At 42.1% G+C, this 57,671-nt stretch carries 45 protein-coding genes (1 of these 45 running past the window's edge); 29 read left to right on the forward strand and 16 right to left on the reverse strand.

Annotated elements, in window-relative coordinates:
- Positions 1-596: 596 nt before the first annotated feature.
- The 9 genes from mutT to nadC all read right to left on the reverse strand — a co-directional run bounded on the left by mutT (position 597) and on the right by nadC (position 8,874).
- On the reverse strand, positions 597-992 hold the full coding sequence (mutT, locus tag H5123_RS18635) for an 8-oxo-dGTP diphosphatase MutT (protein WP_182698923.1): 396 nt from the start codon (positions 990-992) through the stop codon (positions 597-599).
- Positions 993-1,016: 24 nt separating this feature from the next.
- Positions 1,017-1,229 (reverse strand): DNA gyrase inhibitor YacG, encoded by a 213-nt coding sequence (gene yacG, locus H5123_RS18640; RefSeq protein ID WP_124015357.1) that lies wholly within the window; start codon positions 1,227-1,229, stop codon positions 1,017-1,019.
- A 42-nt stretch (positions 1,230-1,271) separates the two neighbouring features.
- Complete coding sequence (zapD, locus tag H5123_RS18645; RefSeq protein WP_182698924.1) at positions 1,272-2,006, reverse strand: cell division protein ZapD; 735 nt, start codon at positions 2,004-2,006, stop codon at positions 1,272-1,274.
- Positions 1,999-2,628, reverse strand: coding sequence for a dephospho-CoA kinase (gene coaE / locus H5123_RS18650; protein WP_182698925.1), 630 nt, complete (start codon positions 2,626-2,628; stop codon positions 1,999-2,001). The genes zapD and coaE overlap by 8 nt, the downstream gene beginning before the upstream one ends.
- Positions 2,625-3,551, reverse strand: coding sequence for an A24 family peptidase (locus tag H5123_RS18655; protein WP_182698926.1), 927 nt, complete (start codon positions 3,549-3,551; stop codon positions 2,625-2,627). Before H5123_RS18655 ends, coaE begins: the two co-directional genes overlap by 4 nt.
- A gap of 15 nt (positions 3,552-3,566) precedes the next feature.
- Complete coding sequence (locus H5123_RS18660; RefSeq protein WP_182698927.1) at positions 3,567-4,826, reverse strand: type II secretion system F family protein; 1,260 nt, start codon at positions 4,824-4,826, stop codon at positions 3,567-3,569.
- Positions 4,827-4,933: 107 nt separating this feature from the next.
- On the reverse strand, positions 4,934-6,640 hold the full coding sequence (pilB, locus tag H5123_RS18665; RefSeq protein ID WP_182698928.1) for a type IV-A pilus assembly ATPase PilB: 1,707 nt from the start codon (positions 6,638-6,640) through the stop codon (positions 4,934-4,936).
- Between the two features lie 77 nt (positions 6,641-6,717).
- Positions 6,718-7,143 (reverse strand): pilin, encoded by a 426-nt coding sequence (locus H5123_RS18670; RefSeq protein WP_220487694.1) that lies wholly within the window; start codon positions 7,141-7,143, stop codon positions 6,718-6,720.
- Positions 7,144-7,995: 852 nt separating this feature from the next.
- Entirely contained in the window at positions 7,996-8,874 is an 879-nt protein-coding gene (gene nadC / locus H5123_RS18675; protein ID WP_124015351.1) for a carboxylating nicotinate-nucleotide diphosphorylase, read from the reverse strand.
- A 207-nt stretch (positions 8,875-9,081) separates the two neighbouring features.
- Between nadC and ampD the strand changes: the two genes are divergently transcribed.
- The 8 genes from ampD to H5123_RS18715 all read left to right on the forward strand — a co-directional run bounded on the left by ampD (position 9,082) and on the right by H5123_RS18715 (position 25,245).
- Positions 9,082-9,636 carry a 1,6-anhydro-N-acetylmuramyl-L-alanine amidase AmpD gene (gene ampD, locus H5123_RS18680; RefSeq protein WP_182698929.1) on the forward strand — a complete coding sequence of 185 codons (555 nt, stop codon included), beginning with the start codon at positions 9,082-9,084 and terminating at the stop codon, positions 9,634-9,636.
- Between the two features lie 120 nt (positions 9,637-9,756).
- Complete coding sequence (gene ampE / locus H5123_RS18685; protein WP_182698930.1) at positions 9,757-10,608, forward strand: beta-lactamase regulator AmpE; 852 nt, start codon at positions 9,757-9,759, stop codon at positions 10,606-10,608.
- A 342-nt stretch (positions 10,609-10,950) separates the two neighbouring features.
- A complete protein-coding gene (gene pdhR / locus H5123_RS18690; RefSeq protein WP_124015348.1) occupies positions 10,951-11,703 on the forward strand; it encodes a pyruvate dehydrogenase complex transcriptional repressor PdhR in 753 nt (250 codons plus the stop codon).
- A 69-nt stretch (positions 11,704-11,772) separates the two neighbouring features.
- Positions 11,773-14,439 (forward strand): pyruvate dehydrogenase (acetyl-transferring), homodimeric type, encoded by a 2,667-nt coding sequence (gene aceE, locus H5123_RS18695; RefSeq protein ID WP_182698931.1) that lies wholly within the window; start codon positions 11,773-11,775, stop codon positions 14,437-14,439.
- A gap of 11 nt (positions 14,440-14,450) precedes the next feature.
- On the forward strand, positions 14,451-16,448 hold the full coding sequence (aceF, locus tag H5123_RS18700; RefSeq protein WP_182698932.1) for a dihydrolipoyllysine-residue acetyltransferase: 1,998 nt from the start codon (positions 14,451-14,453) through the stop codon (positions 16,446-16,448).
- A 200-nt stretch (positions 16,449-16,648) separates the two neighbouring features.
- Positions 16,649-18,082, forward strand: a complete 1,434-nt coding sequence (gene lpdA, locus H5123_RS18705) for a dihydrolipoyl dehydrogenase (RefSeq protein WP_124015345.1) — start codon at positions 16,649-16,651, stop codon at positions 18,080-18,082.
- Positions 18,083-18,409: 327 nt separating this feature from the next.
- Positions 18,410-22,873 carry an EAL domain-containing protein gene (locus tag H5123_RS18710; RefSeq protein WP_182698933.1) on the forward strand — a complete coding sequence of 1,488 codons (4,464 nt, stop codon included), beginning with the start codon at positions 18,410-18,412 and terminating at the stop codon, positions 22,871-22,873.
- A 107-nt stretch (positions 22,874-22,980) separates the two neighbouring features.
- Entirely contained in the window at positions 22,981-25,245 is a 2,265-nt protein-coding gene (locus tag H5123_RS18715) for a patatin-like phospholipase family protein (protein WP_182698934.1), read from the forward strand.
- Between the two features lie 391 nt (positions 25,246-25,636).
- Here H5123_RS18715 and hxpB read toward each other — a convergent pair whose 3' ends face one another.
- Positions 25,637-26,329 carry a hexitol phosphatase HxpB gene (hxpB, locus tag H5123_RS18720; RefSeq protein WP_310736153.1) on the reverse strand — a complete coding sequence of 231 codons (693 nt, stop codon included), beginning with the start codon at positions 26,327-26,329 and terminating at the stop codon, positions 25,637-25,639.
- A gap of 402 nt (positions 26,330-26,731) precedes the next feature.
- On the opposite strand from hxpB, the gene acnB reads away from it, so the two are divergent.
- On the forward strand, positions 26,732-29,329 hold the full coding sequence (acnB, locus tag H5123_RS18725; protein ID WP_124015341.1) for a bifunctional aconitate hydratase 2/2-methylisocitrate dehydratase: 2,598 nt from the start codon (positions 26,732-26,734) through the stop codon (positions 29,327-29,329).
- 1,431 nt (positions 29,330-30,760) lie between these two features.
- Here the strand turns inward: acnB and H5123_RS18730 are convergent.
- The 6 genes from H5123_RS18730 to priA all read right to left on the reverse strand — a co-directional run bounded on the left by H5123_RS18730 (position 30,761) and on the right by priA (position 38,088).
- Positions 30,761-31,147, reverse strand: coding sequence for a gamma-butyrobetaine hydroxylase-like domain-containing protein (locus tag H5123_RS18730; protein ID WP_124015340.1), 387 nt, complete (start codon positions 31,145-31,147; stop codon positions 30,761-30,763).
- A gap of 172 nt (positions 31,148-31,319) precedes the next feature.
- Complete coding sequence (gene hslU, locus H5123_RS18735; protein ID WP_124015339.1) at positions 31,320-32,645, reverse strand: HslU--HslV peptidase ATPase subunit; 1,326 nt, start codon at positions 32,643-32,645, stop codon at positions 31,320-31,322.
- 25 nt (positions 32,646-32,670) lie between these two features.
- The gene (gene hslV, locus H5123_RS18740; RefSeq protein WP_124015338.1) at positions 32,671-33,195 is read right to left on the reverse strand and encodes an ATP-dependent protease subunit HslV; all 525 of its coding nucleotides are present in this window, start codon (positions 33,193-33,195) and stop codon (positions 32,671-32,673) included.
- 169 nt (positions 33,196-33,364) lie between these two features.
- Entirely contained in the window at positions 33,365-33,964 is a 600-nt protein-coding gene (locus tag H5123_RS18745; protein ID WP_182698936.1) for an SPOR domain-containing protein, read from the reverse strand.
- Positions 33,965-33,966: 2 nt separating this feature from the next.
- A complete protein-coding gene (gene argS, locus H5123_RS18750; protein ID WP_124015336.1) occupies positions 33,967-35,712 on the reverse strand; it encodes an arginine--tRNA ligase in 1,746 nt (581 codons plus the stop codon).
- Between the two features lie 180 nt (positions 35,713-35,892).
- Positions 35,893-38,088, reverse strand: a complete 2,196-nt coding sequence (priA, locus tag H5123_RS18755; protein ID WP_182698937.1) for a primosomal protein N' — start codon at positions 38,086-38,088, stop codon at positions 35,893-35,895.
- A gap of 81 nt (positions 38,089-38,169) precedes the next feature.
- Between priA and H5123_RS18760 the strand changes: the two genes are divergently transcribed.
- The 20 genes from H5123_RS18760 to H5123_RS18855 all read left to right on the forward strand — a co-directional run.
- A complete protein-coding gene (locus tag H5123_RS18760; RefSeq protein WP_182698938.1) occupies positions 38,170-38,961 on the forward strand; it encodes a FimV/HubP family polar landmark protein in 792 nt (263 codons plus the stop codon).
- Positions 38,962-39,250: 289 nt separating this feature from the next.
- Positions 39,251-40,501 carry a FimV/HubP family polar landmark protein gene (locus H5123_RS18765; RefSeq protein WP_182698939.1) on the forward strand — a complete coding sequence of 417 codons (1,251 nt, stop codon included), beginning with the start codon at positions 39,251-39,253 and terminating at the stop codon, positions 40,499-40,501.
- A gap of 138 nt (positions 40,502-40,639) precedes the next feature.
- Positions 40,640-40,852: a 50S ribosomal protein L31 gene (rpmE, locus tag H5123_RS18770; protein WP_011639173.1), complete on the forward strand. Its 213-nt coding sequence runs from the start codon at positions 40,640-40,642 to the stop codon at positions 40,850-40,852.
- Between the two features lie 466 nt (positions 40,853-41,318).
- Entirely contained in the window at positions 41,319-42,566 is a 1,248-nt protein-coding gene (locus tag H5123_RS18775) for a malic enzyme-like NAD(P)-binding protein (protein ID WP_124015332.1), read from the forward strand.
- Positions 42,567-42,766: 200 nt separating this feature from the next.
- Positions 42,767-44,677 carry an RNase E specificity factor CsrD gene (gene csrD / locus H5123_RS18780; protein ID WP_182698940.1) on the forward strand — a complete coding sequence of 637 codons (1,911 nt, stop codon included), beginning with the start codon at positions 42,767-42,769 and terminating at the stop codon, positions 44,675-44,677.
- A 318-nt stretch (positions 44,678-44,995) separates the two neighbouring features.
- Positions 44,996-45,877 (forward strand): biogenesis protein MshI, encoded by an 882-nt coding sequence (locus H5123_RS18785; RefSeq protein WP_235781714.1) that lies wholly within the window; start codon positions 44,996-44,998, stop codon positions 45,875-45,877.
- Positions 45,874-46,494, forward strand: a complete 621-nt coding sequence (locus tag H5123_RS18790) for a fimbrial assembly protein (RefSeq protein WP_182698941.1) — start codon at positions 45,874-45,876, stop codon at positions 46,492-46,494. Before H5123_RS18785 ends, H5123_RS18790 begins: the two co-directional genes overlap by 4 nt.
- Entirely contained in the window at positions 46,491-47,147 is a 657-nt protein-coding gene (locus H5123_RS18795; RefSeq protein WP_182698942.1) for an MSHA biogenesis protein MshJ, read from the forward strand. Before H5123_RS18790 ends, H5123_RS18795 begins: the two co-directional genes overlap by 4 nt.
- The gene (locus H5123_RS18800) at positions 47,128-47,454 is read left to right on the forward strand and encodes an MSHA biogenesis protein MshK (protein ID WP_404948329.1); all 327 of its coding nucleotides are present in this window, start codon (positions 47,128-47,130) and stop codon (positions 47,452-47,454) included. Before H5123_RS18795 ends, H5123_RS18800 begins: the two co-directional genes overlap by 20 nt.
- Positions 47,455-47,467: 13 nt before the next feature.
- Entirely contained in the window at positions 47,468-49,144 is a 1,677-nt protein-coding gene (gene mshL, locus H5123_RS18805; protein WP_182698943.1) for a pilus (MSHA type) biogenesis protein MshL, read from the forward strand.
- A 47-nt stretch (positions 49,145-49,191) separates the two neighbouring features.
- On the forward strand, positions 49,192-50,136 hold the full coding sequence (locus tag H5123_RS18810) for an ExeA family protein (RefSeq protein ID WP_182698944.1): 945 nt from the start codon (positions 49,192-49,194) through the stop codon (positions 50,134-50,136).
- Positions 50,133-51,506 carry a lipopolysaccharide assembly protein LapB gene (locus H5123_RS18815; protein WP_182698945.1) on the forward strand — a complete coding sequence of 458 codons (1,374 nt, stop codon included), beginning with the start codon at positions 50,133-50,135 and terminating at the stop codon, positions 51,504-51,506. Before H5123_RS18810 ends, H5123_RS18815 begins: the two co-directional genes overlap by 4 nt.
- Positions 51,503-53,263 (forward strand): GspE/PulE family protein, encoded by a 1,761-nt coding sequence (locus H5123_RS18820; RefSeq protein WP_182698946.1) that lies wholly within the window; start codon positions 51,503-51,505, stop codon positions 53,261-53,263. The genes H5123_RS18815 and H5123_RS18820 overlap by 4 nt, the downstream gene beginning before the upstream one ends.
- Positions 53,264-53,265: 2 nt before the next feature.
- Positions 53,266-54,480 (forward strand): type II secretion system F family protein, encoded by a 1,215-nt coding sequence (locus H5123_RS18825; protein WP_124015322.1) that lies wholly within the window; start codon positions 53,266-53,268, stop codon positions 54,478-54,480.
- Positions 54,481-54,512: 32 nt separating this feature from the next.
- On the forward strand, positions 54,513-55,103 hold the full coding sequence (locus H5123_RS18830; protein WP_124015321.1) for a hypothetical protein: 591 nt from the start codon (positions 54,513-54,515) through the stop codon (positions 55,101-55,103).
- 109 nt (positions 55,104-55,212) lie between these two features.
- The gene (locus H5123_RS18835; protein ID WP_182698947.1) at positions 55,213-55,818 is read left to right on the forward strand and encodes a prepilin-type N-terminal cleavage/methylation domain-containing protein; all 606 of its coding nucleotides are present in this window, start codon (positions 55,213-55,215) and stop codon (positions 55,816-55,818) included.
- A 39-nt stretch (positions 55,819-55,857) separates the two neighbouring features.
- A complete protein-coding gene (locus tag H5123_RS18840; RefSeq protein ID WP_182698948.1) occupies positions 55,858-56,364 on the forward strand; it encodes a type II secretion system protein in 507 nt (168 codons plus the stop codon).
- 238 nt (positions 56,365-56,602) lie between these two features.
- The gene (locus H5123_RS18845; protein WP_404948330.1) at positions 56,603-57,085 is read left to right on the forward strand and encodes a type II secretion system protein; all 483 of its coding nucleotides are present in this window, start codon (positions 56,603-56,605) and stop codon (positions 57,083-57,085) included.
- A complete protein-coding gene (locus H5123_RS18850) occupies positions 57,075-57,650 on the forward strand; it encodes a prepilin-type N-terminal cleavage/methylation domain-containing protein (protein WP_182698950.1) in 576 nt (191 codons plus the stop codon). Before H5123_RS18845 ends, H5123_RS18850 begins: the two co-directional genes overlap by 11 nt.
- On the forward strand, positions 57,650-57,671 hold the 5' portion of the coding sequence (locus H5123_RS18855) for a PilW family protein (RefSeq protein ID WP_182698951.1). Its footprint extends 806 nt past the window's final position; the window shows 22 of its 828 coding nt (coding positions 1-22); its start codon is at positions 57,650-57,652; its stop codon lies beyond the right edge, outside the window. Before H5123_RS18850 ends, H5123_RS18855 begins: the two co-directional genes overlap by 1 nt.

The following is a 57,671-nucleotide window of genomic DNA, read 5'->3' on the forward strand; positions in this document are numbered from 1 at the left end:
CGAACTCAGAAGTGAAACACAGTATCGCCGATGGTAGTGTGGGGTCTCCCCATGCGAGAGTAGGTCATTTCCAGGCGCCTAATAAAACAGCAAGGCCACCTTAATCGGGTGGCCTTTTTGTTTTGTGCCTTAAAGCTAAGCAATTAGTCAGTGTGGCCAGTATGCCAATGCCAGAGTAGGTAAGTTCCAGGCACCTAATTGACTTGAAAGAGTTGTGAAACAGCCCGCTATTATGTAGCGGGCTTTTTTACGTCTGCAATTTGTGGCTGAAAGCCGTTCTTGGACCTAAACCATTGACCAGTTTGGATGATATGCCCATGCGAGAGTCGGTCACTTCTAGGGGCCAAAGAACACAGCAAGGCTACTCTACTCGAGTGGCCTTTTTGTTTTGTGCCTTGAAACCTAAGCAATCAGAACATCGATGCTAGGTGTAGTTCGCTAGACGCTCACCTAGGCCTTACCAATGCGATGATCATTAGTAGATAAAATAAGTGTGAACTTTGGTGGCTGGTAAGACAGTTTTAAACCCATTACTTGATTAGTAATGGGCTTTATTTTTTAGAAATAGGCTTTCAAATAGAAGGTGCGGGTCGATTTCAGAGTTCAGCTAATATTTTTTCTACGATAGGCTTATTAGCTTCGGGGAAGTCATATTCTGCAATGCTATGCATTGGTACCCATTCAATTTGCTGCTGTTCCATACCTTTAGCTTGGTTTGAGAATTCAGTAATTAAATGGATATCGAGTCTGACATGTTTATCTGGATAATCATGAATGATGTCCATGAAGGGAGTTGAATGAGAGACATCAAGATTAACTTCCTCTTTTAATTCTCTAATTAACGCTTCAGTAACCGTTTCATTTGTTTCTACCTTACCGCCTGGGAATTCCCATTTTCCGCCTTGGTGAAGGTGTCTAAGCCTTTTAGCAAGTAAAATCTGCCTATCTTGATTAATGATGACACCAACAGCAACATGAATTCTCTTTTGCATGTTTCGACTCCTTATTATTTGAACTTATTGTTTAAAGAAGTCACCTTCATCAAAACCAATGTCATCAAGCATATCTGGGTCGATACTGTTCTTGATCGGGATTGCATGTTTTTCACTTGCCCAATCACCAAGATCGATAAGTTTACAACGTTCACTACAAAAAGGCTTAAATAGCGATTCGTCTTTCCATTCAACTTTGGTTTTGCAAATTGGGCAGTTTACTACTGTTAACGGCATAATAATTCTTGGTTGTTAGTCTTATATGGAATGTTAAAGGGTTTAACTGCAGGTTGCTAGTGAGAAATCAATAGTTTCACAGGTATGGCGGTGTAAATCAAAATCGACAAAATGAATCGCATAACGATTTCGATTACCACTGACGGTAGGATAGCAATTTTGGTCTGAGTTTATCTTTACGCGGATTAAGGATAACGGCTGTGATGAATTACCTTGATAAAACCCTACCGGAGCTTGAGATAATCTAAAATCTTCAGTGGCTCTAATCAGTTCTAAAAGCAACATGATAGGCGCTAGTAAGGGTTGGTATTCTGCAAGCCAGTTGTTTATGTCTCGTTGTCGATATTGCCAGTCTTTACCCAGCCAAAAGTGCAGTTGAGGGAAATCAAAGTTACAGTATGCTCCAGTCATATTAAAACGCTGACGCAAAGAAGTAAGAAATTTATCTCGTTTGAGGCTACAACCAATTCTTTCTTGGGTTTGCATAGGTGACTTTAACGCGATAAGCCTGTCAGTGAGTTTATCTACTTGATCGTTATCAACATTCGAATGAGTACGCCATTGTGAAATTAATTGAATTTGTTTTTCGATATCTTTTAAGATGTCGGTACGATAATCACAACGTTCTGTTAGCTCTGCAAGCGAAAATAAAGGATTAAAACACTGATATTGATGATCTTGTTCAGCATGCTGCTGCAACTGTAGGGCAAGGTTTTCTATACGTAAATAACTGCGTATTTTTTCATTTAATGGTTGTTCATAAATTAAATCAGTCATTGACGTTAGTTTCTAAATCGGTTGCCTGTTGTAGGTATTGTTGATGCAGACGAAATACTTGACTGCGCAACTGTTCATGTTCTCCTTGATTATCAATAATATTATCAGCCAGAGCGAGTCGCTGTTCCCGGGTCATTTGACTCGCGAGAATATGCTCAACTTGTTCTTTACTGACACCATCACGTTGCATCGTCCTTGAAACCTGTAACTCCGGTGCAATATCTACGACCAAAGTAGTATCAACTAAACTATCTAAATGATTCTCAAATAGCAAGGGTACTACCATTATTACATATGCCGAAGTCGATGCTTGCACTTGGTCGAGCATCTTTTGGCGGATCATTGGATGAAGTAAATTGTTAAGCCACAAACGTTGCTCAGGGTTATTAAACACTTGTGCTCGTAGAGCCGCTCTATCTAAGCTGTTATCCGCTAATAATATTCCCTTGCCGAAGTGCTGCTTTATTGCATTTAGCCCATCCGAACCGATTGAGACAACCTCTCTAGCGATAACATCAGCATCAACTAAGTCTATGCCATATTGTGCGAATAGATTGGCCACAGTTGTTTTACCGCTGGCAATACCGCCTGTTAAGCCGACAATATACTTTTTTGCCATCATAACGTACTAAGATACCAATTGAGAATGTCATGTCCCCATACTAACGCTATCCAGCCGGCAGCAGCAATATAAGGGCCAAAGGGGATTGGATTGCCTTTGTTGATTTGCTTAGTGATAATCATACTAATACCGACTACAGCACCCACAAGTGAGGACAATAAAATAATTAGTGGCAGCATTTGCCAGCCTAACCAAGCACCGAATACGGCTAATAGCTTAAAGTCGCCATAGCCCATGCCCTCTTTGCCTGTTACCAGCTTAAATAACCAAAATACTGACCACAAGCTTAAATAGCCTGCCGCAGCACCGATAATCGCATCTTCTGGGCTAGTATAAATGCCTTTAAGGTTAATGATTAATCCTAACCACAGTATCGGTAAGGTGAGCTGATCGGGTAATAGCATTTCATCTAAATCGATGCCAGTTAATGCCACTAACACAAACGTTAAAATGCTGGCATAAACAAATTGCCATGTTGGGCCAAAGTGCCATGCTAACGCTGCAACTAATAAACCGGTTAAGAGCTCAATAATAGGATAGCGGCTTGAAATACGAGTTTTGCAATCGGCACATTTTCCACCAAGCATTAACCAACCCAATACAGGAAGATTATGCCAAGGCTTTATATTGGCTTTGCATTTTGGGCAGGCAGAACCAGGTACCACAAGGTTATATTTTGCAGGAAAAGCATCAATAGGTTTGTTTAACCGGTCATTACCGACTTGTTCGACAATATCAGGATGATATTCATTAAGGTAAAAGTTACATTCGCTTTGCCATTCGCGTTTCATCATTACCGGTAAACGATGGATAACGACGTTGAGAAAACTGCCAATGGTAGCAGCAAAAATAAAGCTAATTGCGACAAAGACCCAAGAGTGTTGACTCATTGTTGCAATAAAAGTTGTAATAAATTCAGTCATTTTATTTCTTATTATTTAAATAACATTACCCATTTCAAATATTGGCAAATACATCGCTACAATAAGGCCACCCACAACCGTACCAATCACCACCATCATGATGGGTTCAATTAGGGTTGAAAGGCCATCAACAGCATCATCTACTTGCATTTCATAGATATTAGATACTTTATTGAGCATTTCGTCTAAGCCACCTGATTCTTCACCAATCATGACCATTTGGATGAGCATATCTGGGAATAAGCCTGTGGTGCGCATAGCAACATTCATTTGCATACCAGACATCACCTCTTGACGAACCTTAAGAAGTGCTTTGCGATATACATAGTTGCCAGATGCTCCTGCAGCGGACTCGAGTCCATCAATTAATGGTACACCAGCAGCAAAAGTGGTTGCTAAAGTACGAGCAAATCGAGCCATTGACGCTTTGTGAAGAATATCCCCAATAGCAGGTATTTTTAGCATCATTTGATCTATTCGATCCCGGAATTCTTGTGAATTTCTGTGTGTTCGCCTAAATAGCCAAATACCTACAATGATCGCAATAGCAAAATAATACCAAGAGCCTTGTAACCATCTAGAAAGATTAATTACTATTTGTGTAAATACAGGCAATTCAGCCCCAAACCCAGCAAATATTTCTTCGAACTGGGGGACAACAAAAAGTAATAGCAAAGTAGTAACTAAGATGGCAACTACTACAACAGCGGTTGGATAGAACATGGCTTTTTTAATTTTAGATTTTAATTGCTCGGCTTTTTCACGGTATGTAGCAATACGATCGAAAACGGCATCCAAGGAACCAGAATGTTCACCGGCAGAAACTAGGTCGACGTACAAATCATCAAAATATCGACGATGCGGTCTTAATGCATCTGAGAGTGGAATACCTGATTGGACATCAGATAAAATAGTACCTAATAATTCTCGTACTTTGGCTTTTTCATGACCCCTACCAAGCAGTTCGATGGTGGTAACTAAAGGTACACCCGCAGCTAGCATAGTGGCTATTTGGCGGGTAATCATCGCAATATCCATTGCGGTGATACTTTTTTCAGATTTGAATAATGGAGGAGATTTTTTTCGTACACCTTTTGGGGTGACACCTTGGCTTTTTAATACGCTGCGAATTTCAGCAATGGTGGAACCTTTCAACTCACCAGAGGTGCGTTGGCCATCCCTATTGGTACCTTTCCATTGATAAGTAAATACCTTAGGTTGGTGTTTGGTTATTTTTTTTACTTTTGGCTTTTTTTTTGCTGTTGCTGTGGCCATGTAGCCAATCCTTTTGTTTTCCGCTGTACCACGTTAAAGCATTACTGTTAATAGAGAACAATCGATTAAATAATTGATTTACTCTATCAGATTTGACTATAGCTGAATTAAAAGCTGGTGACACGGTTAATTTCGGCAATACTGGTCACGCCGTGAATGACTTTAAGCAGTCCAGATTGGCGTAAATCGCGCATACCTTGTTGCTTGGCTAAGGTGGCAATTTGCAGCGAGTTACCGCCCTCCATAATGACCCGAGCAATTTCATCGCTCATTTTCATCACTTCGTAAATACCAACTCGGCCTTTATAACCACCAGAGCATAACTCACAACCGACTGGTTTAAATACGCTAAAGCCTTTGGCTATATTGGCTTCAGAAAAACCTAAGCGTTGCATTTCAGCAACCGGGATGGTCTCTTCATTCTTGCACGCTGGGCACAGGCGTCTGGCAAGGCGTTGTGCAATAATTAAATTAACAGAGCTGGCAATGTTATAGCCTGGTACGCCCATATTGATTAGACGGGTTAAGGTTTCTGCTGCCGAGTTGGTATGTAATGTTGATAACACTAAGTGGCCGGTTTGCGCTGCTTTAATAGCTATTTCAGCGGTTTCTAAGTCGCGAATTTCACCGACCATCACCACATCAGGATCTTGACGTAAGAATGAACGTAGCGCAGATGCGAAAGTTAAACCGGCTTTCAAATTAATATGAACCTGATTAACGCCCTCAAGGTTTATTTCAACCGGATCTTCTGCGGTGGAAATATTGCGCTCTTCAGTATTGAGTATGTTAAGACCTGTATATAAGGATACGGTTTTACCTGAACCAGTCGGGCCTGTGACTAAGATCATTCCTTGAGGTTTGGCTAGCATTTCTTCGTATAATAGTCGCTGGTCATCCTCATAGCCGAGTTTTTCAATACCTAACTGTGCGGACGATGAGTCTAAGATACGCATCACTATCTTCTCGCCCCAAATAGTGGGCAAGCTGCTAACACGAAAATCGATCGACTTGGTGCGCGACAGTTTCATTTTAATGCGGCCATCCTGTGGTACTCGACGCTCGGCAATGTCTAACTTTGACATGACTTTTAAACGGGCGGAAATCCGGTTAGATAAATTGACTGGCGGTTCAGATACTTCATGCAAAATACCATCGATACGGAAGCGAATACGGTAGCGCTTTTCATAGGGTTCAAAATGTAAATCAGAGGCGCCTTTGCGGATAGCATCGGTGAGAATTTTGTTAATATAGATAACAATCGGTGCATCGTCACTGCTGTCACCAGTTGGCTCATCACGTCTGTCAGTATCTGTAACTTCCATATTTGCCAATGCTTCTTCATCTGCACCAGCTAAATCAAGGCCTGATATATCATCCTCAATTATCTTTTCAAGTATTTTTAGGAGTTTGTCGTCTTCAACTAGAATCGCTTCTGCGTGTAATCCAAGACTAAACTGAAAATCTTCCAGCGCAGCGATGTTAGTTGGATCTGAGGTAGCCATGAAAAGACGATTACCGCGTTTAAACAATGGTAGACATTTATGTTTTTCAATCAGTTTCTTGTTGAGTAAGTCTTCGGATATGCTAGTTATATCAAATTCATTTAAGTCTAGCAGTGGTGTTCCATATTCTTCATAGCATAGCTCTGCTATTTCACGTGCAGAAAGTAATTTAGTCTTAATCAGATTAGTAACTAAAGATTGCTTATTTTTACGTGAATCGGAAATAGATGCAGAAATTTGCTCTTCACTTAGGAGTCCTTTGCGGATAAATAATGTTGATAAACCTAAATGAAGCGCTGTTGATGGCATAGTTATTATTGCTCTATTAATAAATAGGGGCATTTCAAATAAAATGCCCCATAATACTTTATGTCAAAGTTATGAAATTAACTTCTACATTCACTTGGTACAAACTTAGGTTCACTTGGATTATTACAATCCCATTCAACACCGCCGGTAGTAGCATTCAAAGAAGGTGCAAGATCAAATGTCACCGTATCTGCTCCGGCAGCCACACTTAGGCTAATAACACCAGTAGTATCAGCGCATGTAACTGTAGTCATGCCTGTCGTACCGGTATTAACTCCAGCACATGAGCCAGCTTGAATTGCACCTGCAGCTGAGATATTTTCTGTTACTGTTAACTTAGCTGAGGCACCCATAACCATGCCCTCTGTAACTTTAGAGCGAACCGTATAATCCTTATAAGCAGGCAATGCGATTGCTGCAAGGATACCGATGATCGCTACTACGATCATTAATTCGATAAGGGTGAAACCCTTAGCGTTTTTGATTTGATTGATACTTTTCATTTTCTCTCCGTAAAATAGGCTAGGGTAGTATCAGTCCTCGATAACTACTACTTAGCTGGTTTTTAAGTTAAGTGCTTAAATATAGAAGCTAAGTGTAGTAGTTGGCAGTCCATTTGCCTAAACCGTAAAGCACAATTGTGTGGTGCTAGATATCAGATACTAGTTAACCACGATTTTTATAGAGCCAATATAACTTGCGTTACTGAGGGTTAACTCAATTTATACTGTGTAATGCCCAATGGCACAAAACACTATGTATAGATAATAACCTTATTAACTGCAAATAATGTTAGCAGATTGTTTACTTAAATGGCATTTCGGCTGAGCGATAAACACAGAGCAAATACGTAAATGTTAATAAGTTACAGGAGCATTTGCTGAGCTATATAGCAATGGTTATACAAATCTCTATACAACTCGTTATAAATGCAAATGTTAACAACTTACTAATAATGTAACGTGTTTTGCAATCTAATGATTATCGTGCATGGCCGAAAGGCCAACTCGCCTACAATGAACGTTAGTATAAACCGTTACAAAATGGAATAGTATTAGCGGATTAATAAAAAATAAATGTCTAAAAATGCTCTGATTTCACATTTCCCGTACATAATACGATAATTTATTTTTTGACAGATTAGGTTGAGGAATATTTTTTTGACAAAAATGCAACAATGTCGTTTTGTTGACGTTTCTTGATGGCGGATGTGACAGATTTATCGCTAAGCTAAAAGCCTAGGTTCCAGAACGCTGCGCTGTTAGATGCTATAAAATCTTAGCAGCAAAGCTGTCCCTAGAAGCGCAGCGACCTAGCAGGACGCCGTCCGCTCTAGAACCTAGAAAATATAAGGGTTAAGCCTTTAATCGCAAAGACAAATCTAACGCTTTTACATGTTTAGTCAGTGCGCCGACGGAAATATAATCGACTCCGGTTTGGGCGAAAGTGGCTAGGGTGTCTAAGGTGACATTGCCAGAGACTTCTAATTTAGCGCCATTGCCTTGGTCTTTATAGCGATTATTCATGCTGACAGCGTCGACCATCATGGTGACGTCAAAATTGTCGAGCATAATGATATCAGCTCCGCCATCAAGCGCTTGGGTGAGCTCCTCAAGTGACTCAACTTCCACTTCTACCGGTTTAGTGCCGTCTAACGCACGTGCTGCGGTAATCGCTTGTGAGATGCCACCGCAAGCCATAATGTGGTTTTCTTTAATTAAGAATGCATCGAACAAACCAATACGATGGTTTTTGCCACCGCCGCAGGTGACTGCGTATTTTTGGGCTGTGCGCAGGCCAGGTATGGTTTTGCGGGTATCGAGTAACTGAGTATGGGTACCCACAAGCTTATTCACGTACAACTTGGTTAAGCTAGCGACACCTGACAAGGTTTGAATGAAGTTCATTGCCGTACGTTCGCCAGTTAAAATTGCGCGTGCAGGGCCTGAGAGTTCACATAGCAATTGATTAGCGACAATCAAATCACCGTCATCAACATGCCAATGCAGCACCACTTCACTGCCCAGTTGATTGAAGACTTGTTCTGCCCATGCTTTTCCGCAAAAGACACCATCTTCGCGAGTGATTAACGCGCCGGAAACGTGTTTATCTGCGGGAATAAGTTGTGCAGTAATATCTGCATTAAGCATGTCATGAACGGTATTGTGGGCTGTGTGACCTAAGTCTTCATCAAGTGCGGTTTGCACCGCATGACGGATATCGTTTTCTAACATAAGCAAAGTCCTTGCTAAAGATCGTGATAAGGCTAAACAGTATCCGCATTGGGCGGAGTGTTTGTTACAGAAAGCATTTGTTAAAGATTACCATAACTTGGCTATATACTGACACTATCAAGCTGGCAATTTTCAGCCTTGGTATTGCTGTTTTATACGGTTAAATTTACATTGGAACTGCTGATATCTTTATGTTTAAGGGGTGATATGCCAAAAGGCTTATTAGAACAAGGTTGGTTAGCTAGCGCGAGAAAATGTATTTCGCCGCATTTTAATGTTCGGCCTGATAATGAGGTGAGCTTATTGGTGATCCACAATATTAGCTTACCAGCAGGCTGTTTTGGTTTAGGGCATATTGATGGGCTATTTCAAGGTTGCCTAGATATTAATGCTGATGAAAGCTTTACAGAATTGGCTGGCTTGCAAGTGTCGGCGCATTTTTTAATTCGCCGCGATGGTGAGGTGGTGCAGTATGTGAGTTGTGATGACAGAGCATGGCATGCTGGCGTGTCTGAGTATAATGGCCGCAAGGGGTGTAACGATTTTGCCTTGGGTATTGAGCTAGAAGGTACAGACAGTAGTGGCTATACCGACCAACAATACCAGCAATTAATACTGTTAACATTGGAGTTAATGGCGCAGTATCCTATGCTTAACGTAAATAATATTGTTGGCCATTGCGATATTGCTCCTGGACGCAAAACCGATCCCGGTTTCAGTTTTGATTGGCCTCGATATAAGCAGGCCATCACAGCCAATTGAGGCCTAAGCTTGTAGGCTAGTTTATGAGAGAGTCGTTGTTGGGGAGCCGTTATGACCTTCCCTATTAAAGCAGCGCTTCTAATGATGACAGCAACAACGCAATAAATTAAAAGGATATTCATGGCATTATTTTCATTATTAGTGGCAATTCTTGTAGAGCGTTTGAAGCTTTTGCCAAGCAGTTGGCAGTTCGATACTGTGATGATGCGTTATCAAAAACAGTTTTGGGACAGCCAATCGCTTAAATCGGAATTTGGCGTGGTGGTGGCGCTGGTATTGCCGGCTGTATCAGTCTTTTTGATAAGTGTTCTCCTTGATGGCATTTTATTTGATTTATTGAGCTTATTATTTTGGGTGCTAATATCGATTATTTGTTTTAGTCACCAAACATTACGTATTGTATTTAAACAGTATATTCAAGCGGCATGTCGCGGTGATGTTCAAGCTTGTTACCGTTACGCTAGCGAGTTGGACTCTACCGAGTGCTTAGATGTGGTAGATGAACAGGATTTAGGCCGTAAAGTGGGCCAAACCGTGGCGTGGATTAATTACCGTTATTACGGCGCCGTTGCCTTGTACTTGATATTTTTAGGCCCCGTTGGTGCAATATTATATTGTAGCGTGCGTTTTTATAGTGAGTACAACAGTAAAAATAAGCTTGAAATGCCTTTGATTGATCATTTGCAGATGCTATTTGACTGGTTACCAAGTAGGGTATTTAGTTTTGGTTATGTATTAAGTGGCCAGTTCAGTGCTGGGTTAAGTGCTTGGCGACAATATGGCTTAAGTGTCAAAACGGATGCTAAAACCATTGTCACCTATACGGCTGTGGCCGCGGAGTCTTTACCTGAAGCGGGCAATGCACCCTTGAGTGTGCAATCTACATTGGCATTGCTGGCATTAAGTAAGCGTAATTTTGTATTGTTATTAACCATGGTTTCGGTACTAACCATTTTTGGGTTGGTTAGTTAGCTTGTCTAGAGTCTAGGGCGCTACGCTGCTAGGGCGGACTGTGTCCTGCTAGCGTTGCTTTGATGCTAGGGCGGACTGCGTCCTGCTAGGGTCGCTTCGCTGCTAATGTTTTATAGCCTCTAGCAGCGTAGCGCTCTAGTTTCTAGGACTTTCGGATACATGGTCTGACCCCTTGAGGATAAATTTACGGTATCCTCTGGGCTTGAGCGTTTTAAACAAACCTGTGTTCTTTGTCGATATGCTGATAACTAGACATGGCTTGTATGATTTGATAAAGTGCGCTCTCTCATATTAATTGGTAAGACCAATTGACAATTGCTTGTTTAGGGAGCAGGGCGCCAGATGGCTTATATTAAGATTAACCAGCCAAAAATTTCTGATGTGATCATGGAGCAATTAGAGCGGATGATCCTAGAAGGCAGTATACAGCCGGGTCAGAAGCTACCTCCTGAACGCGAACTCGCGGTGCAATTTGAAGTGTCTCGTCCTTCTCTACGTGAAGCGATTCAAAAATTAGAAGCTAAAGGGTTGCTCATGCGTCGTCAAGGCGGTGGCACCTATGTTAAAGAACAACTGTGGCAAAGTCTTGCCGATCCTATCGTTGAGTTAATGCATAACGATTCTGAAAGTCAGTATGACTTACTCGAATTCCGTCACGCTACTGAAGGCATGATGGCGTATTTTGCTGCCTTGCGTGGCACAGATGCGGATATGCAAAACATTAAAAACCGTATTAATGAAGTTGAAACCGCAACGGAAGTAGAAGCGCAGGCCGATGCCATTGTGCGTTTTTATCGTGCGGTCGCAGAGGCATCGCACAATGTTGCTATGCTGCATTTAGTATTAAGTTTAACCCCTGTGCTGCATAAAAATGTTGCACAAAATCTGGAACTTTTAAGCCGACGCGAAGAAGCTTCCACCATGGCAAATGATCACAGACGCGCGTTACTGGCTGCGATTGTACGCCGGGACCCAGACGCTGCACGTGAAGCTTCGAATGAGCACTTAAGCTATATCGAAGAAGTCATGTTGTCAGTAAGAAAAGAAGACAGTCGGTTGCAACGTAGTTTGCGCCGTTTAAAGAGCGGCGTTTAACTGAGTTGTTGTGTCAACAAGCAGCAACTAAAGCCGAAATATAATCCGTATATAGAGAAGGACTGCGAGATGTCTGAAGATATGCTTCAAGATTTAGACCCATCAGAAACCCAAGAGTGGGTTGATGCTCTGCAAGCTGTGTTAGAGCAAGAAGGGCCTGAACGTGCACACTTTTTACTTGAAAAATTAATCGACAAAGCGCGTCGTAACGGTACTCACTTACCTTACAATGCGACCACTGCTTACTTAAACACTATTCCTGCAGGCCAAGAGCCAAACATGCCGGGTAACCAAGAAATGGAACGCCGTATTCGGGCGATTATCCGTTGGAATGCCCTGGCAATGGTGTTACGTGGTTCTAAAAAAGATTTAGAGCTTGGTGGCCATATTTCAAGTTTCGCGTCTAGCGCGACAATTTATGATGTGTGTTTTAACCATTTTTTCCGTGCTCCTAATGAGCAAGATGGTGGTGACTTGGTGTATTTCCAAGGTCATATCGCACCTGGTATTTATGCGCGTTCTTTCCTTGAAGGCCGTATTACTGAAGAGCAAATGGCTAACTTCCGTCAAGAAGTCGATGGCAAAGGCCTTTCTTCGTACCCGCATCCTAAGTTAATGCCGACTTACTGGCAGTTCCCGACGGTATCTATGGGTCTAGGTCCTATTCAAGCGATCTACCAAGCGCGTTATTTGAAGTACTTGACTGACCGTGGTTTAAAAGATTGTTCTAAGCAAACTGTTTACTGTTTCTTAGGTGACGGTGAGTGTGATGAGCCAGAAGCATTAGGTGCTATCGGTTTAGCAGCGCGTGAAGAATTAGATAACTTAGTCTTCATCGTTAACTGTAACTTACAGCGTCTTGATGGTCCTGTACGTGGTAACGGTAAAATTATCCAAGAACTTGAAGGCGAATTCCGCGGCGCAGGCTGGGAAGTGGTTAAAGTGATTTGGGGACGTTATTGGGATCCATTATTGGCCCGTGATACCAGTGGTAAGTTATTACAGTTAATGGAAGAAACCGTAGACGGTGAATACCAGAACTGTAAAGCCAAAGGTGGCGCGTACACCCGTGAGCATTTCTTTGGTAAGTACCCTGAAACTGCCGAAATGGTTGCTAACATGTCAGATGATGACATTTGGCGCTTAAACCGTGGTGGTCATGATCCGGTTAAAGTTTACGCTGCGCTTGAACATGCACAGAAAACCAAAGGCCGTCCAACGGTTATCTTAGCTAAAACCGTTAAAGGTTATGGTTTAGGTGACGCTGGTGAAGGTAAAAACATCGCTCACAACGTGAAGAAGATGGGCGCAGAATCTATCCGTTATTTCCGTGATCGTTTCAATATTCCGATCCCAGATGACCAGTTAGAAGATCTGCCTTTCTATCATCCAGGTCCAGACTCTGAAGAAGTAAAATACTTGAAGAGTCGTCGTGAAGCATTGTTAGGTTATTTACCGCAACGTCGTGAAAAATTCACTGAAGAGCTAGAAGTGCCTTCACTGAAAATCTTTGACTCGATTTTAAAAGGCTCAAACGGCCGTGAAATCTCGTCAACAATGGCATTTGTTCGGGTATTAACCGCCTTGTTAAAAGACAAAGGCATTGGCAAACGTATTGTGCCAATTATTCCTGATGAAGCTCGTACTTTCGGTATGGAAGGTTTATTCCGTCAAGTGGGTATTTATGCTCACGAAGGCCAAAAATACATTCCACAAGATTCTGACCAAGTTGCTTACTATCGTGAAGATAAAACCGGTCAAGTATTGCAAGAAGGGATTAACGAATTAGGCGCCATGTCATCTTGGGTATCAGCTGCAACCAGCTACTCAGTAAACGACATGCCAACGATTCCGTTCTACATCTACTATTCTATGTTTGGTTTCCAACGTATTGGTGACATGGCATGGGCTGCTGGCGACATGCGCGCGCGTGGTTTCTTAGTCGGTGGTACTTCTGGGCGTACAACCTTGAATGGTGAAGGTTTACAGCATCAAGATGGTCATAGTCATGTATTGGCGAACACTATTCCAAACTGTATTTCTTACGATCCAACTTACGGTTATGAAATTGCCGTGGTAGTACAAGATGGTATTCGTCGTATGTATGGCGAAAATCAAGAAGATATCTTCTATTACCTAACCACAATGAACGAAAACTATGTTCAGCCAGAAATGCCAGCCGGTGCCGAAGAAGGTATTGTTAAAGGTATTTATAAGCTGGAGTCTGTTGCCGGTAGTGGTAAAGGTAAAGTACAGCTAATGGGTTGTGGCACCATTTTAGAAGAAGTTCGTAAAGCGGCTAAAGCCCTTGCGAAAGACTTTGGTGTTAGTGCAGATGTGTTCAGTGTGACGAGCTTTAACGAGCTAACGCGCGACGGCCAAATGGTTGAACGTTGGAATATGCTTCACCCAACAGCAAAACCTAAGCAAGCGTACATCAGCCAAATCTTATCTGCAGATGCACCAGCCATTGCTGCTACCGATTACATGAAGATTTACGGCGAGCAATTACGTGCTTTTGTACCAACTGATTATAAAGTACTAGGTACTGATGGTTTTGGTCGCAGCGACAGCCGTGCAAACTTACGTCATCACTTTGAAGTTGATGCTAAGTTCATCGTTATTGCGGCGCTGAAGTCACTTGTTGAGCGTAATGAAATGCCTGTTGATGTGCTGACTAAAGCCATCGCTGAATATGGCATTGATGCTGACAAGATCAATCCACAGTTCGCGTAAGGGGATACAAAATGGCTGATTTAAAGGAAGTTTTGGTTCCTAATATCGATACTGATGCAGTGCAGGTTATTGAAATTTGTGCCGCAGTGGGTGATTTTCTTGAAAAAGAAGCATCAATCATTACAGTTGAAAGCGATAAGGCAACCATGGACATTCCAGCACCTTTTGCTGGTACCTTGGCAGAGTTAAAAATTGCTGTCGGTGATACCGTGTCTGAAGGCACGTTAATCGCGATGATGAGCGCAGCCGATGCTGCGCCTGCTAAAGAAGAAGCCGCTGCGCCAGCGCCAAAAGCTGAAGCGCCAGTGGCTCAAGCTGCAGCACCTGCACCAGTGACGCCAGTTGCTGCGTCAAGTACTGGCAGTGCAGAAGTGATTGAAGTTAACGTACCTGATATTGGTGGCGACACAGATGTGTCTGTTATCGAAGTATTAGTTGCTGTTGGCGATAGCATTGATGTTGATACTGGGTTGATTACCTTAGAAACTGATAAAGCCACCATGGACGTACCTTCGCCAAAAGCGGGTGTAGTTAAAGAGATTAAAGTGGCCGTTGGTGACAAAGTGTCTGAAGGTTCATTGGTGATTATGTTAGAAGTTGCTGGCTCTGCTTCTGCAGCCGCACCTTCTGCACCGGCACCACAAGCAGCTGCACCAGTTGAGCAAGCGGCTCCAGCACAAGCGGCAACTTCTGCTACGACAACTCAGGTACAAGAAATTCATGTCCCTGACATTGGCGATGCTAGTGATGTGGATATTATTGAAGTGCTAGTGTCTGTGGGTGATGACATCACTGCTGATCAAGGCTTAATTACCCTTGAAACAGATAAAGCGACCATGGAAGTGCCTGCACCTTTTGCCGGTAAATTAGTGTCGTTAACCGTTAAAGTGGGCGATAAAGTATCTCAAGGTAGCTTAATTGCCACTATTGAAACGACTAGCTCAGCGCCAGCAGCACAAGCAGCTCCAGCTCCTGCTGAGTCTGCACCTGCCGCATCAGCGCCAGCACCCATGGCTGCAAGCCGCCCATCAACTCCACCTGTGCCACATCATCCGAGTGCAAGCGTGACAGCATCAACGGGAGTTGTGCATGCTTCACCTGCGGTACGTCGCTTAGCGCGTGAGTTTGGTGTTGATTTAACTAAGGTGTCTGGTACTGGCCGTAAAGCGCGTATTTTGAAAGAAGACGTGCAAGCGTTTGTGAAATACGAGTTGTCACGCCCTAAAGCTACAGCATCAACATCTGTTTCGGGTGGTGCTGGTGGCTTAAACGTGATTGCTGCGCCTAAGGTTGATTTCAGTAAGTTTGGTGAAGTGGAAGAAATACCACTAAGCCGTATCCAGAAAATCTCTGGTCCTAACTTACATCGCAATTGGGTTACGATTCCACATGTTACTCAGTTTGATGAAGCTGATATCACTGAGATGGAAGCATTCCGTAAGCAACAGAATGACCTTGCTGCGAAGAAAAAAGCTGATTACAAGATCACGCCATTAGTGTTCATGATGAAAGCGGTTGCCAAAGCATTAGCAGAGTTCCCAGTGTTTAACTCAAGCTTAAGCAGTGATGGTGAGTCACTTATTCAGAAGAAATACTTCCACATTGGTGTTGCCGTTGATACTCCGAACGGCTTAATGGTTCCTGTGGTTCGTGATGTTGATAAGAAAGGCATTGTTGAATTGTCGCGCGAATTAACCGACATTTCTATCCGTGCGCGTGACGGCAAGTTGAAGTCTGCTGATATGCAAGGTAGCTGTTTTACCATTTCAAGTTTAGGTGGCATTGGCGGTACGGCATTTACGCCGATTGTTAACTACCCAGACGTGGCCATTTTAGGTGTATCAAAATCTGAAATTAAACCAAAGTGGAATGGAAAAGAGTTTGAACCTAAATTAATGTTGCCTTTATCGCTTTCATACGACCATCGTGTTATTGATGGTGCTATGGCTGCACGCTTTAGTGTCACCTTGTCTGCGATACTTTCAGACATTCGTACATTGATTTTATAAGCATAAAGGTCGCTCATATGAGCGACCTTTTTATTGTGATCGGTTTCAAACAAATTGATTTGAGTATAAAATGCGCCCATCCCAATTTTTTAGTTCGCAATTGAAAGGAAATTGGACGTGAAACGTAAGTTTCAAGCTGGCGACATCGACATTTGGGCCGATCCGTCTTTCACACGGAATGAACAAGATTAGAGGAAATCATGAGTAACGAAATCAAAACTCAAGTAGTCGTACTAGGAGCAGGCCCAGCAGGTTATTCTGCGGCGTTTCGTGCTGCTGACTTAGGCTTAGACACCATAATTGTTGAGCGTTTCAGTACCCTTGGTGGTGTGTGTCTAAACGTTGGTTGTATTCCTTCAAAAGCACTATTGCACGTAGCAAAAGTCATTGAAGAAGCCAAAATTGTTGCTGACCATGGTGTGGTTTTTGGTGAGCCAAAGATTGATTTAGACAAATTACGTAGCTTTAAAAATAAAGTCATTAGCCAATTAACCGGCGGTTTAGGCGGAATGTCTAAAATGCGTAAAGTTGATGTGGTTAATGGTTTTGGTAAATTTACCGGCCCTAACAGCTTAGAAGTGACTGCTGAAGATGGCACTGTGACTGTTGTTCAGTTCGAACAAGCCATTATTGCAGCAGGTTCACGTCCAATTAAATTACCGTTTATTCCACATGAAGACCCACGTATTTGGGACTCAACTGACGCACTTGAACTGAAAGAAGTGCCTGGTAAGTTGCTTGTTATGGGTGGTGGTATTATTGGTCTAGAAATGGGTACTGTGTATTCATCTTTAGGCAGCGAAATTGACGTGGTTGAAATGTTCGATCAAGTTATTCCTGCTGCAGATAAAGACGTAGTTCGCGTTTTCACTAAGCAAATTAAGAAGAAGTTTAACCTTATTCTTGAAACTAAAGTGACCGCAGTTGACGCGAAAGATGATGGTATCTACGTGACAATGGAAGGTAAGAATGCGCCGACAGAACCTGTACGTTACGATGCTGTTTTAGTCGCAATTGGTCGTTCACCTAATGGTAAGTCTTTAGCTGCTGAAAAAGCAGGTGTGAATGTTGATGAACGTGGCTTTATTAACGTTGATAAGCAGTTACGTACTAACGTACCGCATATTTACGCTATCGGCGATATCGTTGGTCAACCTATGTTGGCTCATAAAGGTGTGCATGAAGGTCATGTTGCTGCGGAAGTGATTTCGGGCATGAAGCACTACTTCGATCCTAAAGTGATCCCATCAATTGCTTATACTAATCCTGAAGTAGCATGGGTCGGTCTAACTGAGAAAGAAGCGAAAGAGCAAGGTATTGCTTACGAAACTGCGACTTTCCCTTGGGCTGCAAGTGGCCGTGCAATCGCTTCAGATTGCAGTGAAGGTATGACTAAGCTAATTTTCGACAAAGAGACTCATCGCGTGATCGGTGGTGCTATTGTTGGATCTAACGGCGGTGAATTATTAGGTGAAATTGGCCTAGCAATTGAAATGGGTTGTGATGCTGAAGATATCGCATTAACGATTCATGCTCACCCAACATTGCATGAGTCTGTAGGCTTAGCAGCTGAAATGTATGAAGGTTCAATTACTGACTTACCTAACCCTAAAGCGGTTAAGAAAAAGAAGTAATCTAAGCTGATACTGAACAGCATAAGGCACTCCTCTTTAGGGGTGCTTTTTTTTACCTGTAATTTGATTTTTTAAGCTAGCATTAGCGGAGCATATTACTTTTTTTAAACATATAATTATAAAAAAGTAATATTGTTTATAAAGCGTTGTCAAAATGTGTTAAAAATAATGCATAGATGTACATGTCATTATTTCCTCTCAATGTAGAAAGTTATACTGTTTCTTTTATCTACAGCGTGACTAAACAAGAATATCAGTTTGTATCGGTTTAGGAGACGCTATAACGATGAGTATCAATATTATCTTTTTGAGGTATAGGCTTAATTTATGATCAGAGCGGTAATTTTTGGGGCTGTTAGTCTGATTCTGTGTTCGTTAGCCGCTGCGCCTGTGAATGCCGCAGATATTGTTCAGCGAGTCTTTAATGCGCAAGATGGTTTAGCTAATGCCACGATTCAAGATATTAGCTTTGACCATTATGGATTTGTTTGGCTGGCGACTCAGCAAGGTCTGTACCGGGTGAGTAACAGTAAAGTTAGACGCATCGATAAAGTCGGTTTTGATTCAGTTCTGGATGACGAGTTCATTTCTACTGTGGTTAACTCTGGTCAAGATCATTTACTGGTTGGCACTAATTCCTCGTTATATTTATACAGTATTTTAGATAATCACTTTAGTTTGATCCTTAGACCTGAAGATAATGATGCAACCAATATCAATAACAGTATTCACGTAGCGGCCACTCAGCGTCAGCTTGATGGGCGCTTACTCATATTGGCCTTTTCAGGGCAGGTTTATTATTTTGATGACATCACTCAGCAGCTTTCCTTATCCCCAAGCCATACATTAGATCGCAATTTGCCTTGGCGAAATGCGCTTGAGTTACATAATACTAATTATTTGTTTTCGACTAATCATGAGGTACAGCTTCATCATGCCGATGGGACTTTTATTGGGCAATTTCCATGGTCTGATAAAAATGGCACCATTAATAAGTTGTTTCAAGATAAACAACAACGAGTATGGATGTTGACATCAAAAGGAGTCTTTAAGCTTAATATTGAATCGCTTACAGTACAGGCTGTAGCAGAGATCCCTTATTATGTTGAGCAAATGGAGCAAGATCTTAACGGTGATTTATGGATTTCAAGTCGAGCGGGATTGATTTTTTGGAGTCAAGAAAACAATAAGTTAATTATATACCGTGACGAACTTAAGCAACGTGCAAATATTGATTACATCCATGATATGGCAGTCGATGCCGATGGTTTGTTATGGATTGGTGGCTCTGGAGATGGGCTTGCGGTCATTGCCGGTAAGCCTAGTTTTTTAATTGATGATTATTCTAAAAAGCCGCCTTATCAGCTTGATAATGAAATGGTGTGGTCGATATACAGTGAGGGTGACACTGTCTGGTTAGGTACTGATGGTGGTTTGTCAGTAGTGAATACCCATGACCAAACATCAATTATGCTCATTCCTAAGGGTTTTGAACTTAATGACAGTATTTATAAAATTAGTTCCCTGGATGAGCAGCACCTTGTTTTAGCGACGACCAGCGGCTTATATGTGGTCAATAAATTAACTAATATTAGTTCTCGCTTTGCTGATTGGAGTGGTGGCAAAACGTCGCTGGTTGATCGCGTAATCATTAATATTTATCGTGATAAATTGTTTAGTGATGTCATTTGGTTTGCGACTACGAAAGGCTTGTATTATTGGCAAGATGGTAAGGATGAGCTGACGCTACAAGAGATCAATGACGGTCAGCAGTCACTGACTAATGCTCGCTATAGTGCCCTATTAAGAGATACTGAACATCATCTATGGTTAGCTGGAAATAAACATTTTGGCTATTTAACCACAGAGGGTGAATATGTTTCTAAATTAAATCTATTTGCCAATTTTACTATTCTTCCAACGATTACCAGTGTTATGCAAGTGGCGCCAAGTGTGCTCTGGTTTGGTTCATCCCAACAAGGTATTTATCAATACAATACGCAAACTAATAAGATAATCTCACTGGATCAACAGTGGAAAATAGATTGTAAAGTGGTGTACTTTTTACAGGATACTGCAACCGATCATATTGTTGGCTGTGCCAGTGCCATTATTAAAATAAATAAGGCGACAGGTAAAGTCAGTTCGTTTAGTCATAAAGACGGTTTTATTTCCGATGAATTTAATGAGTCGGCAAAATTTTATGATCCTGCTAAAGGCTTTTTTGTCGGTACCCCTGATGGCGCTATGCTCATCGATCTTGATAAGTTAGCGCCGCGAACGGTCAATGATAAGGCGATACTTGAATCTGTATCTGTATTTTATGACGATAAAACAGCGGTTTATCTTATTCCAAGCCAGTTATCGCAAGTTGAACCAGGTGCGAGCCTAATTAGCTTCCAAATAGCCATACTGGATTACCTTGATGATAAACCCATGACCATCCAATATCGTTTGGTTGAGAATGGCTCCGATGCGGGAAATTATGTGTTACTGGAAGGGCAGTCACAAATTAATATTACCGGTTTAAGTGCTGGGGAATATGTGCTTGAACTCTTGTATAAAAAAAATGGTGTGTGGACGAATGAGCCATTTCAATATCGATTTACGGTAAAGCAGTTTTGGTGGCGATCACAACAATTTAAAGGTGCATTAATACTGATCATATTGCTAACTGGATTGGCCATATTGATCTTTAGGCAGCGACAGGTTAGCCGCTTTAAACAAATGAATACTGCATTACTGCAAAGTGATGATCGCTTACGCCAGGCTCTAAAAGGTAGCGATTCAGATTTATGGCAATGGCATGAGCATACTCGAATGTTTTCATTAGACAATCGCGGTGGTGTACTGGGACCTGAGCCTCATATCGACATAAAGCTAGAAGACATTCCCATTCATCAAGATGATATTGAGCAGATTTCCAAAGCCTGGAATGAGTTGATCACATGTGCAACAGACGTGATTGACATAGAGTATCGCTATCACAATCAATATGATCAGCAATGGCATTGGCTGCGAATTAAAGGTCGTGCCACTGATGTCGATCACAGTGGTGGAAAGTTAATACATGTTGCTGGTATGTATACCGATATTACCCAGCAAAGAGCGCTTGAAAGTGAGGTCAATTTATTAGCTCAAGCGTTTGAAAATACCTCAGAGGGTATGCTGATCTTAGATATCGATAAGCACATCAAAATTAGCAATGCTGCGGCCAATTTAATTCTCGCAGCTCAAAAGAGCGATTTAGTCGGAAAACCGTTTGCCAAATTAGTGTTTGAGACGCTAGAACCTTTCGACATGGATGATGTGTTTGATAAGGAGGGCTTTTGGACTGGAGAGTGCGAGTTTAATTGTAACGATGGTAGCCGATGTCCGGTATGGATAAATATCTCGACTATGTTCAACGTGAGCGGCTCTGCATTACATTATGTGGTGGTATTTTCAGATATCACTGAGCGCAAACATAACGAACTCCATCTGCGCCGTTTAGCCAACAATGACATGTTAACTGGCTTAGCGAATCGGGCGATGTTTTCACGCCGTCTGGGACAAGTCATAGAAACAGCAAAGCAGCACCATGAAAACTTAGCACTGTTGTTTTTAGATTTGGACAGATTTAAACATGTGAATGACTCTTATGGCCACAGTATGGGTGATGCCTTATTGGTTGAAGCCGCAAGTCGGTTACAGTCTTGCTTGTCTGAAGAACATTTGTTGTGTCGTTTTGGTGGCGATGAATTTGTTATCTTGCTGCGTGATGCCAAAGACGTCGATACCATCAACCACATAGCCAAACAACTGTTACAACAAATAGAAATGCCATTTAAATTATATGGTCGGGAATTTTTCATTTCGACTAGCATAGGCATCAGTATGTGGTCTGATGATGACCAAACTCCCGAAACCTTGATTAAAAATGCTGATTTAGCCATGTATCACGCTAAAGAAGAGGGGCGAGGTAATTTTCAATATTATTCCGCTGAGCGAAATGCTGAAGCCTTATACCATTTACGCTTAGAAGCTGATTTACACCAAGCGATACTTTGCAATGAGTTTGAGCTGTATTATCAGCCGCAGATTGATGTGAATAAGCATAATAGTATTGTCGGCGTTGAAGCCTTGATCCGTTGGAAACACCCAAAAGATGGCATGATCCGGCCCGATGTGTTTATTGGGATAGCCGAATCTTGTGGCCTCATAGTGGAAATTGATCGCTGGGTGCTCACTCAAGCTTGTCTCGACGGCGCGAGTTGGCATCAGCAGTACCAAAGTAAAATAAAAGTGTCGGTTAACGTGTCGGCAATGCATTTTAGGCAGCCAGACTTTATCGACTTTTTAACCGCGACATTACATAAAACTGGCATGCCTGCAAAATATTTGTCGGTAGAAATTACTGAAGGTGTATTGATGAAAGAAGTCGATATTGCCAGCCAACATTTACTCGCGTTAAAGCAGTTAGGCATTGATGTTGCGATCGATGATTTTGGCACCGGTTATTCTTCGCTCGCGTATTTGCGTTCATTCCAAGTCAATATTCTGAAAATTGATCGCTCATTTTTAATCCATATTGACACCCATCAAGCTGACCAAGCTATTGTAAGCAGTGTGATTGAATTAGCACGAAATCTCTCGCTTGAAGTCATTGCTGAAGGTGTTGAAACCGCTGAGCAACTTGCACAAGTTGTCCAACGAGGCTGCCATATTATTCAGGGCTATTATTTTGCCAAGCCGATGCCCAAAGCTGATCTTGAACAAGATATTAAGCAACAAATGAGCATTGAGCACTAATGGGTTCTCTGTGATACCACTATCATTCTATAGCGGCTATCCATTTGTATGGCTATTGGTTAAATGTTGTTAGAATGCGTTGTTTTTACTTACTTTCGGAATGATTTATGCAATCAACCTTACGCCTTAACTTATTAATATGGTTTTTGGCTAGCAGTATGTGCCTTTGCCTGGCGGTGCAACCTGCCTATGCAGCAAAAAAAGCGCCTAAAGAAAGGCCCACAATTGGCTTAGTGCTCAGTGGTGGCGGAGCCAAGGGCGCTGCACATATTGGTGTATTGAAAGTACTTGAAAAATATCATATTCCTGTTGATTACATTGCGGGTACCAGTATTGGTGCCTATGTTGCTGGCATGTATGCATTAGGCTATAACGCCGACCAAATTGAAAAAATTATGCTCAGTGGAGAATGGTCTAAAGGCTACTCAGACACTATTCCGCGCGATAAATTAAGCTACCGTGATAAACAGCAACGTGATCAGTTTAATATTCCACTCACAGTGGGCTATAACAATAACAGTTTAACTTCTCCTAGTGGTTTGTTACGTGGCCAAAGTATGTCGCAATTATTGCGCCACTCGACGGGTTTAGTTGAGCAGTTTGGTGATTTTGATGAACTCGCTATTCCCTATCGAGCAGTGGCGACGGATTTAGCCACCAGTGAAGCCGTAGTGTTATCTAGCGGCAGTGTTGTGCAAGCAATGCAAGCATCGGCAACGGTACCTGGTGCATTGCAACCAGCATTGATTAATGGCCGCTTACTGGTTGATGGTGGCATTGCCAATAATATGCCGATTGATGTGGTCAAAGCCATGGGCGCAGACATCATCATTGCTGTTGATATCGGTTCGCCATTAACTAAGCAAGAAAACTTAGACAGCACCATTGCTGTATTAGAGCAGCTATCAACTATGTTGACTCAAGCTAGCACTGCGCGGCAAAAAACCTTGCTGACATCGAGCGATATCTTAATTCGTCCTGCCATTGATAATTTAAGCACCACTGATTTTTCAATTATGCCATTGGCACTTAAATTAGGTGAAGATGCCGCTAAGTTAGAATTAGTAAAGTTACAACCTCTTGGCATTAGTGAACAAGATTACTTAGCCTATCAAGCAAGTAAATTACAACAAAGTTTACTGTGGAACGACCCGCTTAAAAAACCTATTTATAAAATTGCTTTTGATAATCAATCAAAAGTCAGCGAGAAATTACTGCGTGAGCGTTTAGGGATCACTGAAGGTATTATTCTGAGTAAAGAGGAACTCGATTCTGCTCTAAATCGGGTGTACTCACTGAATAAATTTGAGCGTGTTGATGCTGAGTTTGAAGATGTTGATCAAGGGCGAATACTGACCATTACCACTAAGGCCAAATCATGGGGACCAAACTATTTTCAAGCGGGATTTAATTGGGAAGATGATTTCACCTTAGATTCGGCGATTACCTTAAGTTTGGCGTATACCATGACTGACTTAACTGAAAATGGTGGTGAGTGGCGTAACGAATTAGAACTTGGCTTTAAAAAGCGCGTGGCGACTGAGTTTTATCAACCCTTAGATCGTGATCAAACATTTTACAGCTTAGCGAGATTTCAATATGAAATGAAAAACTGGGATCTGTACGATCAAGATATCCGTTATTTTCAACTCGAGAATAAAGTCGCACAAATTGTATTAGGTATCGGTTATAACTTTAATTCTGATGGCATTATGGAATTTGGTGTTATCGCCGAAGATGGCCGTGTTACCAGTGAATTTGGCTTGGTTGATTCAATTAATTTCCATTCAACCGGCGGCTATTTTAAAGTTGCCTACGATAATCTCAACAGCATTAGTTTCCCAACAGAAGGCAATAGACTGACTTTTACCAGCTATTTAAGAGATGAGTCATATAAAGGCTTAAGTAATGTCAGTAATACTGACAGCGATGATTTAGCCTGGCAATTTGAGGCCGATTGGAAAGGCGCATTAAAGCTCGGTAATCATGCCATTGTGGGTAAAATGGAATTGGCAACCACCCAGAATGATGGCGACTTTACTTTGCATGTTGCCGATTTAGGAGGTTTCTTAAACTTATCTGGTTTCCGCAAAGATACCTTGGTCGGCGCCCATAAAGTCTTTGGTGCTGTGATTTACCAGTACGATCTTGGCCGCGATGTGCTGATCACCGATTTGCCTTTGTACTTAGGCACTAGCCTTGAAGCTGGTAATGCATGGTTTAATCGCGATGATGTCGATTTAGGTGATTTGATTTTCGGTAGTAGTTTATATTTAGGTACTGATACCGATTGGGGACCCGCGGCATTAGGTTTTGGATTTAATGACAGCGGCCAGTCTGCATTTTATTTATTTGTCGGCAAAAACTTTTAAGCAGTTATTATTCAATCTAAGCCAAAAACTTAGAGGCTAGAGCGCTGCGCTGCTAGATGCTATACAAGCTAACAGCCTAGAAGCTAGAACCTAGCAGGACGCAGTCCGCTCTAGTAGCGCAGCGATCTAGACCCTAGCAGGACGTAGTCCGCTCTAGCAGCGCAGCGACCTAGAATCTAGCAGGACGCAGTCTGCTCTAGCAGCGCAGCGATCTAGAACCTAGCAGGACGTAGTCCGCTCTAGTAGCGCAGCGATCTAGACCCTAGCAGGACGTAGTCCGCTCTAGCAGCGCAGCGACCTAGAATCTAGCAGGACGTAGTCCGCCCTAGTAGCGCAGCGACCTAGACCCTAGCAGGACGCAGTCCGCTCTAGTAGCGCAGCGACCTATAACCTAGCAGGACGCAGTCCGCTCTAGCAGCGCAGCGACCTTGTTAAGCAATGCGGGTAATAATCCTGCGTGCGCCAATTGATGATGCGCAATAACCCATTTGGTTTGTGTCGCGGTGTGAGGCGCAGGAATTGCCACTGTTTGCATGCTGGCAGCACGGGCAGCAATTAAGCCATTAAATGAATCTTCAATCGCAATACATTGGCTTGGTGCTATGTCCAAGCCTTTAGCACAATTCAAATATACCTCGGGATGAGGCTTGCCATAGTCTAAATTTTCAGCAGACTCTATAGCATCAAAATAATGACTTATAGCGAGTTTATGCAGCACTGCTTCGATAATTAATGACGATGAAGAGGTGGCTAAACCTATTTTAAGCCCTAAACGTTTGCACGCCTCTAGCGACTCAATCACACCTAACATGGGTTGACCATGTGCGTTTATTTGGCTTACTACTTCATTAACTATGGTATTCGCCGTCGCTGTATTGTCGTAATTTGGCCATGGAAAACGTTGGTGCCAATAGCTAACAACATGATCAATGCGCAAGCCTGTGGTTTGCTCCACGTCTTCAAGGCTGAGGTTAAGCCCAAAACTATTCAGCACAGTTTGCTCAGCTAACTGCCAAGCGGGTTCGGAATCAATTAAAATTCCATCCATATCAAAAATAACGGCTTTTATTTGGGTAGACACAATTCAGACTCCATAAACAGCATAACCTTAAGCGCTAATTATTGCTTTGATGCTGTTATGGCGCAATCAAAATAGACTTTTTAAAAAATATTTCATTTAAAAAACAAGATATCTTTTTGTATATAGTTTAATCAGCGGGTACCGCATAAGCTAATGTATTTAAATATTTTTTTAGCTGTTTCAAACTATTGTCTAATTTTAATTTATTGAACTTGGGTTTAAATTGATTTTTAGGTTGATAAATCGCATTGATTTCATACCTCTGGTAGTGTGAGCTGATTCATACTTTTATAAAGCTGTAGTATACTGGTGGTCGGATTTCAAGCCCGAACCAGTGGAATTATCAGCGTAATCATAATGACGCTGAGTTTCGCCGTTAGGCGTCAAACAAAGAGGAATGTTGCCGTGCTAGAAGCATATCGTAAACACGTCGCAGAACGTGCTGCAGAGGGTGTAGTCCCTAAGCCATTAGATGCACAACAAGTGGCTGAACTGGTTAAGTTAATTGAAACACCTCCAGCAGGTGAAGAGGCATTCGTCCTCGACTTGCTCGAAAATCGTATTCCACCAGGAGTAGATGAAGCCGCTTATGTTAAAGCCGCTTTCCTTGATGCAGTCGCTAAAGGCACTGTGTCATCTCCTATTTTAAGCGCAGAACACGCTGTTAAACTGCTTGGCACTATGCAAGGCGGTTACAACATTGAGCCGTTAATTGACCAACTAGATAATGCAGCATTAGCACCTCTATCGGTTACCGCACTTTCAAATACATTGTTGATGTTTGATTCATACCACGATGTTGTTGAAAAAATGCAAGCGGGTAATGATTTTGCTAAGCAGGTTGTTGAGGCTTGGGCTAATGCAGATTGGTTCTTAAACCGTCCAAAAATGGCTGACAAAGTTACCTTAACAGTGTTTAAAGTGTCTGGTGAAACCAACACTGATGATTTGTCTCCTGCGCCAGATGCATGGTCTCGTCCAGATATTCCACTACACGCATTAGCAATGCTAAAAAATGCCCGTGACGGTATTGTGCCTGATCAATCAGGTGTAGTGGGTCCAATCAAAGAAATCGAAGCGTTAAAAGGTAAAGGTCATCCTTTAGTTTACGTTGGTGATGTGGTTGGTACGGGTTCTTCACGTAAATCTGCCACTAACTCAGTGTTATGGTTTATGGGTGATGATATTCCTTATGTGCCTAACAAGCGTGCTGGTGGCTTCTGTTTAGGTAACAAAATTGCGCCAATTTTCTTCAACACCATGGAAGATGCGGGTGCATTACCGATCGAACTAAACGTTGATCAAATGGATACTGGTGATGTGATCGATATCTACCCTTATGAAGGTGTAGTTAAGCGTCACGGCACTGATGAAGTTATCTCTACATTTGAGCTTAAAACCGAAGTATTGTTAGATGAAGTTCGTGCTGGTGGTCGTATTCCGTTGATCATTGGTCGTGGCCTTACTGACCGTGCGCGTGAAACCTTAGGACTTGAAGCATCAAAAGTGTTTGTTCGTCCACAAGACATCGCCGCTTCTAACAATGGCTATACTTTAGCTCAGAAAATGGTTGGTAAAGCATGTGGCGTATCAGGCGTTCGTCCTGGCCAATACTGCGAACCTAAGATGACCTCTGTCGGTTCACAAGACACTACCGGTCCTATGACACGTGATGAGTTAAAAGACTTAGCATGTTTAGGCTTTAGTGCTGATTTAACCATGCAGTCATTCTGTCACACTGCCGCTTATCCAAAGCCAGTTGATGTTACCACTCACCACACACTTCCAGATTTCATTATGAACCGTGGTGGTGTTGCTTTACGTCCAGGTGACGGGGTTATTCACTCTTGGTTAAACCGTATGTTGTTACCCGATACCGTAGGTACTGGTGGTGATTCACATACTCGTTTCCCTATTGGTATTTCGTTCCCAGCAGGTTCTGGTCTAGTAGCATTTGCTGCAGCAACAGGTGTTATGCCTCTTGATATGCCTGAATCAGTGCTAGTGCGCTTTAAAGGCGAAATGCAACCTGGTATTACCTTACGTGATTTAGTTCATGCTATCCCACTAAAAGCAATTGAAATGGGTCTGCTAACGGTTGAGAAGAAAGGCAAAATTAACGCTTTCTCTGGCCGCGTATTAGAAATTGAAGGTCTTGAAAAACTTAAAGTTGAACAAGCATTTGAATTATCTGATGCATCTGCTGAGCGTTCAGCGGCAGGTTGTAGCATTAAGCTAGACAAAGAGCCAATCATTGAATATCTAACCTCTAACATCGTAATGTTAAAGTGGATGATTGCAGAAGGTTATGGCGATCGTCGTACGATTGAACGTCGTATTACTGCGATGCAAGAATGGATTGCTAACCCACAGTTGATGGAAGCAGATAAAGATGCAGAATATGCTGAAATTATCGAAATCAACCTAAACGACATCAAAGAGCCAATCCTTTGTGCACCAAACGATCCTGATGATGCAGTATTATTATCAAGCGTTGCACAAACTAAGATTGACGAAGTGTTTGTGGGTTCTTGTATGACTAACATCGGTCACTTCCGTGCTACCGGTAAGATGTTAGAAAAGTTTGCTACCACGCTACCAACTCGTTTATGGATTGCACCACCGACTAAGATGGACCGCGATCAATTAACGGAAGAAGGTTACTACTCAATCTTCGGTCGTGTTGGTGCTCGCATCGAGATCCCTGGTTGTTCTCTATGCATGGGTAACCAAGCACGTGTTGCAGAAGGTGCGACTGTAGTATCAACGTCTACACGTAACTTCCCTAACCGTTTAGGTACTGGCGCAAACGTTTACTTAGCATCAGCTGAGTTAGCCGCAGTAGCAGCATTGTTGGGTCGTTTACCTTCAGTTGAAGAGTATCAAGAATACGCCAAAGAATTAGATGCAACAGCAGCTGATACTTACCGTTACTTGAACTTCGACCAAATCGATTCTTACACTAAGAAAGCCGACAGCGTGATTTTCCAAGCCGCAGTTTAAGCTTAAACTAGTTAACAATTGATCAAAAATGCCAGCAGAAATGCTGGCATTTTTATTTGGATGGCAGAATTTTTTTTATTATTGAATAGACTTATACCATTAGACATCTAGTAAAAGTAATACTGATTAATATTGGGAATTATTTTCAATATTTAAAGCAAACTCTGTGAGTTTAATACTAAAGTGAATTACAATTTTATGGACTATTTTTAAGTAATTATTTTACTTACTTATTTCGTTACACAAGTTAACATTAAAGCCTCTTCAAACGACTTATTAATTACATTAATATCAGTTCAAAACTTCATTTTAACTAATTGCCTGCCGCAGGCTATCGTGCAGATAATCCAGCGAGACGCCGCAAGCACTTCCATGTGGGCTTAACCAAAACATCCATGTTTTGGATACTCGCTGACTCATCTACACCTGTAATTTTTATCTCTTCGATTTACCTCTATTTGTGACGATGGCTAAAAAGCAAAAGCAAAAGCAAAGGGCTGTATCCCCGATAAAAGATCTCGGGGATGACGGTTTGAGTGTGGTGATTCAATTCACCTAAATAAAGCGGACTTTATTACAAATAACGTTAAATCGAAGAGATGGAATATCGGGTGTAAGCGCGGCTGTGACCGTCCATGACATGGACGTCATGGCCGAGTTTACAGGGATGTACTTGTAACGTGTCACAGAAGTGCTTGCACTAAGGCCTGCGGCAGGCAATTGATAACAGTCATGGTATGAACTACAGCAAGTTTTCCAATACGAAAGATAAATGGATATTAGTCGCTGACTTATCTGCACCTGTAATTATGCTCTCTTCGATTTAGCTCTATTTGTGACTATGGCTAAAAAGCAAAAAGCTGGATCCCCGATAAAAGATCTCGGGGATGACGGTTTGAAGGTTTAATTATTAACTCGGACGAGATGATTTTTATCCCCTATGAGGCTAAATCGAAGAGATGGAATATCGGGTGTAAGCGCGGCTGTGACCGTCCATGACATGGACGTCATGGCCGAGCTTACAGGGATTTTTTGTATATAAAAAGCGCGGCGTACCACAGAAGTGCTTGCACTAAGGCCCGCGGCAGGCAATTGATAACAGTCATGGTATTAATTAAAACAAGCTTTCCAATACCAAAAGGTAAGGGTTCGTTTGTTTTCGGGTAAACATTATCAAGGATGTACATTGCAAGGTGTTGCAGAAGTGTTTGCGCTAAACGTCACTCGCACACATCGATAACTTGGTATGTGTTATCACCCAATGTGAAACCTTGTGATGTTGGTCTGGTGTGGGCGAAGCGCAACGACGTTAGTGGCCGCAGGCCATATCTTAAAAAAGTTTTTGGCCAGTGCAAGGTGGAACCTTGCGATGTTAATTCAAACGAAGTTTGAAAAAGCTGGTGTGGTCGTAGGCCATTGTTAAAACAAAGTCTATGAATACTTAATATTCATCGAAATCAGAGGTTCACGTGAGCCATTCTCTGCCCGCAATCTGGCAAGATATTGCTGCCATAGCTCAGTTTGATTACTGCATAAGTTATGCAGTACCTGCCAAGAATATAAGCCGGTATCGTGGCCATCATCAAAGATGATTTTAACTGCATAATGACCAACTGGTTCGAGCGCTTTGATATTAACGGCTTTCTTATGGGTAACCAATATTGGATTACCATGACGCTGCACTTCTGCAGACGGCGAGAATACCCGTAACATTTCACAGCTGATATTGTAGGTTTGGCCGTTATCGAATGTCACTTCGAGTAACTTAGATTGGCGCTTAAGTTTAATGCCAGTGACAGTCGGCGTTGATTGGGTCATGGGAATACCTATAAAAAAAGGATTAACGCTAAATCGCAGATTATCATCATACGCGACTTTGCTGTTAATCCTATTGTTGAAAAGTGCATTCGTGATGTTTATTCATATAGAAAAGGTCACGAGCCTCCCATCAGTCATAATCAAATGGGAGGACGCTTGATTCAAATAATGATTATAAAATGAAGCGACTTAAGTCTTCATCTTGTACCAAGGTATCAAGATGGTCATTGACATAGTCAGCATCAATTACAAAGGTGGAACCTGATTTTTCAGAAGCATCATAGGAGATATCTTCCATCAGCTTTTCCATCACAGTATGTAAACGGCGAGCACCAATATTTTCAGTACGCTCGTTCACTTGCCATGCGGCTTCAGCAATACGTTCAATACCGGACTCAGTAAACTCTATGGTGACACCTTCAGTGTTCATTAGGGCAATACTTTGCTCAGTAAGTGACGCAAATGGCTCGGTTAAAATACGTTTAAAGTCGGCGGCAGTTAGGGCATCTAACTCAACTCGAATCGGTAAACGGCCTTGAAGCTCTGGAATGAGATCAGAGGGTTTAGACATCTGGAATGCACCAGAGGCGATAAACAAAATATGGTCTGTTTTGACCATGCCGTGCTTAGTCGACACAGTACAACCTTCAACTAATGGCAGTAAGTCACGTTGCACACCTTCACGAGACACATCAGGGCCTGAGCTTTCGCCGCGTTTACAAATTTTGTCGATTTCGTCTAAAAACACAATGCCATTTTGCTCAACCAGCTCTATCGCTTGCTCTTTCAAGTCTTCTTGATTGACCAGCTTAGCGGCTTCATCTTCAACGAGCTGCTTGTAAGCATCTTTAATTTTAAGCTTTTTGCGCTTAGAGGTGCTTTGACCAAGATTTTGAAATAACCCCTGCAACTGGTTGGTCATTTCTTCCATGCCTGGCGGCGCCATAATCTCAACACCTACTTGAGGTGCCGCTATGTCGATTTCAATTTCTTTGTCGTCTAATAAGCCTTCACGCAGCTTTTTACGGAAAACCTGACGGGTGCTGGAGTCATCTTTTTTGTCGGTATCCCAGTCATCTTTCGGCTTAGGTAATAACGCATCTAAAATGCGTTCTTCGGCAAGCTCTTCGGCACGATAACGGCATTTTTTCATCTGCTGTTCGCGAGTCATTTTAACGGCAGAATCGGTCAAATCACGGATGATTTGTTCCACTTCTTTACCGACATAACCGACTTCAGTAAATTTTGTTGCTTCAACTTTGATGAACGGCGCGTTAGCCAATTTTGCTAATCGACGGGCAATTTCTGTTTTACCTACACCAGTTGGGCCGATCATTAAAATATTCTTTGGCGTGACTTCATGGCGCAATGCAGGCTCAAGCTGCATCCGGCGCCAGCGATTTCGCAGTGCAACGGCTACCGAGCGTTTGGCATTTTGTTGGCCAATAATGTGTGCATCTAGTTCGTGAACAATTTCACGTGGAGTCATTTCAGACATAACTGTTCCTTTATTAACGCTCGAATTAGTAGTCTAACTTTTCGATAGTTTTGAATTGGTTGGTGAATACACAAATGTCACCTGCAATTGTTAGTGATTTCTCTGCAATATCTTCTGCACTTAACTCGGTATTTTGCAGTAGTGCTAAGGCCGATGCATGGGCATAGTTGCCACCAGAACCGATAGCAATAAGATCGTACTCAGGTTGTACCACATCACCATTACCGGTAATAATGAGTGATTCTTGAGCATCGGCTACCACTAGCATAGCCTCGAGTTTACGTAGCATTTTGTCGGTGCGCCAATCTTTGGCTAATTCGACAGCAGACTTTAATAAATGGCCTTGATGCATTTCGAGCTTAGCTTCAAAGCGCTCAAAAAGAGTAAATGCATCGGCAGTACCGCCAGCAAAACCAGCTAGTACTTTATTGTGGTATAGGCGGCGCACTTTACGGGCATTGCCTTTCATCACGGTATTGCCTAGAGACACTTGGCCATCACCAGCGATGACGACTTGATTATTGCGGCGAACGGATACGATAGTAGTCACGGTAAATCCTCTTCCTAATACATCAACGGCTCATTAGGGTGAATGCAATTGTTGATTGTTAAAATGGATATGGGGCCAAAATGCTAAATATCAAGCGATGGTTAACAAAAAGCCCTGTTCGAATGAACAGGGCTAATATGAGATAAATGTTATCAGCAGACTTGTGGTGTTATTCCCATAACCAAATAATGCAGCCATTTAAACCTGCGCTTTGCATCTTATGCCGGTTATGTTCCGCCTCGCGTTTGTTTGGATAAGGCCCTAACACTACCCGATACCATATTCCGTTGGTGCCTTCACTACGACGAACCTGCGCTTCAGCACCTTGGAAGGCGATTCTGGCTTTCATTTCATTTGCTTGTGATTCTTGTCTAAACGATCCGCATTGCATTTGATAGATACCGCTTGAAACCACTCCAGACTGAGGCAAGTCAATTTCAACTTGCTTGTTTTCAAGCTCTTCCAGATAAGTCCATTCTTCTTGTGGCTTAGGTGGTAATGCATTTGGATCTTTCTTAACCACTTTTTTAGGTGCATCTGCGGCGACGGCCTGTACGGTTTTCTTTTTCGGTTGCTGAACCTGCTCACTTGTTACTGGTGAGTCAGAGCTACCATTAATCGACCATAAAAAGTAACCAAAGCCGCTCAATAATGTGAGTATCACAAACACAGCAAAATAAGGAAAAGAGCGTTTAGGTGCTTTTTTTCGTTGTGGCGCGCGGGCTTTTGCGCCCGCCCGAGGTTTGCGATTTGCGTAGTCACGACTCATGATTACATCCGCTCTAGGGTTTCAATGCCAAGTAGTGACAAGCCCGTTTTTAAGGTCTTTGCGGTTAATTGCGACAACAATAAACGGCTTTGTTTTTCGGCTTCTGTTTCGGCCGCCAGTACTGGACAAGCTTCATAAAAACTCGAAAATTCGCTAGCAAGCTCATAAAGATATCCACATAGTACATGTGGTAAGCCTTTGTCTGTCATGCGAGTTAATACTTCACCAAACTGGGCTAATTTAGTGCCTAAGTCTTTTTCTTTTTCATGTTCGAGCACAATCTTAGCTTGGCTAAGATCAATATCAGCCGCACGCTTGAAAATACCGGCAACACGTGTGTAGGCATATAATAGATAAGGTGCGGTATTGCCTTCAAAACTGAGCATTTGCTCAAAGCTGAAAATATAATCGCTGGTTCTGTTTTTAGATAGGTCTGCATACTTAACCGAGCTGATCCCAACCACGCGAGCAATTTCAGTAAGGGTCGCTTCATCCATATCTGGGTTTTTGCTACGAACAAGTTCAAGTGCTCGCACATCGGCTTCATCAAGTAAATCAACTAATTTAACTACACCACCAGAGCGAGTTTTAAAAGGGCGTCCATCAGCACCGTTCATGGTGCCAAAGCCTGTGTGCTCTAGTGACATTTCTGGGCGAACAAATTTAGCTAATTTGGCGAGACTAAACACTTGTTGAAAATGCAGTGCTTGGCGTAAGTCAACAAAGTACAACGCGCGATCGGCTTTTAGTACGTTTGAGCGATAACGCATGGCAGCAAGATCTGAAGTGGCATATAAATAGCCACCATCAGCTTTTTGGATGATAACAGGAAGAGGTTCACCCTCTTTGGTACGAAATGCTTCTTGGAACACCACTTTAGCGCCATTACTTTCGTCCAACAAACCTTGGGCATCAAGATCGCTAACCACTTGAGCAAGGTCGGCATTATAGGCGCTTTCGCCGTGCACATCGGCGCGGGTTAAGCTAACCCCTAAACGTTTATAAACATCATGGCAGTGGCTTAATGAAATATCGTTAAACTCGCGCCATAATTTATTACAGTATTCGTCACCAGATTGTAAAGCGACCACGAGTTGACGAGCACGAGTGGCAAATTCAGTCGACTCATCAAACCGGACTTTAGCTGCGCGATAAAAACTTTCTAAGTCAGACAATTCCATTTTGGCTTGTTCGCCATTGGCTGCGCGTAACTCTTCCATTAACGCCAGTAGCATACCAAACTGAGTTCCCCAATCGCCTACGTGGTTTTGACGGATCACCTTATGGCCTAAAAACTCAAGCGCGCGCACTACGCTGTCACCAATAATGGTTGAACGTAAGTGACCGACGTGCATTTCTTTGGCTAAGTTTGGCGAAGAATAATCAACCACGATCGTTTGCTTAGGCGGTAATATCACGCCTAGGTGGTCACTGTTTAGCGCTTGTTGTAGCTGATTAGCTAATGCATTGTCATCAATAAAGAAATTAATAAACCCTGGACCAGCAATTTCTACTTTGGCCACATAAGATGATGCAGGCAAAGTATCAATGATCAGCTGCGCTAACTCACGAGGGTTCTTTTTAGCTACTTTGGTTAGCATCATTGCCAGGTTAGTCGCTAAGTCACCATGACTTTTATCTTTAGTGCGATCGACCTGAATGCGGGCTTGAAAATCAGCCGGCACAATCCCTTGCTGTTTGAAGGATTCGATGGTTTGTTCTAGTAAAGATTCAATATGTGATTTCATGGGCTTTTGCTTGCACTAATTCGTTAAATGAATGACATGACGGAACCGCATATTTTAGCCGTTTATAGGGGGTGATTGCTATCTGCTTTAACGGAAATATTGGTTTTTTTATGTTGATTATGAACCTAAGTGAAGTTTATCACTGGTATAAGGTCGGTTTACTTCCCGTACAGCAGGCGATTACATCAAATCCTGTGGGTCACGATCGATACTCCAGCGACAACGTTTACTTTCTGGTATTTGTTCAATAAGCGCTAAAACCCGTTCAAATTCGGTTTGTAAACGCTGCCGACTTTTGGCTTGCAGTATTAATTGGCGGCGGTATTTGCCTGCTTTACGATCAAGCGGTGCCGGAATTGGACCAATAATTTCAAAGTCTTTATCTTGGGGGAGTAGTTCGCTAGTGCGTGTTAAAAAAGCATCAGCATCTTCAGCTAAATGTGCTTCAGCGCGAATTAATACCATGTGCCATGCCGGTGGTAATAATGCTTGTTGACGTTCTTTTAGCTGACTACGAGCAAACTCACCATAACCGCGCTTCAACAGGTCGCGCAAAATTGGGTTATCACTTTGATGGGTTTGCAGGAGTACTTTACCGGGTTTATCAGCGCGGCCAGCACGGCCCGATACTTGGGTGTATAGCTGGCCAAATCGTTCTGGTGCGCGAAAGTCTGCACTAAACAGGGCGCCATCAACATCAAGTAAACCCACTAAGGTGACATCAGGAAAGTGATGACCTTTTGCCAGCATTTGTGTGCCAACGAGGATTTTATATTTACCCATGTGTATGCCTTGCAACTGCTGCTCAAGTGAACCTTTACGCCGCGTGGTGTCGCGGTCTATTCGCACTACAGGATATTTGGGAAACAGTTTTACGATTTCTTGTTCCAGTTGCTCGGTACCTAAACCATGGCCCATTAGCATAGTGCTGCCGCATTGGTGGCATTGGCGTGGAATAGCGTATTGATTACCGCAATGATGACAACATATTTCGTTTAGGCCCTGATGGACGGTAAAAAAGGCATCACAGCGATCACATTCATGTAAATGACCACATTCATGACACAGTAGCGCGGGCGCAAAACCACGGCGGTTTAAAAATAGCAGCACCTGATTACCTGCATCAAGGTGCATGCGCATTTCGTTAATTAATGATGCTGACATCCCCGCTTTTAGGGGTTGCGAAGTAATATCAATAATACCTTGTTTCACTTTTTGCGCTGCGCCAGCGCGCTCACTTAATTCAAGGTGATGATAGCGTCCGGATAAGGCATTTTGTAAGGTTTCTAATGATGGCGTTGCTGAACCTAAAACCACCTGAATATCTTCAAGGTGTCCCCGCATTACGGCTAAATCTCGGGCGTGGTAGCGCACACCTTCTTGTTGTTTAAAGCTACTGTCATGCTCTTCATCAAGAATAATTAACCCAGGAAAAGCCATAGGAGTAAAGAGTGCTGAGCGAGTGCCAATAATAATTGCCGCTTCACCGACACGAGCCTGACGCCAAGCTTCTAGGCGTTGATTATCGGTTAGGCCCGAATGGATCACGGCGACATTGACTTCGAAACGGCGTTTGAAGCGATTAATGGTTTGCGGGGTTAAGCCTATTTCAGGCACAAGAATGAGCGCTTGTTTACCTTGTTGTAAAATAGTCTCAAGCAAGGCTAAGTAAACTTCAGTTTTGCCTGAGCCAGTAATCCCTTCTAATAAAGTGCAATGAAAACCTAGCTGTTGAGTGAGTACCGATACTGCGACAGCTTGCTGTTTGTTAAGCTTGTGGGGTGATTCATTCATGATCAGTTGTTGACGCCAACTTAAATCATGGCAGAGCACTTTTTCTTGCCGTTCAATCCAGTGTTTTTGTTCTAATGCTTTTAATGCCGCTTTGCTTAATTGTTGAGTGGTGAACTCATCATGGCTGATGGGATTTGCCAGCAATAACTCGTGCAGTTTTTTCTGTGCCGGAGCGCGTGTTAATACGCTAGGGTCAGCATTGCGTCCTTGCGGGCTTAAATGATATTCAACCACGGCTTGTGGCGTTGCTTCTAAGCCTTTTCTCAATGCCACTGGCAGCGCTTGACTGAGCATTTGCCCTTGAGTGGTAAAGTAATATCGGGCGGCCCACAGGGTTAATTTATATAGCGAATCAGGTAGCAATGGGGCATCATCTAACACAGCTGTAACAGATTTTATTTGATGGGGTGCCAAGTCACAGCTGTCTGTAATTGCGGTTATTAAGCCAATGAGTTGTTGTGATCCAAACGGTACTTTTACCCTAAGTCCTATTTGTAATCCCGCTTGCTGCTGGTCTTTTACGCGGTAACTAAAGTTTCTGCGTAATGGGACGGGTAAGGCAACTTCAACAAACACGGGCATAAGGTTTCATCATTTTCAATTCTGTAGTGGATTGCGGATCAGTTTACCTCTAAGTGTCATCAAAGAGATAGGGCAACATATATGCGTAAAGGACTTATTGAGGCTATTATCCTAGGGTTTGGATTATTGAGCTATATTGCTACTGCAATGGCTCAAGTTAATCATGTCAGTATTAATAGTCGTCAATTTGAAGTAAATCATTTACCGCAATTAAAAGTTAATGTGGTGGCACAAAATGATGATGTGTCGCGATTAGGATTTTATATCCGCCAGTTAGAGAATAACAAGGTTGAGCAGCAAAAGTTAACGGTGCAGGCCATTAATCGCTTTTTACTCCAACTTAATGGTAGCGAGATCATCAGTGACTCAAATGCGCAGTTAATTATTACTGAAGCCACTTCGACAGGAGCGGTCACCTTGGCTGTTGTGGCTATTTTTGATGCGCCATATTCGCTCAATGGTGCAAAGATAGCGGTCAACAGTGAACATCGGCCAATACCTGACGCTAATCTGCCAGTAATGAGTACTTCCAAACATCAGCAAGTTGATCATCGCGTGGCTCAAGTGCCATCGGTGCCATCATCAACTATTGTACCTACTCAACAAGTTAACTGTTTGCTTGAACGTGATAATAGTGACACCTTATGGCGAATAGCTAATCGTTATAAACAACAGTGGAATACGAGCGTTTACGGTGCGATGTTAGCTATATTTGAGGCGAATTTATTGGCATTCTCTAAGCAAAAAATCCACTTGTTACTTAAAGATGTGCCATTGAATTGCCCATCAACAATGATTTTGGCGCAATATGATAATAAAGCGGTCGACAAAAAAGTATTCGAGGCGATTGAGGCAAAACATGCCAATCAATAAGTTTGATGCTGATCATCTGTGATAAAAACGCTTATGTAGTCGAGTATTTGCTCTTTCTGTCAGTAATTAGTTGCAGCAGATTATGTTAGTTTATATAGTTGCACATGTTAATATTTGTGATGTTAGGCATTTTAAAAATTAAAAAAGTAAACAATAATAATAAATTACAGCGTGATAAACGTAGCATTAACACTTTAACAATCAGTGTATAAATGCACAAAGTATCATGATTTTTACAGCATAACTGTATGCTGTATGGAAGCGGTTTATAATCGAAAGGATTGTATTGATGAAACGCGTTAAGATGCTAACTATATTAGCATTACTTGCATTTAACAGTATTTCAACTGTGATCGCTGAAGTCAGTCATATCAGTATTGATACCATTCCATTTGAAAGTGGCCAAACACCTAAATTAACCGTGAATGTTATAACCGATCACCATGATTTATCGCGGCTGACGTTTTACTTACGCCAAATTTATAAAGACAATATCGTGCTAGAAAAGCTCGATGTTGAGCGACGTGATAATGATGTTTTTGTATTAACAGGCACTGAAAAAGTTCGCGATCAAGATGCGGCATTAATTGTATCGGAATTTCGTAATGCTAAATGGCTGCAATATTCCCCTGTAGCTTTATTTTCTCAAACTGTTGCCCAGAGTAAACACCAGCCGGTAGCCATTAAAACGATGAAGTCGTCTGCGACATTATCGACATTAAAACCTACGCCAATAAGTCACCAGACCAGCGTTACACCTCAAGTCGCGACAACGCAAAGAAATCTGAGTGATTGCCAGGTTAATCATTTAGCGAGTGATACCTTATGGAAAATAGCGGTGCGCTATCGTAAGCAATGGAATTCAAATATCTACGGCGCAATGCTTGCCCTTTATGAAACCAATCCATCTGCATTCTACCAAGATAAAATTAGCCAATTAAAAGTCGGGAGCGCATTACGTTGCCCATCAGTAGAGATGCTATCGCGCTACCAAAATGTTGCTGCAGATAAAGTAACATTTGATAATGTAGTGGCCAGCCAAGGCGATAAGTCTCAACAAGTATCAGCTTCAGATTTGCCTGTTACTGCATCCATGGAAACGCCGCAAGCAACACAGATCGATGATTCGCTTAATGCCGACAGTAAAGAATTAGAGAGTAAGCAACTGTTGGCTGCCATTCATGAAACTCAAACTCTGCCCCAGCCCATTCTGGTTAATGTTGAAACCAAGCTGACACTAGCCGAAACCGATCGGCAAAGTCCTGCACTGAATAAGTCCTGCTTACTTGATAAATTGCCTCAAGATACCTTATGGCGGGTTGCTGATCGTTATTACCGACAATGGCAAATCAGCGTATTTGGTGCGATGCTGGCGATTTATGATGCCAACCCCAATGCGTTTGCTAATCAGAAAATATACTTACTGATGTCTGATAGCCGTTTAAAGTGCCCATCTGAGGAGATTGTGCAGCAATATCAAAATTCATCTAATGCCCAAGCTACTTATGATGAGCTAGTGTTGTCGCACAAGTCTTCCTAGTACTGTGTAGAAATTCTACTTGTTTGTGTACCTGAGACCCTGTATTATTCCGCGCCTAAAACATATTGTTATTAACTGCATGTGGTGCTCAACTTCGGGTTGGGAGAGCGACATGGCCTTCAATTTAAGGTACTCCAAATGAAAACAGGTATACACCCAAATTACGCTGAAATTACTGCAACTTGTACTTGTGGTAACATCATCAAAGTGAACTCAACTGCAGGTAAAAACCTACACTTGGACGTATGTGGTGCATGTCACCCATTCTACACTGGTACTCAGAAAGTTGTTGATACTGGTGGTCGTATTGACAAGTTCAACAAGCGTTTTGGTATGCTTGGTAAAAAGTAATTGCATTGCAATTGACTTGAATAAGGCGCCTTCGGCGCCTTTTTTATTTTCTACAACTAGCATAATTCCATTTCTTAACCTGAGTTATCCTAAAATAGTGTTGTGCTGAGGCGGAAACTAATTTTTTAGTAGTAAACAATGTAAAAAAGCATAAACAGCGCTTTATTGTTATTTAGACAAAATAAACTGCAAATATCGTCGTCTTTATCCGTTTATTATCGTAAATCTTGTTATTTTCCTACACTTTTAACTTATTGATTTATATATATTCATATTCAATTAGTTAGATTAATAAAACCTAGCCTCTATTCTTACTCACAACACCTCCTATCATTGAGTTTTTGATTTATATCGTTTGATTATTAGCGTATTGTTATTAAAATTTTAGAGGGTTAGCAAGGTGCTAATTGATGGGCTCCTTACATCATCCTCTCCGTCATATATAGCGTATTTCAGGATGTATACAATGTCAGATATTCGTCAACAAGCTCTGGATTATCATGAATTTCCAGTACCAGGGAAAACGGCTATTTGCCTAACTAAACCTGCTCAATCAAGTCACGATCTTGCTTTAGCATACAGTCCCGGTGTTGCAGAGCCTGTTAGAGAGATCGCTTCTAATCCTGAAAATGCTTATCGATATACCAATAAAGGTAATACCGTTGCGGTTATTACCAACGGCACTGCTATTTTAGGGCTAGGGAATTTAGGTCCATTGGCGTCAAAACCTGTGATGGAAGGCAAATCATTACTATTTAAACGTTTTGCGAATATTGATTCGGTTGATATTGAAGTGAAACATCGCACCACTGAAGACTTTATCAATACTGTTGAGTCGATTGCCGATACGTTTGGTGGCATTAATTTAGAAGACATCAAGGCGCCTGAATGTTTTGAAATTGAACAAGAGCTGATTAAGCGCTGTAATATTCCTGTGTTTCATGATGATCAACATGGCACCGCTATTGTTACGGCTGCAGGTATGTTGAATGCCCTCGAAATTCAGGGCAAAAAAATTGACGATGCTATCTTTGTTTGTTTAGGTGCCGGTGCTGCTGCCATTGCGTGTATGACAATGATAGTTAAATGTGGTGCATTACGTGAAAATGTTTATATGCTCGACAGACAAGGCGTTATCCATACCCGCCGTGAAGATTTAAATGAATATAAAGCCTTATTTGCCAATAATACCGATAAACGCACTCTGCAGGATGTAATAAAAGATGCCGATGTATTTTTAGGGCTATCGGGGGCGGATTTATTAACCGCGGATGATATTGCGTTGATGGCACCTAATCCGGTGATTTTTGCCTGTTCAAATCCTGATCCTGAAATTAAACCTGAATTAGCTCATAACATTCGTAAAGACCTCATTATGGGCACGGGTCGAAGTGACTATCCAAATCAAGTCAATAACGTATTGTGCTTCCCGTTTATCTTTAGAGGTGCACTTGATGTGCGCGCTGCGGTCATTAACGATGAGATGAAGTTAGCGGCTGTTTATGCTATCGCAAACCTCGCGAAAGAGCCTGTTCCAGCAGAGGTATTGGCTGCTTATCCCAATGTGTCATCGTTGAGCTTTGGTGCTCAATATGTGCTGCCAAAACCAATGGACCCAAGATTATTGCCGCTGGTTGCTCGAGCCGTATCGCAAGCTGCAATTGATTCTGGTGTAGCTAAAATCACCACATTACCGACAGAATATAAGGTATAAGCTGCTCGGGATTGGGTATCTGATGCTGCTCTGAGTCTGAATGAATTCATCGCATGATTAACGTAAGGGGCTTGGCCCCTTTTTTTAGCTATCATACCCGTATAAGTAAAAACGATTAGTGAACTTGTTGGCACAATGGTTATACTGGATGAAAATTAACTTGTTAATAAAATAAGTAAATCCAGCAGGATAGCGGATAAATGAAGCTTACCAAGATCCTTACCAAAAAACTGACTAGCTTTTGGCTGCTTTCATTGGCTGCGGTGGCCTTTGTGTTTTTACTGTGCGCGGTAATGGGTTTTACTCAGTTAACCTATACTTTTCAGCAGCAGAAGGTGGCTGAATTAGAGACCATGTTAGTTGCTGACTATCAACAACATGGCAATAAACAATTTTCTACTTGGTTACCCCCTTTACTGACTGCTTACAAGGCGGTTGATTTTTCCTTGTCGCATAACAGTCAATTAATTTATCAATTTCATCATGAGCAACCCTCTGCATCTAAAAGCAGTTTAACTCTTTATAAAAGCTCGCTAAGTAAAGGGCAGTTACTCATGACGATGACTTTACCGCCACCATTTTCGTTACGTAATTTTGGCTGGCATGAGCTCGTTATTCTGCTTATTGGTTTTACTAGCATCGGTTTTTTTGTCCGCTTTGGTTACGGTTGGTATTCCAGAGAGCTCGATGGGATAGAGCAACTCGCCCAGCGCAGTAAGCTCATTCTCGATGGTCATTTAAAACAAGCTGCCGATGTACCTACTAACGGTAAGCCTCGAATGATTAATCGTGCCATCAGTAAATTACTTGCTGAACTCGATGATGCTCATAAAGAACGCGGCCGTTTAGATCAATTTATCCGTAAAGATACTTTTTTAGACAAACAAACCCAAATTGGTAATCCTATATTTTTTCAAAACCGTCTTGATGGATTAAGTCACCACCAAAAAATGGTTGCCCATGGTGTATTGATGCTCATTGAGTTTGATGATGTTGATTTAGTGGAAGACCAATTCGGTGAAGGTGGCGTTAAGGCCATGCTTTCATTGACTACAGAAGCCATTACAGCGGTATTAATGCAATATGAAGACAGTATTTTTGCGCGGCGTAGCTACTCACAATTAGCCATTGTTGTACCACAGTTATCTTTGCTTGAAGCCGATCAGTTAGCGCAGCGAATACTCAAAACCTGCATCGCATTGCCTTTTTATGGCATTGGTAATCCTGATAATTTCTTTCATTTAGGGTGTGCTTTTTTTAAAGCTGGCGATCTACAGTTACAGCTTGTTGAAGAAGCTGAGATGGCCCTCCGAGCGGCACTACTTCAACGAGTTAATAACTGGTTCATGTACGATAAAGGTGCACTCGATGAGCAAATCGCCAAAGGCTCTGTTCGATGGCGCAGTTTTATTGAAAATGCATTGGTATCAAAACGATTTTTCACCTTACAACAAGCCATTGTAGATAGTGATAATCAAATTATGCACTATGAGATTTTTAGTCGTGCCCGAGATTTACAGGGTAATGATGTGCGCGCCACTCTGTTTATTCCAATGGCTAATAAATGTGGATTGATGCCGCAGATTGAGCGACAAGTATTGGAACAAGTACTTTTTAGGCTAATGTCTGACAATACATCAAGCTACAGTATCAACTTGAGTCTTGATAGTTTGACCAGTAGAGCATTTGTTCGCTGGTTACAATCGACTTTATTAGAGCATCGACCCTTAGCCGCGCGACTGATTTTTGAGGTGTCTGAAGACATTATTGTTAAAAATCAGGAAAATATCTCACTAGTTAAGACTCTGGATATGCTGAGGAAAATGGGCGCTAAATTGGCTGTAGATAATGTTGGTCAATCTGTTGTCGGGACTCACTATATTCAGGAGTACCATTTTGATTTAGTGAAATTACATCGCTCTATTGTACGCCGAGTCCATCAACGTTCCGAGAATCAATTATTCATCCGCAGCCTAATTGGCGGCCTTTATCGAGCCGAAGTGAAAGTGATTGCTGAAGGCGTTGAATGTTTCGAAGAATGGCAAACGTTAAAAATTCTCGGTGTAAGTGCTGCACAAGGCGAGTTTTTAGAGCAAAGATCTGAAGTTTAGGTGTTAAAATGCTATGTTTGCTGTAATTGATTGGCCTTATACCTTGTTTATCAAAAGATTACTCTCTATCTTAAACACATATACACTTTGTTAATATATGGCTTGGTTGTTAATTATTTGTTGTTTTTGCGTTATTATAGCTTGATTTTTTATCGATGTGACTAGTGACACTGGCAATCAAGGCTAAGCAGATTGCCTTACCGTTAGATGCTTAAATAGTAGAGTCATCGTGTCGTTTTTTGATGACATGTCTCTAATACCAATTCTATGAATGAGTGATGTTACACACTTAATATGTTAGCGAATATGGGCAACGCAATGAACAATGGTTTTTTGAGTAAACTCGCCTTTTGGCAAACATCACAGTTGATGGGTAGTGTAGGTGTATTTATCGCCGATAATTCATTATGGGCTTGTAAACTCCAACAAGGCCAATTAGCACCTGTTATTAGCCAGTTTTTAGTACCAAAAAATAATTGGTCTCAAGCCTTTGAAGCACTAAAAAGCCAGTTTGGTCGAGTTCGAGTGCAATTAGTGCTGTCACATCAGTATTATCAATTGTTACAAGCTGAAAAACCGAATGTTGAGCCAGATGAAGTGACTCAAGCGTTGATCTGGTCTGTGAAAGATATGGTGTCAGAACCTGTGGCCAATATCCATTTAGATTATTTTGAGTCTAGTTTTATTGTCAGTTCAAAAGTGAATGTCGTGGTCAGTAGTCGACAGTTTCTAGCTCAATTGGCCAGTGCTTGTGATGCCAATGGATTAGACGTTGCTGGTATCAGCATTGAAGAGTTGGCATTAAGCCATGTTTTAGTTAACGACAATATGGCCCACATGCTGGTGGCTCATTTGCCTGAGCAAGAATTGTTGTTATTAATTGTTAAAGCTGGCGAAGTATTGATGCAACGTCGCGTCAGAGGCTTTAATCATCTGTATAAAGCAACTTTAGAAGAGTTGAAACATGGCTTAGCCGATAATCTCAGTTTGGAGATCCAACGGTCTATGGATTATTTTGAAAGCCAATTACGTCAGGCACCTGTGGGATCCATTAGCATATTGGCAGATGGTGACAATTCATCATTAGCTAATCTCGTTGGTGCTAACTTTAATCAAAAAGTGCTTGCTGTTGCCCACGACGGCGTATCGAACTTACTCGCTCAGTTAGCGTTACAGGAATTAACGCGAGGTGAAGTGTGATAAAAACCGCGGTTAATTTATATACCACTGATCTACTGCCTAAAAAACAAAAGCTAACCTTTGCAAGAATGATGTTGGCTTTGGGCTTATTCTCAGGATGCTGTGCACTACTTTATGCAATTGGTCTGTGGCATAGCCATGATTTGCAAACCTTAAGTGAGCAGGTAAGCAGAGAGAGAAATCGTTTAAATGATCAAAAGACTCAGCTAGAACTGCAAATCGCTGCTCGTCAGCCTGATGCGAACTTAGTTGCAAAGGTCGAGCTTGAACAACAGCGCTTAGATCTTAAAAAACTGTTAAAAGATGAGCTAAGCCAGCGCAATACTCTGATTAGTCAAGGTTACTCCCCAATGTTAACCGACTTGGCAGCAGTGGCGGATGCCAATGTATGGTTGAGCCATATTACCATTGAACAACAAAATACTGATGTTCAGCGCATTGAGTTTGAAGGTTATGGGCGTAATCCACAGAGCATTCCACTGTGGATAGATAAACTAAAAACCACTTCAACGCTTAAGGGGTATGCGTTTTCAGCGATGACAATGGATCGCGGCGAAGCACAACCACTGGCGTTTAAATTAATCAGCCAGCCCATTGCTAAGGAGCTCGCACAATGAAGCAGCAATGGCTTGTATGGTCGTCAAAATTTAATGAGTTAAGTCAACGTGAGCGTACATTGATTATGTTCGCTTTATTTGTTGTGGTCGGCATGCTGTTGTTTATGCCATTAGAGTCGGTTTGGAAGCAGCAGCAAAGCTTGCAAACTCAGCTTAAAGGATTAGCACAAGAAAATTCAATTTCCTTACAACAAGTGGCTCTCTATGAAGAGCGTTTACAACTTGACCCTAATCAAGATTATCATCAACGGCTAAAGTTGATTACTGAACAAATGCAATTAGTTGATGCTGATCTTACTGAGCAAATGGTTGATATGGTTCCTGCGGACTACATGCCAACAGTATTAGCTAATCTGCTGGGTAATGTTAAAGGTGTATCGCTGATTTCATTTGCTTCCATAGCGCCTAAAGCCTTATTACAAGTGGGCGATGGCAGTAAAGTTAACCTTTACAGCCACGGTATTAAGCTGACGTTACAAGGCGACTACTTCGCGATTTTAGCGTTTATTAAAGCAGTTGAAAGTATGCCTGATAAATTGTACTGGAAACGTCTAGATTATCGTGTTGAATCTCATCCAGATGCGTTAGTTGAATTAGAACTTTACACACTGAGTGTGAATAAGGACTTTATCAGTGTTGCAAAACAAGATTAATGCCATGGCATATGCATCCTGCCTAATGATGCTATTAATGTCAGCGGCGAATGCACAAACATTACGTGATCCGACCCTACCGGGTCAGGGGGTTGTGGCTGCGATAACCAAAACCGATAATCAATCTTTAGTGTTAAACAGTATTGTCAGCGGTCAGAATACCTATGCGGTGATTAATAACATCATTCTGTCGGTGGGTGACACAGTTAGTGGCAGTGGCTTACGAGTATCAAAGATTAATAAAGACTACGTCACCTTGTCAGATGGACGAAAACTTCAACTATTTAAGTCGATAACAGAGCGATAGGATAAGAATAAAAATGAATGTGATTAAATACGTTACTCCTCTGATGTCGCTGTGCTTAGTTGCTTGTCAAACGACGGATAGACCTGATCCACAAACCGCAAAAGCAGCCTTGAATGAGTCAAGACAACAAGCTGAAGCGGGTCAAACTATTATGCCACCCCCAGCGGCAATGCCTGAAGATGTTCAGCGTGAGCTTAATGGCGATAATACACTGGGCCAAGCGGCGAGAGCCCTTCCTGCTGAGCGTCGTTTTGACGTATCAGCAAACGAAGTTGATGCCAGAGTATTTTTTCCCAGCTTAGTCAAAGACACCCCATTAAGTGTGGCGGTTCATCCGGATGTGCAAGGCAACATTTCATTATCATTAAAAGCAGTCACCTTGGCAGAGGTTATTCAAGTCGTTGAAGATATTTACGGTTATGAAGTTAAGCGTGAAGGGCGTATTTTACGTGTTTATCCCGCGGGAATGAGAACCGAAACTTTTCCCTTAAATTATATCTATATGCAGCGTGAAGGTTTGTCATTAACCTCCGTTAGCTCAGGGCGCATTTCAGATCAAAACAATAATTCAAGCAATGGCAGTAATGGCAGTAACAATAGCAGCAGTAACAGTAGTAATAGTTCAAATAGTAATAGTGGCAATGGTAATGCTAATAGCAGTGATAATACCAATGGTACTTTTATTCGCTCAACCACTAAGACGGATTTCTGGGGTGAATTACAAGCCACATTAATGTCTATAATGGGTGAAACTGGTGGCGGGCGACAAGTTGTAGTCACTCCTCAAGCCGGTCTGGTTACCGTTCGAGCTTTTCCTGATGAGTTACGACAAATTCGAAGTTTCTTACAAATAGCAGAAAGCCATCTGCAGCGCCAAGTCATTTTAGAAGCAAAAATTATTGAAGTAACTTTATCGGATGGTTATCAGCAAGGGATCCAGTGGGAGAATGTGTTAGGTCACGCTGGTAATACCAATATTAACTTTAGTACTTCAGCAGGACAGGGGCTAAGTAATGCGATTACGTCTGCCATTGGCGGAGTAACATCGATTAATTTCACTGGAAGTGATTTTAGTTCCATCATTAACTTGCTCGATACTCAAGGTGATGTAGATGTGCTGTCAAGTCCTCGAGTCACCGCATCGAATAACCAAAAAGCAGTGATTAAAGTCGGTAATGATGAATACTTTGTCACGGACGTTTCATCCACCACAGTGGCAGGTACTACTCCGGTGACCACGCCACAAGTTGAACTCACGCCATTTTTCTCTGGTATTGCTTTGGATGTGACCCCGCAGATTGATGAAGATGGCAATGTCATACTGCATGTTCATCCTTCGGTGATTGATGTGACCTCACAAACCAAAGAAATTAAAATCAGCGATTCAACCTTGGAGTTGCCATTAGCGCAAAGTGAGATCCGCGAATCGGATACCGTTATCCGCGCAGCATCTGGTGATGTGGTCGTGATTGGCGGGTTAATGAAGAGTGAGAATATTGAAACTGTGTCTAAAGTGCCATTTTTAGGTGATATTCCTTTTCTGGGTGAAGCATTCACCAGCCGCAGTAAATCTAAAAAGAAAACTGAATTGATTATTATGTTAAAACCAACCGTGGTCGGTGGTGACACATGGAAGGACGAGTTAAAGCGCTCACAAGATTTGATTGAGCGTTGGTATCCTTCAAAGTAGTGAACGTTCACGTTTGGCTTAACATTAACAAGGGATAGCCGGTAATTATGTATTTGCAGCATTTTGGCTTAAGTCAGTTGCCCTTTACGCTGACCCCTAATACCAGTTTCTTTTTTGGGTTGGCGCCGCATGTGGAAGCGTTGCAAGTGCTGCAAACAGCATTAGAAACAGGTGAGGGTTTTATCAAGGTCACTGGAGAAGTGGGTACAGGTAAAACCTTAGTGTGTCGTAAATTGTTGAACGATTTACCCGCTCAATACCATTGTGCATATTTACCCAATCCTTATTTAAATCCTAAGGAGTTACGTTGGGCTGTGGCAGCTGAACTTGGTTTGTCTTTGCCAAATAAAGTCGATCAACAACAACTGACAAGACTTATCCATGAGCGTTTGTTAGCGTTAAATCATCAAGGATTTCATGTGGTATTAGTGTTGGATGAGGCGCAATCGTTACCGGATGAAAGTATTGAAGCATTAAGGTTATTTACTAATTTAGAAACCGAAAATCGTAAGTTATTGCAAGTGGTGCTGTTTGGTCAGCCTGAATTAGATCAACGTTTAGCGCAACCTAAGTTTAGGCAGTTACGACAACGTATTACCTTTAGCTATGGTTTACGTCCGTTAACATGGGACGAAATACACGCTTATATTCGATATCGGCTAGCGATTGCGGGTTACCAAGGGCCAGAGTTATTTGCTGCCGCGGATATTAAGCGTATTGCCCGAGCTGCTCGTGGCATTCCGCGTTTGGTGAATATTTTGGCACATAAAAGTTTATTGCTATGCTACGGCCAAGGTGAAAAAAAGGTCCTAACTCGGCATTGTTTGGCTGCGATAACCGATACGGAAGATATTAATTTACAACATAAAGTGAGTGTATCTCGGCTCAACATCTTGCTTGTTGTGCTCCTTGCTGCAGTGGTGTTGGTTATTGGGTTAAATAGTGACAGTTGTTGTGGTGAATGGGTGACACAAATAAGTGAGATTAAATGAGCGTTATTATCAATATGCTGAAAGATTTAGAACAGCGTCAGCAGCCTGAAACCGATAATCCTTCGACACAAGCTGTGGGTGAATTTGTGCGTCCTCAAATTCAATATCAAACTGTTGCTAAATCACGTTCACCGCTTATTAGTCTCATTGTTGTTGCAGTACTATTGATACCTACTTTGTGGTTTGGTGTGTCAATGTATCGCCAAGCCAATATGCAAATCGCAAATCAACCTAAAGCAATCAGTGACGCTGCTAGCACAGACACTGAATCGTTAACGCTAAGCCAAGCACTTAATCATAACGACCTTGTAACTGAACCCTCTGAGTTAGCCTTAAATGCCAGCTCGACAATGACGCCTAAATCTATTGAAGCGTCAAGGCAGCCCGTCAGCGCTGATACAACTCAAGACAATATGCCTGTTACAAATGAAACATCCCTAAACGATTTGACTCAAGTTGACACTGCATCAAAGGGTGACGCTGAGCAGATTGATACTTCTTCACCCTCGGCACAACAAGCTAGCGTGCAAGAGCCTGAAACGGTCAATAGTCACACCGTAGTCGCCGCAACAGTTGCTAGCAAAACCGCAGCCGATAAGGTCAGTGTATCCAGCGCGAATGAGCCGATACCTGATCAAATTGCATCCAACCAGACGGCACTGAACAATCCTGCATCAAATAATGCTGACACCGCTAAAGCCATCACTGCAACTCAATCATCTGGCTCGTCTGAAGCCGCCGCTGTTGAGAAAAAACCTGTGCAGATGTCGGTAAAAGAGGTCGTTATTAGTAAGGCACAAATGGCACAGTTGCAATACCGTAAAGGAATGGATGCCGAGCAGGCACGGCGACTTGATGATGCAGCTGGTTACTATTTAGAAGCGATCATTTTACAACCGAGCTTACACAAAGCGCGTATCCAATTGGTTGAAATTTATTATGCGCAAAATAATATGACTACTGCGATGGGATTACTCGAAAGTGGCATCAGTATGTTTCCGCAACAATGGGAGTTTTATGTGATTTTGTCGCGGATTCAAACCGAAATTAAAGCTTACGATGCTGCATTAGCGACATTAGCGATGATCCCCGATAATTCAACGTGGGCTCGAGATAAATGGATAGCACAAACCGATTTGGCCCAAACTTCGAAGAACTTTACCCTAGCTGAAGTGGCTTATCGTAACCTATTGGTATCCGAATCGACTCAATCTCGCTGGTGGATGGGGTTAGCTTATGCGCTCGACTCACAAACAAAATACTCACAAGCCGCTCAGGCTTATCGTTCAGCATTAAGCTATGAAGGGTTATCGACTTCAGCCATGACATTTATTGAAAAGCGTTTAGATCAGCTAGGAGAAAACCGATGAAGCCTAAGTTAAAGATGCGGTTAGGAGATCTTCTTGTTCAAGAGCTGATTATTACTGATGTACAGCTACAACAAGCATTAGCGGAGCAGCGCAATTCAGGTAAAAAGCTTGGTCGTACACTGATTGATTTAAACAGTATTACTGAAGATCAGTTACTTAAGTTTTTATCTCAACAACTTAATTTACCGTATTTGGATATTAGTCGTCGCCCAATTACTGCCGACGTGGTCAATATTCTTCCTGAAGTACAAGCTAGGCGTTATCGTGCCTTAGTGGTAGAAAGTCATGCTGATCATGTGTTAGTGGCCATGAGCGATCCAGCCGACTTACAGGCTATCGATAATATTGAAGTGTTGGTTGCGCCTAAACAGTTAATGATTGCCGTAGCACCAGAACAACAATTACTCGATGCATTTGATAACCTCTACCGCCGCACCGGACAAATAGCCGAAATAGCCGGTAAGCTCGATGAAGAATATGCCGCTGATGACATGTTCGATTTGGCTAATTTAACCCAAAGTGATAGTGATAACGAAACCACAGTGGTCAAGTTATTACAGTCTATTTTCGAAGATGCGGTGCAAATGCGTGCGTCAGATATTCACATTGAACCCGGCGATAAAGTCTTGCGCATCCGCCAACGTATTGATGGTCAATTGCATGAAAATACCCTAAGCGAAGTTAATATTGCATCGGCCCTGGTATTACGGTTGAAACTGATGGCTGGGTTAGATATTTCAGAGAAACGTATGCCACAAGATGGTCGTTTTCATATGGAAATCAAAGGTCATAAAATCGACGTGCGGATGTCGACCATGCCAATTTATCACGGCGAATCTGTGGTGATGCGTTTATTAGATCAGACGACTGGACTGCGCACCTTAGATGAAACTGGCATGCCACCGCATATTGTGGCGCGAATTCGTAAACAGATTAAACGCCCTCACGGTATGTTGTTAGTGACCGGGCCAACGGGTAGCGGTAAAACCACCACTTTATACGGTATTTTAAGTGAGCTTAATACTGCTGACAGAAAGATTATCACCGTAGAAGATCCGGTGGAATATCAATTACCACGCATTAACCAAGTTCAAGTTAACCATAAGATTGGTTTAAATTTTTCCAATGTGCTGCGTACCACTCTTCGCCAAGATCCCGACATTATCATGGTGGGCGAAATGCGTGACCAAGAAACCGTTGAAATTGGTCTTCGAGGCGCATTAACCGGTCACTTTGTATTGTCGACCTTGCATACCAATGACGCGGTGACCAGTGCGTTACGATTACTCGATATGGGCGCGGCCAGCTATTTGGTGGCGAGTGCACTGCGCGTTATTATTGCTCAGCGCCTTGTTAGGCGTGTTTGTCATAATTGCGCCATTGATTATCAGCCTTCAGCCGCTGAGCGCAGTTGGCTTAGTGGTGTGACTAAAAAAGATATTAGCAGCGCGACATTTAAAGTAGGTCGTGGTTGTCAAACCTGTAATGGTTCGGGATATCGTGGCCGAATCGGTATTTTTGAAATACTTGAGCTTGATGAAAACATGATTGACGCCATGCGTACTGGTAATCCTCAAGATTTTGCTCGTGCAGCGCTGCGCAGTCCTAATTTTATCCCACTGGCACATTCTGCGATGGAGTATTTATTCCTTGGTACGACAACACTCGAAGAAGTATCAAAACTGGTTGAAGATGTTAGTGAGTCGACAGTGCCGTTGTCGGAAGATTTGGTTAGTCAACAAGATATTGGTGCATAACAATGCCAATATATCAATATCGAGGTCGTAACTCACAAGGGCTGGCTGTTAGTGCACAGCTTGAATCTGCTAATGAAAGTGCCGCTGCCGACGCTTTACTTTCTCGTGGAATTATTCCACTGGAATTACGTGAAGTAAAAAATAAGCAATCATTTTCAATGAGCTTATTTCGCAGTAAAGTGTCATTAGAAGAGTTACAAATTTTTAGTCGACAAATGTACTCATTAACTCGTTCGGGTATTCCCATTTTAAGAGCTATTGCTGGTTTATCTGAAACCACTCATTCCGATCGAATGAAAACAGCCTTAGATGATATTTCAGTTCAGCTCACTTCAGGTCGACCACTGTCTTCGGCAATGAATCTTCATCCAGATATATTTGATTCATTGTTTGTGTCGATGATCCATGTTGGTGAAAATACCGGTAAGTTAGAAGATGCCTTTATCCAGCTATCTGGCTATATCGAGCGTGAGCAAGAAACACGTCGACGGATTAAAGCGGCAATGCGTTATCCCATGTTTGTGTTGATCGCCATTACCATCGCAATGATTATTCTCAATATTATGGTTATCCCTAAATTTGCCGATATGTTCTCTCGTTTCGGCGCAGAGTTGCCATGGGCGACAAAAATATTAATTGGTACGTCTAATCTGTTTGTTAATTTCTGGCCTCATATGATAGTGCTATTAATTGCTGTGGTAGTGGCGATTCGGTATTGGCATCATTCAGAAAAGGGTGAGAAGCAATGGGATTTATGGAAACTGCATATTCCTGTGGTGGGTTCCATTATTGAGCGCTCAACGTTATCGCGTTATTGTCGCTGTTTTTCGATGATGCTCAGTGCTGGTGTGCCTATGACTCAAGCATTAAGTTTGGTCGCTGATGCGGTCGATAATGCTTATATGCATGATAAAATTGTCTCGATGCGCCATGGTATTGAATCAGGCGAGTCAATGCTAAGGGTATCTAATAGCAGTCAATTATTCACTCCGTTAGTATTGCAAATGGTGGCTGTGGGCGAAGAGACGGGGCAAATCGATCAACTATTAAATGACGCTGCTGATTTTTATGAAGGTGAGGTCGATTACGATTTAAAAAATCTGACGGCTAAATTAGAGCCTATTCTTATTGCGTTTGTCGCTGGCATTGTCTTGATACTGGCACTGGGTATTTATCTGCCTATGTGGGATATGCTTAATGTGGTCAAAGGCGGTTAGCATATAATGCAAGTTATTCATTGGGTACTGGCATGTTGAGCCAACAAAAAGCAGATGATGACCTGATTAAAGTGTATGGGCGAGTCATTGCTATTGTGGTGGTGTTAGTACTGTTGAGTATTGTTGGCATACGTTCTTTTAATTCCACCTCCAATATAGGTGGCCGTGGTTTAGAGTTTGAACATAATCGTTTTTTAAATGTCTTAGCTATGGTGCGCAGTCAATGGTTAGCTTCTGGTAGGCCACACCGGATGCAATTATCTTGGCATAACAAGGTGCCTAATGTGACACCAAGTAAGGTCGCAGATGACAATCTTGATTCAGACTCTCAAGCTGACACTATTAGAAATGATAAGATTAACGACGATTTTGATGCCGATTTAGTCGGTACCGATAATTGGGTGTCTTTATCTAACCAAGGTTGGCCAATTATTGATACCAATGATGTACAAGGTTGTGCACAGTTGTGGGCGCAGTTATTGGCCAATAATGTTCAAGAGCTCAATATTGCGGTAGATTATCAGTCTGATGATCATGTGTGTCGCTACTATTCAAATAACAAAGCCAGTTTGAGTTATCAGCTCCAGACGGGTAGAGTCATTTTTTTGATGAGTGACAGATAAAATTTGTATCATCCATGTTAAAATTTAAATAAGCTGCTAATATCAGTGAAGTTATCGCTGAACCAGTATGTTTCCCTGTTGTAGGCACTATAGAGAAGAGTAAGATATTATGAAATTGAAACAACAAGGTTTTTCATTGATCGAGTTGGTCATTGTTATTGTTATTCTCGGTTTATTGGCTGCAACGGCAATTCCGCGTTTTTTGAATGTCACCGATGATGCTGAAGACGCCAGTGTCGATGGTGTTGCTGGCGGTTTAGCCACAGCGGTGAGTTTTGTGCGTGCACAATGGGAAGTTGATGGTCGCCGGAATAGTAATGTTATTTTAGACGGGACGAATGTGTCGTTAGATGCACGGTTTGGTTTTCCTACCGGGACCACCAACACAGATGCTACAGCCATGACAAATGAAGCATGTCAGGAAGTATTTAATGCAGTGTTGCAAAACGCACCTAGAAATGTGCTTTTTAACCAAGATGCTCGTCAACAACGTTACACTGTAAGAATGCAAAATGGTGTCGGTGGCTCATCTACGAGTATTGATGGCCAAGTCGTTGCAGGGCTTGATTTATGCGTTTATCATCAAGTTGCGACGTTAGCGCTTAATCAAACATCGGGAGTCGCAACACCCACTCCAGATTTAGATACCGTCGGTGCAAACGGAATTATATACAATGCCGGTACGGGTCAGGTCGTATCATTTACTAACAACTAATTTGATTTACTTATTTATTTTCTATAGAGGTTATTTAATATGCAAAAACAACAAGGTTTTACATTAATCGAATTAGTGGTTGTGATCATTATTCTCGGTATTTTAGCGGTAACAGCAGCGCCTAAGTTTATCAATCTTCAAGGTGATGCTCGTGTGTCTGCGTTACAAGGTTTAAAAGCGGCAATTCAAGGTGCAAACACCTTAGTTTATTCAAAAGCAGCATTAGCTGGTAAAGAACAAGCGACTGGGGCCACAGTGACTTTAACTGGCTCCTCAACGGCTACTCCAGCGACTAATATTGATGTAACAACTGATTATGGTTATTTGACCACAGCATTAGTTAATTTTCAAAATGCAATTGATTTAAGCGTTTCTGCTGGAACAGATCCAAGCCTTTCAACTATAACTACTGATTGGATTTATGACGCTGCTACAGGGAGCTTTTGGCAAGCAGGCGCACCATCAACTTGCTTTTTCAAATACTCAGCTGCTACAGCAGCAAAGATACCTGAATTTACAGCGATACCTGATGCATCTAAGTGCTAATAAAATTTAAGAAAAAAAACCTGCTTAGGCAGGTTTTTTTTTGAGTGTTTTAAATACATGAATAGGTTAGAAACTAATTAATCAGGTTAGTCATAAAGTGATGTAAGCCTAACAAATAAGCATACAACATAGCCTGTTGTTAATATACGGAATAAGCTAATATAAGTCTCTGACACTATTACGGTTTAACTCTTATCGCATGTCATTAATGTTCGTCTAATAAAATGAGGGCATCATCATAGTGAATCGACATCATCATGTTCCGCTAGGGTTTACCTTGGTTGAATTGGTTACCACCATGATTGTGATTGGTATTATTGCCGTGACAGTGTTGCCACGTCTGTTGTCTGACTCTTCTTATAGCGCCTACAGTTTACGTAATGAATTTATCAGTGAATTACGTCAAGTCCAGCTTAAAGCAATGCAAAATACCGATCAGTGTTATCAAATTGATGTGACAGCAAGCGGGTATACTTTGCGCCATTTTAGCGGAAGAACCGCTAGCTTATGCACAAACCAAGTTCGCATAGAGCAATCACAAACCTTCAGCGGTGGTGCCTATATCGCGTTAGCCAGTAATGCGAGTCAGGCTTTTTCAATCACCTTTGACGAGCAGGGCCGTATGGTATCACCAGCGTGTTCAGGTAATTGCTTTAATGCTGTTGCAGATGAAACCTTAGCTATTGCGGTTGAGTCAGAGGGGTATATTTATGCTCAGTAAGTCGCAATCGTGTCAACATGATCAACATCAACATCAACATCAACAACGCTTGCAACTATCTCGACGTCAGCGTGGCTTTACCCTGATTGAACTCGTTATCGGTATGATAGTGATTGGCATCGCGATTGTAATGATCACTAGCATGTTGTTCCCTCAAGCAGATAGAGCGGCGACGACATTACAAAGAGTGCGCTCCGCTGAGTTGGCGCATTCGGTTATTAATGAGATTTGGGGCAAGCGTTATGATCAAAAGACCAATCCCAATGGTGGTGTTCCGGCGTGCAATGCTCCTACTGGGGAAGTTTGTACCGCGGCCAGTTCCCTAGGCCCTGATGGTGAAGACCGCGACGATTTCAACGATGTTGATGATTATGATGAGTTAGATCAAACACAAAACATGCTCAATTCAAGTCAAACCTATGCCCAAGCTTATCCCAATTATCGCTTGAACGTGTCAGTAGCCTATCTTGACTCGTCAACGCAGGCGCAAAAATTAATTACTGTAGACGTTACAACCCCTGCTGGTGAAGTGATCACTTACCAAGCGGTAAGGAGTAACTACTAATGCAGGAGTATCGCCATCCAA

The organism is Shewanella sp. SR43-4 (assembly GCF_014163845.1).
GTDB lineage: Bacteria > Pseudomonadota > Gammaproteobacteria > Enterobacterales > Shewanellaceae > Shewanella > Shewanella vesiculosa.

Bases quoted from the DNA above. Each gene is read 5' to 3' on its own strand.
- mshL (WP_182698943.1), top strand. From the start codon at position 47,468: ATGAATGTGATTAAATACGTTACTCCTCTGATGTCGCTGTGCTTAGTT.
- nadC (WP_124015351.1), bottom strand. From the start codon at position 8,874: ATGTTAGAAAACGATATCCGTCATGCGGTGCAAACCGCACTTGATGAA.
- aceF (WP_182698932.1), top strand. From the start codon at position 14,451: ATGGCTGATTTAAAGGAAGTTTTGGTTCCTAATATCGATACTGATGCA.
- H5123_RS18710 (WP_182698933.1), top strand. From the start codon at position 18,410: ATGATCAGAGCGGTAATTTTTGGGGCTGTTAGTCTGATTCTGTGTTCG.
- H5123_RS18760 (WP_182698938.1), top strand. From the start codon at position 38,170: ATGCGTAAAGGACTTATTGAGGCTATTATCCTAGGGTTTGGATTATTG.
- ampD (WP_182698929.1), top strand. From the start codon at position 9,082: ATGCCAAAAGGCTTATTAGAACAAGGTTGGTTAGCTAGCGCGAGAAAA.
- H5123_RS18815 (WP_182698945.1), top strand. From the start codon at position 50,133: ATGAGCGTTATTATCAATATGCTGAAAGATTTAGAACAGCGTCAGCAG.
- H5123_RS18730 (WP_124015340.1), bottom strand. From the start codon at position 31,147: ATGACCCAATCAACGCCGACTGTCACTGGCATTAAACTTAAGCGCCAA.
- H5123_RS18810 (WP_182698944.1), top strand. From the start codon at position 49,192: ATGTATTTGCAGCATTTTGGCTTAAGTCAGTTGCCCTTTACGCTGACC.
- hslU (WP_124015339.1), bottom strand. From the start codon at position 32,645: ATGTCTGAAATGACTCCACGTGAAATTGTTCACGAACTAGATGCACAC.
- mutT (WP_182698923.1), bottom strand. From the start codon at position 992: ATGCAAAAGAGAATTCATGTTGCTGTTGGTGTCATCATTAATCAAGAT.
- H5123_RS18660 (WP_182698927.1), bottom strand. From the start codon at position 4,826: ATGGCCACAGCAACAGCAAAAAAAAAGCCAAAAGTAAAAAAAATAACC.
- H5123_RS18655 (WP_182698926.1), bottom strand. From the start codon at position 3,551: ATGACTGAATTTATTACAACTTTTATTGCAACAATGAGTCAACACTCT.
- priA (WP_182698937.1), bottom strand. From the start codon at position 38,088: ATGCCCGTGTTTGTTGAAGTTGCCTTACCCGTCCCATTACGCAGAAAC.
- lpdA (WP_124015345.1), top strand. From the start codon at position 16,649: ATGAGTAACGAAATCAAAACTCAAGTAGTCGTACTAGGAGCAGGCCCA.
- H5123_RS18830 (WP_124015321.1), top strand. From the start codon at position 54,513: ATGTTGAGCCAACAAAAAGCAGATGATGACCTGATTAAAGTGTATGGG.
- coaE (WP_182698925.1), bottom strand. From the start codon at position 2,628: ATGATGGCAAAAAAGTATATTGTCGGCTTAACAGGCGGTATTGCCAGC.
- rpmE (WP_011639173.1), top strand. From the start codon at position 40,640: ATGAAAACAGGTATACACCCAAATTACGCTGAAATTACTGCAACTTGT.
- pdhR (WP_124015348.1), top strand. From the start codon at position 10,951: ATGGCTTATATTAAGATTAACCAGCCAAAAATTTCTGATGTGATCATG.
- H5123_RS18835 (WP_182698947.1), top strand. From the start codon at position 55,213: ATGAAATTGAAACAACAAGGTTTTTCATTGATCGAGTTGGTCATTGTT.
- yacG (WP_124015357.1), bottom strand. From the start codon at position 1,229: ATGCCGTTAACAGTAGTAAACTGCCCAATTTGCAAAACCAAAGTTGAA.
- aceE (WP_182698931.1), top strand. From the start codon at position 11,773: ATGTCTGAAGATATGCTTCAAGATTTAGACCCATCAGAAACCCAAGAG.
- pilB (WP_182698928.1), bottom strand. From the start codon at position 6,640: ATGCCATCAACAGCGCTTCATTTAGGTTTATCAACATTATTTATCCGC.
- H5123_RS18840 (WP_182698948.1), top strand. From the start codon at position 55,858: ATGCAAAAACAACAAGGTTTTACATTAATCGAATTAGTGGTTGTGATC.
- ampE (WP_182698930.1), top strand. From the start codon at position 9,757: ATGGCATTATTTTCATTATTAGTGGCAATTCTTGTAGAGCGTTTGAAG.
- H5123_RS18785 (WP_235781714.1), top strand. From the start codon at position 44,996: ATGAACAATGGTTTTTTGAGTAAACTCGCCTTTTGGCAAACATCACAG.
- H5123_RS18795 (WP_182698942.1), top strand. From the start codon at position 46,491: ATGAAGCAGCAATGGCTTGTATGGTCGTCAAAATTTAATGAGTTAAGT.
- H5123_RS18825 (WP_124015322.1), top strand. From the start codon at position 53,266: ATGCCAATATATCAATATCGAGGTCGTAACTCACAAGGGCTGGCTGTT.
- H5123_RS18715 (WP_182698934.1), top strand. From the start codon at position 22,981: ATGCAATCAACCTTACGCCTTAACTTATTAATATGGTTTTTGGCTAGC.
- H5123_RS18850 (WP_182698950.1), top strand. From the start codon at position 57,075: ATGCTCAGTAAGTCGCAATCGTGTCAACATGATCAACATCAACATCAA.
- H5123_RS18765 (WP_182698939.1), top strand. From the start codon at position 39,251: ATGAAACGCGTTAAGATGCTAACTATATTAGCATTACTTGCATTTAAC.
- H5123_RS18670 (WP_220487694.1), bottom strand. From the start codon at position 7,143: ATGAAAAGTATCAATCAAATCAAAAACGCTAAGGGTTTCACCCTTATC.
- H5123_RS18745 (WP_182698936.1), bottom strand. From the start codon at position 33,964: ATGAGTCGTGACTACGCAAATCGCAAACCTCGGGCGGGCGCAAAAGCC.
- zapD (WP_182698924.1), bottom strand. From the start codon at position 2,006: ATGACTGATTTAATTTATGAACAACCATTAAATGAAAAAATACGCAGT.
- csrD (WP_182698940.1), top strand. From the start codon at position 42,767: ATGAAGCTTACCAAGATCCTTACCAAAAAACTGACTAGCTTTTGGCTG.
- H5123_RS18820 (WP_182698946.1), top strand. From the start codon at position 51,503: ATGAAGCCTAAGTTAAAGATGCGGTTAGGAGATCTTCTTGTTCAAGAG.
- argS (WP_124015336.1), bottom strand. From the start codon at position 35,712: ATGAAATCACATATTGAATCTTTACTAGAACAAACCATCGAATCCTTC.
- H5123_RS18775 (WP_124015332.1), top strand. From the start codon at position 41,319: ATGTCAGATATTCGTCAACAAGCTCTGGATTATCATGAATTTCCAGTA.